The organism is Streptomyces sp. NPDC042201, from assembly GCF_055582185.1.
Genome location: NZ_JBVJDS010000016.1, coordinates 1 through 56,763, shown reverse-complemented (window position 1 = coordinate 56,763; position 56,763 = coordinate 1). Strand labels below are relative to the sequence as shown.

The 56,763-nt window shown below is 69.2% G+C and carries 47 protein-coding genes and 7 pseudogenes (1 of these 54 only partly in view); 25 read left to right on the top strand and 29 right to left on the bottom strand.

Features of this window, described 5'->3' with window-relative positions; all coding sequences use genetic code 11:
- Positions 1–283: pseudogene (locus ACZ6MZ_RS30500) on the bottom strand (IS701 family transposase) (its annotated part extends 577 nt beyond the left edge of the window); the annotation flags it as partial.
- Positions 284–550: 267 nt separating this feature from the next.
- Here ACZ6MZ_RS30500 and ACZ6MZ_RS30495 point away from each other — a divergent pair.
- Positions 551–1,297, top strand: a complete 747-nt coding sequence (locus tag ACZ6MZ_RS30495) for a phosphotransferase family protein (RefSeq protein WP_389784392.1) — start codon at positions 551–553, stop codon at positions 1,295–1,297.
- 18 nt (positions 1,298–1,315) lie between these two features.
- Here ACZ6MZ_RS30495 and ACZ6MZ_RS30490 read toward each other — a convergent pair.
- The 3 genes and pseudogenes from ACZ6MZ_RS30490 to ACZ6MZ_RS30480 all read right to left on the bottom strand — a co-directional run.
- Positions 1,316–1,834, bottom strand: a pseudogene (locus ACZ6MZ_RS30490) (transposase); the annotation flags it as partial.
- Positions 1,828–2,023 (bottom strand): annotated as a pseudogene (locus ACZ6MZ_RS30485) (mycothiol transferase); the annotation flags it as partial. The pseudogenes ACZ6MZ_RS30485 and ACZ6MZ_RS30490, both read right to left, overlap by 7 nt.
- A 754-nt stretch (positions 2,024–2,777) precedes the next feature.
- Positions 2,778–4,886 (bottom strand): bifunctional glycosyltransferase 87/phosphatase PAP2 family protein, encoded by a 2,109-nt coding sequence (locus ACZ6MZ_RS30480; protein ID WP_469355613.1) that lies wholly within the window; start codon positions 4,884–4,886, stop codon positions 2,778–2,780.
- A gap of 260 nt (positions 4,887–5,146) precedes the next feature.
- Between ACZ6MZ_RS30480 and ACZ6MZ_RS30475 the strand changes: the two genes are divergently transcribed.
- Positions 5,147–5,815 carry an O-methyltransferase gene (locus ACZ6MZ_RS30475; RefSeq protein ID WP_469355611.1) on the top strand — a complete coding sequence of 223 codons (669 nt, stop codon included), beginning with the start codon at positions 5,147–5,149 and terminating at the stop codon, positions 5,813–5,815.
- A 256-nt stretch (positions 5,816–6,071) separates the two neighbouring features.
- A complete protein-coding gene (locus ACZ6MZ_RS30470; RefSeq protein ID WP_469355609.1) occupies positions 6,072–7,895 on the top strand; it encodes a glycoside hydrolase family 99 protein in 1,824 nt (607 codons plus the stop codon).
- A gap of 74 nt (positions 7,896–7,969) precedes the next feature.
- Here the strand turns inward: ACZ6MZ_RS30470 and ACZ6MZ_RS30465 are convergent, their stop codons facing one another.
- Together ACZ6MZ_RS30465 and ACZ6MZ_RS30460 are read right to left on the bottom strand one after the other, a co-directional pair.
- A complete protein-coding gene (locus ACZ6MZ_RS30465) occupies positions 7,970–8,767 on the bottom strand; it encodes a hypothetical protein (protein ID WP_469355607.1) in 798 nt (265 codons plus the stop codon).
- Positions 8,767–9,390, bottom strand: a complete 624-nt coding sequence (locus tag ACZ6MZ_RS30460; protein ID WP_469355605.1) for a hypothetical protein — start codon at positions 9,388–9,390, stop codon at positions 8,767–8,769. The genes ACZ6MZ_RS30465 and ACZ6MZ_RS30460 overlap by 1 nt, the downstream gene beginning before the upstream one ends.
- 132 nt (positions 9,391–9,522) lie before the next feature.
- Here ACZ6MZ_RS30460 and ACZ6MZ_RS30455 point away from each other — a divergent pair, with 132 nt between their 5' ends.
- On the top strand, positions 9,523–10,020 hold the full coding sequence (locus tag ACZ6MZ_RS30455; protein WP_469355603.1) for a GNAT family N-acetyltransferase: 498 nt from the start codon (positions 9,523–9,525) through the stop codon (positions 10,018–10,020).
- A gap of 15 nt (positions 10,021–10,035) precedes the next feature.
- Here the strand turns inward: ACZ6MZ_RS30455 and ACZ6MZ_RS30450 are convergent, their stop codons facing one another.
- Positions 10,036–12,084, bottom strand: a complete 2,049-nt coding sequence (locus ACZ6MZ_RS30450) for an MDR family MFS transporter (RefSeq protein ID WP_469355601.1) — start codon at positions 12,082–12,084, stop codon at positions 10,036–10,038.
- A gap of 149 nt (positions 12,085–12,233) precedes the next feature.
- Between ACZ6MZ_RS30450 and ACZ6MZ_RS30445 the strand changes: the two genes are divergently transcribed.
- The gene (locus tag ACZ6MZ_RS30445) at positions 12,234–13,094 is read left to right on the top strand and encodes a peptidoglycan-binding domain-containing protein (RefSeq protein ID WP_469355599.1); all 861 of its coding nucleotides are present in this window, start codon (positions 12,234–12,236) and stop codon (positions 13,092–13,094) included.
- Positions 13,095–13,192: 98 nt separating this feature from the next.
- Positions 13,193–13,867 (top strand): HAD-IA family hydrolase, encoded by a 675-nt coding sequence (locus ACZ6MZ_RS30440; RefSeq protein WP_469355597.1) that lies wholly within the window; start codon positions 13,193–13,195, stop codon positions 13,865–13,867.
- A 95-nt stretch (positions 13,868–13,962) separates the two neighbouring features.
- Here the strand turns inward: ACZ6MZ_RS30440 and ACZ6MZ_RS30435 are convergent, their stop codons facing one another.
- Positions 13,963–14,700 carry an ABC transporter permease gene (locus tag ACZ6MZ_RS30435; protein WP_469355595.1) on the bottom strand — a complete coding sequence of 246 codons (738 nt, stop codon included), beginning with the start codon at positions 14,698–14,700 and terminating at the stop codon, positions 13,963–13,965.
- Between the two features lie 315 nt (positions 14,701–15,015).
- Here ACZ6MZ_RS30435 and ACZ6MZ_RS30430 point away from each other — a divergent pair, with 315 nt between their 5' ends.
- From ACZ6MZ_RS30430 to ACZ6MZ_RS30410, 5 genes are all read left to right on the top strand, one after another.
- Positions 15,016–15,669 (top strand): HNH endonuclease family protein, encoded by a 654-nt coding sequence (locus ACZ6MZ_RS30430; protein ID WP_469355593.1) that lies wholly within the window; start codon positions 15,016–15,018, stop codon positions 15,667–15,669.
- 91 nt (positions 15,670–15,760) lie between these two features.
- Positions 15,761–17,422: an alkaline phosphatase D family protein gene (locus ACZ6MZ_RS30425; RefSeq protein WP_469355591.1), complete on the top strand. Its 1,662-nt coding sequence runs from the start codon at positions 15,761–15,763 to the stop codon at positions 17,420–17,422.
- Positions 17,423–17,549: 127 nt separating this feature from the next.
- Positions 17,550–19,625, top strand: coding sequence for an FAD/NAD(P)-binding protein (locus ACZ6MZ_RS30420; protein ID WP_469355589.1), 2,076 nt, complete (start codon positions 17,550–17,552; stop codon positions 19,623–19,625).
- Positions 19,626–19,691: 66 nt separating this feature from the next.
- On the top strand, positions 19,692–20,129 hold the full coding sequence (locus ACZ6MZ_RS30415) for a DoxX family protein (RefSeq protein WP_384183746.1): 438 nt from the start codon (positions 19,692–19,694) through the stop codon (positions 20,127–20,129).
- Positions 20,130–20,372: 243 nt separating this feature from the next.
- Positions 20,373–21,032 (top strand): DedA family protein, encoded by a 660-nt coding sequence (locus tag ACZ6MZ_RS30410; protein ID WP_389784368.1) that lies wholly within the window; start codon positions 20,373–20,375, stop codon positions 21,030–21,032.
- On the opposite strand, the gene ACZ6MZ_RS30405 is transcribed toward ACZ6MZ_RS30410, so the two are convergent.
- Both ACZ6MZ_RS30405 and ACZ6MZ_RS30400 read right to left on the bottom strand, forming a co-directional pair.
- A complete protein-coding gene (locus ACZ6MZ_RS30405) occupies positions 21,029–21,274 on the bottom strand; it encodes a DUF2277 domain-containing protein (protein ID WP_469355586.1) in 246 nt (81 codons plus the stop codon). The genes ACZ6MZ_RS30410 and ACZ6MZ_RS30405 overlap by 4 nt on opposite strands.
- Before the next feature lie 88 nt (positions 21,275–21,362).
- A complete protein-coding gene (locus ACZ6MZ_RS30400; RefSeq protein ID WP_469355584.1) occupies positions 21,363–22,409 on the bottom strand; it encodes a LacI family DNA-binding transcriptional regulator in 1,047 nt (348 codons plus the stop codon).
- 140 nt (positions 22,410–22,549) lie between these two features.
- Here ACZ6MZ_RS30400 and ACZ6MZ_RS30395 point away from each other — a divergent pair, with 140 nt between their 5' ends.
- The 5 genes from ACZ6MZ_RS30395 to ACZ6MZ_RS30375 all read left to right on the top strand — a co-directional run bounded on the left by ACZ6MZ_RS30395 (position 22,550) and on the right by ACZ6MZ_RS30375 (position 29,120).
- Positions 22,550–23,848: an ABC transporter substrate-binding protein gene (locus ACZ6MZ_RS30395; protein ID WP_469355582.1), complete on the top strand. Its 1,299-nt coding sequence runs from the start codon at positions 22,550–22,552 to the stop codon at positions 23,846–23,848.
- Between the two features lie 49 nt (positions 23,849–23,897).
- A complete protein-coding gene (locus tag ACZ6MZ_RS30390) occupies positions 23,898–24,830 on the top strand; it encodes a carbohydrate ABC transporter permease (protein ID WP_469355710.1) in 933 nt (310 codons plus the stop codon).
- On the top strand, positions 24,830–25,648 hold the full coding sequence (locus ACZ6MZ_RS30385) for a carbohydrate ABC transporter permease (RefSeq protein ID WP_389784362.1): 819 nt from the start codon (positions 24,830–24,832) through the stop codon (positions 25,646–25,648). The genes ACZ6MZ_RS30390 and ACZ6MZ_RS30385 overlap by 1 nt, the downstream gene beginning before the upstream one ends.
- Positions 25,649–25,656: 8 nt before the next feature.
- Positions 25,657–28,044, top strand: coding sequence for a beta-xylosidase/alpha-l-arabinosidase (locus ACZ6MZ_RS30380; protein ID WP_469355708.1), 2,388 nt, complete (start codon positions 25,657–25,659; stop codon positions 28,042–28,044).
- A 119-nt stretch (positions 28,045–28,163) separates the two neighbouring features.
- Entirely contained in the window at positions 28,164–29,120 is a 957-nt protein-coding gene (locus ACZ6MZ_RS30375; RefSeq protein WP_469355579.1) for a LysR family transcriptional regulator, read from the top strand.
- Here ACZ6MZ_RS30375 and ACZ6MZ_RS30370 read toward each other — a convergent pair.
- Genes ACZ6MZ_RS30370 through ACZ6MZ_RS30340 form a run of 7 tightly spaced genes read right to left on the bottom strand, consistent with a single transcriptional unit; the run spans position 29,071 to position 36,966 of the window.
- On the bottom strand, positions 29,071–30,381 hold the full coding sequence (locus tag ACZ6MZ_RS30370) for a vWA domain-containing protein (protein ID WP_469355577.1): 1,311 nt from the start codon (positions 30,379–30,381) through the stop codon (positions 29,071–29,073). The two genes, ACZ6MZ_RS30375 and ACZ6MZ_RS30370, sit on opposite strands and share 50 nt — an antisense overlap.
- Positions 30,371–31,276, bottom strand: a complete 906-nt coding sequence (locus ACZ6MZ_RS30365) for an SRPBCC family protein (RefSeq protein ID WP_469355575.1) — start codon at positions 31,274–31,276, stop codon at positions 30,371–30,373. Before ACZ6MZ_RS30365 ends, ACZ6MZ_RS30370 begins: the two co-directional genes overlap by 11 nt.
- A 30-nt stretch (positions 31,277–31,306) precedes the next feature.
- Positions 31,307–32,197, bottom strand: a complete 891-nt coding sequence (locus ACZ6MZ_RS30360) for an AAA family ATPase (protein WP_469355573.1) — start codon at positions 32,195–32,197, stop codon at positions 31,307–31,309.
- Entirely contained in the window at positions 32,194–32,973 is a 780-nt protein-coding gene (locus tag ACZ6MZ_RS30355; RefSeq protein WP_469355571.1) for an XdhC family protein, read from the bottom strand. Before ACZ6MZ_RS30355 ends, ACZ6MZ_RS30360 begins: the two co-directional genes overlap by 4 nt.
- Positions 32,974–33,008: 35 nt before the next feature.
- Positions 33,009–35,423, bottom strand: coding sequence for an aerobic carbon-monoxide dehydrogenase large subunit (locus ACZ6MZ_RS30350; protein ID WP_469355569.1), 2,415 nt, complete (start codon positions 35,421–35,423; stop codon positions 33,009–33,011).
- Entirely contained in the window at positions 35,420–35,923 is a 504-nt protein-coding gene (locus ACZ6MZ_RS30345; protein WP_386877452.1) for a (2Fe-2S)-binding protein, read from the bottom strand. Before ACZ6MZ_RS30345 ends, ACZ6MZ_RS30350 begins: the two co-directional genes overlap by 4 nt.
- A 2-nt stretch (positions 35,924–35,925) precedes the next feature.
- Complete coding sequence (locus tag ACZ6MZ_RS30340) at positions 35,926–36,966, bottom strand: FAD binding domain-containing protein (protein WP_469355567.1); 1,041 nt, start codon at positions 36,964–36,966, stop codon at positions 35,926–35,928.
- A gap of 212 nt (positions 36,967–37,178) precedes the next feature.
- Here ACZ6MZ_RS30340 and ACZ6MZ_RS30335 point away from each other — a divergent pair, with 212 nt between their 5' ends.
- Positions 37,179–38,279 (top strand): XdhC family protein, encoded by a 1,101-nt coding sequence (locus tag ACZ6MZ_RS30335; protein WP_469355565.1) that lies wholly within the window; start codon positions 37,179–37,181, stop codon positions 38,277–38,279.
- 99 nt (positions 38,280–38,378) lie between these two features.
- Here the strand turns inward: ACZ6MZ_RS30335 and ACZ6MZ_RS30330 are convergent, their stop codons facing one another.
- The 4 genes from ACZ6MZ_RS30330 to ACZ6MZ_RS30315 form a co-directional block, all read right to left on the bottom strand.
- Complete coding sequence (locus ACZ6MZ_RS30330) at positions 38,379–39,302, bottom strand: RNA polymerase sigma-70 factor (RefSeq protein ID WP_389784342.1); 924 nt, start codon at positions 39,300–39,302, stop codon at positions 38,379–38,381.
- A 31-nt stretch (positions 39,303–39,333) separates the two neighbouring features.
- Positions 39,334–39,807: a carboxymuconolactone decarboxylase family protein gene (locus ACZ6MZ_RS30325; protein ID WP_469355563.1), complete on the bottom strand. Its 474-nt coding sequence runs from the start codon at positions 39,805–39,807 to the stop codon at positions 39,334–39,336.
- 243 nt (positions 39,808–40,050) lie between these two features.
- Positions 40,051–40,323, bottom strand: coding sequence for a DUF4873 domain-containing protein (locus ACZ6MZ_RS30320; protein ID WP_384183793.1), 273 nt, complete (start codon positions 40,321–40,323; stop codon positions 40,051–40,053).
- Positions 40,324–40,428: 105 nt separating this feature from the next.
- Entirely contained in the window at positions 40,429–41,064 is a 636-nt protein-coding gene (locus ACZ6MZ_RS30315; RefSeq protein ID WP_389784338.1) for a phosphotransferase, read from the bottom strand.
- Between the two features lie 394 nt (positions 41,065–41,458).
- Between ACZ6MZ_RS30315 and ACZ6MZ_RS30310 the strand changes: the two genes are divergently transcribed.
- A complete protein-coding gene (locus tag ACZ6MZ_RS30310) occupies positions 41,459–42,997 on the top strand; it encodes a cryptochrome/photolyase family protein (RefSeq protein ID WP_469355561.1) in 1,539 nt (512 codons plus the stop codon).
- 100 nt (positions 42,998–43,097) lie between these two features.
- Here ACZ6MZ_RS30310 and ACZ6MZ_RS30305 read toward each other — a convergent pair whose 3' ends face one another.
- On the bottom strand, positions 43,098–43,883 hold the full coding sequence (locus ACZ6MZ_RS30305; protein WP_469355559.1) for an SDR family NAD(P)-dependent oxidoreductase: 786 nt from the start codon (positions 43,881–43,883) through the stop codon (positions 43,098–43,100).
- Positions 43,884–44,008: 125 nt separating this feature from the next.
- On the opposite strand from ACZ6MZ_RS30305, the gene ACZ6MZ_RS30300 reads away from it, so the two are divergent.
- Entirely contained in the window at positions 44,009–44,860 is an 852-nt protein-coding gene (locus tag ACZ6MZ_RS30300; RefSeq protein WP_469355558.1) for an MmyB family transcriptional regulator, read from the top strand.
- Between the two features lie 195 nt (positions 44,861–45,055).
- The gene (locus ACZ6MZ_RS30295) at positions 45,056–45,286 is read left to right on the top strand and encodes a hypothetical protein (protein WP_384331702.1); all 231 of its coding nucleotides are present in this window, start codon (positions 45,056–45,058) and stop codon (positions 45,284–45,286) included.
- Positions 45,287–45,388: 102 nt separating this feature from the next.
- On the opposite strand, the gene ACZ6MZ_RS30290 is transcribed toward ACZ6MZ_RS30295, so the two are convergent.
- Together ACZ6MZ_RS30290 and ACZ6MZ_RS30285 are read right to left on the bottom strand one after the other, a co-directional pair.
- Positions 45,389–46,021, bottom strand: coding sequence for a DUF4352 domain-containing protein (locus ACZ6MZ_RS30290; RefSeq protein WP_469355556.1), 633 nt, complete (start codon positions 46,019–46,021; stop codon positions 45,389–45,391).
- 203 nt (positions 46,022–46,224) lie between these two features.
- Positions 46,225–47,076 (bottom strand): GNAT family N-acetyltransferase, encoded by an 852-nt coding sequence (locus ACZ6MZ_RS30285; protein ID WP_469355554.1) that lies wholly within the window; start codon positions 47,074–47,076, stop codon positions 46,225–46,227.
- Positions 47,077–47,743: 667 nt separating this feature from the next.
- Here ACZ6MZ_RS30285 and ACZ6MZ_RS30280 point away from each other — a divergent pair.
- Entirely contained in the window at positions 47,744–48,739 is a 996-nt protein-coding gene (locus ACZ6MZ_RS30280; protein ID WP_469355552.1) for an HNH endonuclease signature motif containing protein, read from the top strand.
- A gap of 218 nt (positions 48,740–48,957) precedes the next feature.
- On the opposite strand, the gene ACZ6MZ_RS30275 is transcribed toward ACZ6MZ_RS30280, so the two are convergent.
- The 5 genes and pseudogenes from ACZ6MZ_RS30275 to ACZ6MZ_RS30255 form a co-directional block, all read right to left on the bottom strand.
- A complete protein-coding gene (locus ACZ6MZ_RS30275) occupies positions 48,958–49,725 on the bottom strand; it encodes a transposase (protein WP_469355550.1) in 768 nt (255 codons plus the stop codon).
- Between the two features lie 12 nt (positions 49,726–49,737).
- Positions 49,738–50,037: a hypothetical protein gene (locus tag ACZ6MZ_RS30270; RefSeq protein WP_469355548.1), complete on the bottom strand. Its 300-nt coding sequence runs from the start codon at positions 50,035–50,037 to the stop codon at positions 49,738–49,740.
- Positions 50,038–50,067: 30 nt separating this feature from the next.
- Positions 50,068–50,712, bottom strand: a complete 645-nt coding sequence (locus ACZ6MZ_RS30265; RefSeq protein WP_469355546.1) for an MAE_28990/MAE_18760 family HEPN-like nuclease — start codon at positions 50,710–50,712, stop codon at positions 50,068–50,070.
- Between the two features lie 11 nt (positions 50,713–50,723).
- Positions 50,724–51,827, bottom strand: a complete 1,104-nt coding sequence (locus ACZ6MZ_RS30260; protein WP_469355544.1) for a GmrSD restriction endonuclease domain-containing protein — start codon at positions 51,825–51,827, stop codon at positions 50,724–50,726.
- A 439-nt stretch (positions 51,828–52,266) separates the two neighbouring features.
- Positions 52,267–53,561 (bottom strand): annotated as a pseudogene (locus tag ACZ6MZ_RS30255) (ISAs1 family transposase).
- A 492-nt stretch (positions 53,562–54,053) separates the two neighbouring features.
- Between ACZ6MZ_RS30255 and ACZ6MZ_RS30250 the strand changes: the two are divergent.
- The 4 genes and pseudogenes from ACZ6MZ_RS30250 to ACZ6MZ_RS30235 form a co-directional block, all read left to right on the top strand.
- Complete coding sequence (locus ACZ6MZ_RS30250; protein ID WP_469355542.1) at positions 54,054–54,401, top strand: transcriptional regulator; 348 nt, start codon at positions 54,054–54,056, stop codon at positions 54,399–54,401.
- Positions 54,398–55,068: pseudogene (locus tag ACZ6MZ_RS30245) on the top strand (nucleotidyl transferase AbiEii/AbiGii toxin family protein). The gene ACZ6MZ_RS30250 and the pseudogene ACZ6MZ_RS30245 overlap by 4 nt, the downstream one beginning before the upstream one ends.
- Positions 55,069–55,244: 176 nt before the next feature.
- A pseudogene (locus ACZ6MZ_RS30240) lies at positions 55,245–55,911 on the top strand (transposase); the annotation flags it as partial.
- Positions 55,912–56,217: 306 nt separating this feature from the next.
- A pseudogene (locus ACZ6MZ_RS30235) lies at positions 56,218–56,635 on the top strand (tyrosine-type recombinase/integrase); the annotation flags it as partial.
- Positions 56,636–56,763 lie beyond the last annotated feature (128 nt).

Genomic DNA, 56,763 nt, shown 5'->3' with positions numbered 1-56,763 from the left:
TACGGGTGCCCTTCTTCACATCGCCGGTCTCGTCCACGACCAGGATCGCCTCCTCGTCGTGGAGATGCTTCACGACGTACTCGCGTACATCGTCACGCACCGCATCTGCGTCCCACGACGCCCTGCACAGCAGATGCCGCATGCCGTGCGGGGACTTTTCCCCCACCCACTCCGCGATCGTCCAGCAGTTCTTGCGGGGCAGGTCCGACAGCAGCCCCAGCATCAAACGTCCGGCCCGCAGCCGGGGTTCGACCCGGGCGAAGCGGCCCGCAATACGGCCCATGGCCACCTCGAACGCGTCCCGCCAACGGCCTGTATCTATGCTTTGACCTGCGGCCACCGTCTCATCGTCAGTCCACACAACTCACGATGATCAACGGTGGCTGCACCCGTATCCGCACTGGCCCCGATCAGCAAGATCACGATCTACAGCTGGAGTATTAGGATCTGGGCAGCGGTCGGTGTCGTGCACGAGGCCGCCGGGTAGCCGCGCAATCGCACGCGATAAACCCTGCGACGCAGACGGTCATCCCCGGGATACTGGTCGCCCATGGATGAGGTCAAAGTTGTCGTCGCCCATTCCGAGCGCGCGACCCTGCGCGTCGGCGATGTGTTCCTGAAGGTGGACGCCGATCAGGCGCGCATCGACGTCGAGGTCGAGGCGATGGCCCTGGTGCCGGTCCCGACCCCGGAGGTCCTGTGGCGCAAGCCGCCCGTGCTCGCGATCACCGCGGTCCCAGGGACAGCACTCGGCCGCCTCGGCGAGCCGTCGACCGCGTCCCCGGCGGCGTGGGCCGCGGCGGGTGCCGCCATCCGGAAGTTGCACGACGCGCCGTTGCCGCCCTGGCCCGGCGGGGCCGGCCGGGACCTCGACGCACTCGCGGCGGATCTCGACGGCGAGTGCGAGCGGCTCGTGACGAACGGCGTCCTACCCGCCGACCTCGTCACCCGCAACCGCCGGGTCGCCCAGGCCGCGCTCCGGCCGTGGACTCCGATGTTCACGCACGGCGACCTGCAGATCACTCACGTCTTCACCGAAGACGACGAGATCACCGGCATCATCGACTGGTCCGAGGCAGGCCAGGGCGATCCCCTGTACGACCTCGCCACCTTGACGCTCGGACACGAGGAGCACCTCGGTGACGTCGTCGCCGGCTATGGCACCGACGTCGACCTCGACGTGATCCGCGCGTGGTGGTCGCTACGAAGCCTGCTGGTGGTTCACTGGCTGGTCGAGCACGGCTTCGACCCGTTCATGGCGGGCTGTGAGGTCGACGTGCTGAGATCCCGGATGTGAGGCTGCGCGGGCCCGCTGCTATGAGTGCGTTCTGGCACATCGAGCAGGCCATCTCCTGGGGTGCATCGCCACGGCGCAGCCGAGGGTGACGAACGCGTGGTGGATGTCGTCGCGGATCTCCCAGCGGTAGACGCCTAGGCCGGAGCCGTGCCCGGAGCCGCGCCGGGCGATGCGCGGGGTGATCTGGAACCGGCGGACCTAGTCCCGGTAAACCTCGTGGTCATAGCCTCGGTCGGCGTACAGGTGCTTGGGGCGGCGCAGTGGCTGGCCGCGCTTACCGCAGATCGGCGGAACGGCCTGGATCAGCGGGATCAGTCGGGTGACGTCGTTGCGGTTGCCGCCGGTGGTAATCGCGGCGACCGGGATGCCGTGCGCCTCGACGATCAGGTGATGCTTGCTGCCGGCCTTGCCCCGGGCCACCGGGGACGGACCGGTGGCCGGCCCGGCCTTCATCACGCGGATGTGACTGGAGCCGACCGCGGCGCGGGAGAAGTCCAGCAAGTCTGCGGCCCGCAGCTCCGTGAGCAGCAGCTCGTGCGGGTGCACTGGGCCTCGTACTCCGCGAGGAGCTCGGCGAGGGGGCGGCCGTCGGTGTGCCAGTCGGCGTCTTCGCTCGACTCGTCGAACGACGGGTTCTGTTTCTCGTCGCCGCCGAGGAAGCCACATGTGCTCGGTTCAGCGCATGTGGGAGATGAGACCGGCCATCGTCATGACCGGTGAGGTCGGGCGGTGTGTTCGTCCGCTTAGAGCGGGGGGCGTGCCAGTTCCGATGTCATGCCGGCGCACGCTACTGGGGCGGTCGGAAGGGGACACCCGGATTTGCCAGTCCTCACGCCGGATCCGCGTCGAACACGCCAACGATCACCGGCCCGGCATCCGACCGCACCACCCAGCGCCGGACGAGCACCGAACTCGTGCCCGTCTGCCCGATGACCTGCTGAACCAACCGCCAGCCTCCAGGCCAACACGCCTCACGACCAATCGCGGGAGAGCCCGTAATCGCACCCCCTGACGCATGACCGACCGGCGGGGGATCCAATCGGCTGGGCAAATGGGTATATATCAGGGCATCGAGCGTCCCTCGTACCCGCCTCTGAGGTGTCATGCGGTCACAGAGCTCAGACACCAGCTTGTGCCTCGGCCACGGACGGTGGTCGGTCGCTAAGCCCTGCCGGGCCGCCCCATTCCACTGCCGCGCACACACCCACCGACCCGAGGTCGGCAAAGGACAACCGCCACTAGCGAGCCTTTCCGGGGAACCCTCCCCCCGGCCGCCCCCTCAAAGAGTCACTTGCGGTGGAGGGCCGGGCGTCAAGGGTGGAGCGCAGCGGAATCGGCGTAGCCGACGCGACGAAGGAGCGCCCTTGACGCCCGGCCCGGAGCCGCGACACTCAAACAGAAAGGGGCGGCCCCACCCAACACCACACAACCCGACCCACCCCGAATACCAGCTTCTGACCCGCAGCCAACAACCCCGCCCCTACCCCGCCGGGACGGACTCACCGCCGGTCGCCCGCTTCCCCTCCGGGAACGGGTCCGCCTCTGCCAGCGTCTCCGCCCGCACCCCATCCCCCGACGACCGTAGCTCCGGCAGCAGCTCTCGTCGGCCCGCCAGTACGTACGTCAGCGCGAAGCCCGTGCCCACGACCGCCGCGCCGCCCACCGCGTCCAGCACCCAGTGGTTGGCCGTGGCGACGATCGCGCACACCGTGAAGAGCGGGTGCAGCAGACCCAGCAGCTTCATCCACAGCTTCGGCGCCAGGATCACGATCACCACACCGCACCACAGCGACCACCCGAAGTGCAGCGACGGCATCGCCGCGTACTGGTTGGTGACCGCCGTCATCGCCCCGTAGTCCGGGTTCGCGAGGTCCTGCGGGCCGTGCACGGTGTCGATGAAGCCGAGCCCCGGCATCAGCCGCGGCGGGGCCAGCGGGTAGAACCAGAAGCCGATCAGCGCCAGGACCGTGGCGAAGCCGAGTGAGGAGCGCGCCCAGCGGTAGTCCGCGGGGCGGCGTACGTACAGCACAGCGAGGATCGACAGCGGCACCACGAAGTGGAAGGACGTGTAGTAGAAGTTGAAGAAACTTTCGGCCCACTCCGCGTTCACGACCGCGTGGTTGACCCAGTGCTCGATGTCGATCCCGAGCGCCCGCTCGATCGAGATGATCTGACGGCCGTGCTCCTCGGCGGCCGTGCGGCCGCCCGTCGCGGCGAGGCGGATATGGGAGTAGGCCGAGTATCCGACACGTATGACGAGCAGTTCGAGCAGCAGGTTCGGGCGGCTGAGCAGCCGGCGCCAGAACGGCGCCAGCGGGACACGGCGCCAGCGCGCGGGCACCGGCCGCGCGTATTCGGTCGGCACCGGTCTCTCGAAATACGGCGAGGTACGCGTCAGGAACGGCACCGCGCATGCCGCCGCCAGCGCCGCGATCAGCGGCACGTTCTCCCGTATCGGGTGCAGCGGCGCCATGTTGGGCAGCATCATCTTCCCCGGCAGCGTCATCAGCAGCACCACCACCGCCGGCCAGACCAGCCGGTCCCCGGCCCGCGTCCCGACCCGGCCGACGAGCGCCAGCAGGATCCACAGCAGCTGGTGCTGCCAGGCCGTCGGTGAGACGGCGACCGCCACGCAGCCGGTCAGCGCGACGGCGAGCAGCAGCTGCCCGTCCCGGGCGTAGCGGACCGCGCGCCGCAGGCCGAGCGCGATGACGACCGCCGCCAGGACGACGAAGAGCGCGACTTCCAGAGGCCCTTCGAGGCCGATCCTGAGCAGCGCGCCGTGCAGGGACTGGTTGGCGAGGTTGTCCGGGCGTTCGCCGAGGCCCGCGCCCGCCACGTGGTGCACCCAGTACGTCCAGGAGTCCGCCGGCATGGCCGCCCACGCGAGGGCCGTGGCACCGCCGAAGGTGCCCGCGGTGGTGACGGCGGCCTTCTTCCGGCCGGTCAGCCACAGCAGCGGCGCGAAGAGCAGTACGGCGGGCTGGAGGGCCGCGCCGATGCCGATGAGGACGCCGGAGCTTCGTTCGCCGCGTACGACGAAGCACCCGAGCAGCACCAACAGGACGGGGATGATGCTGGTCTGGCCGAGATAGAAGCTGTTGCGTACCGGCAGGGACAGCATGAGCAGGCTGATCGCGACCGGCGCCGCCAGCAGTCCGGTACGGCGGGAAACGCGGCCCGGGAGGGCGCGGGCCACGACGAGGCCGAGAGCGACGACGAGCAGCAGGGTGCCGAAGGTCCACGCGATGCCGAGGCTCCGCTCGGCCGAGCGAGCCAGCGGTTTGAGGACGAGGCCGGCGAACGGTGTGCCGGTGAACTGTCCGGTGTCGTACAGCGAACCCGTCACATGCAGCACACCGTTGTCACCGATCCAGGTCCCCAGATCGGTCAGCCGTTCACCGGGCGGCTGCCGTAGCACCGCCGCCGCCTGTCTCACCGCGAGGACGGCGGCGACCAGCCAGAGAACTGCCCGGGCCCTGCCGAACCCGGTTCCCGCAGTACCCGCCGCCGCACCGCCGTGCACGCTGTGCTCTGCATTCACCACGCCGCGCCGACCCTCCGTCCGAAAACGCCGTCCTTGGGGCATAGAGCCTCGCACTGCCCCGTCGAGAAGACTCAGGCAACCCCCTCTTCGCCTGACTGTCATCCCTGTTTTGTCTCAACGCCCATGACTTCCGGACTTTCGGTGACAACAGGCCGGGAAGCACCTCCTACCCCACCTACCCCCTGCGATATGTTCCAGGCGGGAACTAACTCAGGTTTCCCGGTTCCCGGTAGCCCGGCACCCCGGTTCCCGGCACCCCGGTATCCCGGCAGCCGGTACTCCGCCACCGATGAGAGGCCCTCATGTCCCAGGAGCAGTGGAACGCGGTCGACCGTTACTTCACCGATCAGCTCGTCCCCGCCGACGAAGCGCTCTCGGCGGCCCTCGCCGCCAGCGACGCGGCCGGCCTGCCCGCCATCAACGTCGCCCCGAACCAGGGCAAGCTGCTCCATCTGCTGGCCCGCATCCAGGGCGCCCGTACGGTCCTGGAAATCGGCACGCTCGGCGGCTACAGCACCATCTGGCTGGGCCGGGCGCTGCCCGAGGACGGCAGGCTGATCTCCCTGGAGTACGACCCCGCCCACGCCGACGTGGCCCGCGCCAATCTGGCGCGCGCCGGGCTCGACAAGATCGCCGAGGTCAGGACGGGGGCCGCGCTGGAGACCCTTCCACGCCTCGCCGAAGAGGGCGCGGGCCCCTTCGACCTCGTCTTCGTCGACGCCGACAAGCCGAACAACCCGCACTATCTGGAGTGGGCGCTGAAGCTCACACGCCCGGGCAGCGTGATCATCGTCGACAACGTCGTACGGGCCGGGGCGGTCGCCGACGCGGCGAGCACCGATGCCGCGGTGCGGGGCACGCAGCGCATGATCGAGCTGATGTCGGCGAATCCGCGGCTGTCCGCGACCGCGGTGCAGACGGTGGGCAGCAAGGGATACGACGGCTTCGCGCTCGCCCGCGTACTCACCTGACACACCGAGCACCGCCCACATCCCCCACCGCCCGCACCCCCCACCCGCACCACCCCAGAGACACACCACCCGCACCATTCACACCACCCGCGCCGCCCCAGAGACACACGCGGCACACCAGGCACCGGGGGCGTCGGCGTCAGAAGTATTGACATCAACTCCGGCATTTGTGAGTGTCGTTGACAAATGCCGACGCGCTCGCGTCGCGCGCGGGCACTGTCGCCGCGTCCCCCCACTCCCCAACCAAGGGAGCATCGTGCTCAGACGCCGGAAGATATTCCTCCGTACCGCCCTCGCCCTCTCCGTGGTCTCAGGCCTCCTCTGGGCAGGAACCGCCAACGTCCCCCAGGCCGACGCCGCCGCCCTCGCTCCCCCCAGCGTCAAGAACAAGGTCTACGCGGGCTATCAGGGCTGGTTCGCCGCCCCCGGCGACGGCTCCCCCGTCAACCAGTGGACGCACTGGGCCGGCGGCAGGCAGCCGTCCCCGGGCAACCAGTCCTTCGAGCTGTACCCCGACATGCGCCAGTACGCCGCGTCGTCGTCGTTCCAGACCGGGTACGCCCCGCTCGGCAACGGCAGCCCCGCGACGCTCTTCTCCTCGTATCCCACCGATGTGGTGGACAAGCACTTCAGCTGGATGCAGCAGTACGGGATCGACGGCGCCGCGCTCCAGCGCTTCGGCAACGAGATCGCGGACCCCGCCTCGCCGCGCACGGCCCAGCGCAACGCCATCACCACCAAGGTGCGGACCGCCGCCGAGAAGTACGGCCGCGGCTTCTACGTCGAGTACGACGTCAGCGGGCTGACCGACGCCAATGTGGAACAGGTCCTCAAGGACGACTGGACCAATACGCTCAACGGCTCGATGAAGATCACCGACTCCCCCGCCTACGCCAGGGAGGGCGGCAAGCCGGTCGTCGAGCTGTGGGGCTTCGGCTTCGCCGACCGCCCCGGCTCGGCCGCGCAGGCGGAGCGCATCGTCAAGTGGTTCAAGGACCAGGGCCTTTACGTGATCGGCGGCGTCCCGCGCGGCTGGCGCACCGACACCGACGCCAAGCCGGGATTCGGCGCCGTCTATAAAGCCTTCAACATGCTCTCGCCGTGGATGGTCGGCTCCATCGGGGACACCGCGCCCCAACTGGCCGCCGACCGGGACGCGATGAACGCGAACGGGCAGGACTACCAGCCCGTCATCTACCCGGGCTTCGCGTGGTCCAACTGGAACGGCGGCTCGCGCAACCAGATCCCGCGCAAGGGCGGTGACTTCCTCTGGCAGCAGGCCGCCAATGTGCGCAAGGCCGGGGTCGGGCAGGCGTTCATCGCGATGTTCGACGAGTACGACGAGGGCACGGCCATCGCGCCGGCCGCCGAGGACTCCTCGATGGTCCCGACCAACCAGTACTTCCTGACGACCAGCGCCGACGGCAAGTTCGTCTCCTCGGACTTCTATCTGCGGCTGGCCGCCAAGGCGACGCGCATGATCACCGGTCAGGACCCGCTCTCCACCACGGTGCCCATCCCGCTCTCGGCCGGCCCCGTCTACCTCCGTACGAGCCTGGAGAAGGACGCCGACGCCCAGCCGACCTGGACCAACACCCCGGTCGGCGGCGGCACGCTCAATGTGACGGGGCCCGGCGGCACCGGAGCTCCCACCCTCGGCGTCGTCACCGGCGCTGACCATCAGCTCGGCCAGTCCGCGCTGCGCGCCCAGGGCCGTACGCCGTCGACGGCCCACTCGTACGTGTACTTCCAGGCGTTCGACGTCAGCATCCCGGTCTCCGGGACGACCAAGCTGACGTATGGCTTCCTGCCGAAGGACGCGGGCGGCCGCAGTGTGTCCGTCGATCTGATCCTGAGCGACGGGACGACGCTGAGGGACAGCGCCGCGACCACCACGACCGGGGTGGACATGCATCCGGGTGCCGCGAAGGGCACGGTCGGCAGCTGGACGAAGATCCGGAGTGACATCGGGACCTGGCTGAACGGGAAGACCATCACCAAGATCCTCGTCGGTTACGACCGGAGCGGCACGGCGGGCGACTTCAACGCGTTCATCGACGACATCGAGATCTCCAACTAAGGCGACACGCGAACGGAGGCGGCGGGCCGTCCCTTGCCCGTCGCCTCCGAGTTCGTCACCGCGTGGGTGCGGTGTCAGATCCGCAGCAGCCGTTCCGTCACTTCGCGGTAGCTCTGCAGCGCGAGCCGCAGGTCCTCCGTGTCGGAGCCGTCCGCCGAGCGGTTCTTGTCGCCCGCGGAGGTCCCGTCCCAGCTGGCGCGCAGCGAACGGGGCCGTTCGGCGAGCGCGCTCGTGAGTCGCTCGGCGGCCTCCTCCAGCACACCGGCGGCTTCCTCGACGGAGCGCCGCGGCCCGTCGACGAAGGTGTTGAGGGCCTCCTGCAGACGCAGGGTCAGCTTGTCGCTCTCGTCCTGGGGGAACAGCCGCGGATTCGCGCCGTCCGTCGCATGCCCAGGAGCCTTGCCCGAAGCCTTTCCGGCGGTTGTGCCGGCAGTTGTGCCGGGGGCCGTGGCGCGGGCCTTGTCGGCCGTCCTGCCCGGGGCCGCGTCCGGGGCACGCGTCGGCATGGCCGGCTCGCGGACCTCGCGCGTGTCGTGGGACTGCCGGGTGTGCAGGGGCTTGACGGCCTCGCGCGTCCCGCCCGTCCCCTTCGTCTCGGCCGTACCCTTCGTCCCGACCGGCCCCGACATCCCACCGGTCTCCGTCGTCCCGGCCGTCTCCGACGTCGCGGGCTCCTCGCGGAGCTCACGGACCTCGCGGGCCTCAGGGGTCATGACGGCCCGCTCCTGCCCGGTCCTGGCGGTGTGCCCTGTCTGCCCGGTCCTGGGCGCCGGAGCGGCCTGCGGGGCCTTGGGGGCCTGCGGGGCCTTGGGGGCCTGCGCCGCCTCGGGTATTTCCTCATGCTTCTGGTCACTCTTCGGGTCGTACGTCATTACGCACCACTCCCTTTGGGCCGCAGTGAGAAGTTCCGGTTCCGGCCGGCGCTCCCGGGGCGGTTCTTTCCGCTCTCCTCCGGGTGGGCGAGGATCAGTTGCTCAAAGAGCTCGCGCGCGCCGACCATCGCCTCGCGCAGCTCTTCCGTGCTCGCGCCGCGGCCGTCGTCGGAGGCCACGTGACGCACCCTGCGGTAGCCGTCCACCTGATGGGCGTGGTGTACGGAGAGGGCGTCGAGCTGGTCGTCGTACCGCGCGCCCTCGGGGTAGCCGCGCTCCCCCGCGAGCCGGGCCAGCAGCTTTTCCGCCTCGGCCACCGCGTCCTGCGGGGAGTCGACGAAGCGCTCCTGGAGACCGGCCCACTGGGCCACGTACTGTTCGCGCTGGTCCGCGGGCAGGGGCTCGGGCCGCAGGCCGCCATGGCGCCGGACCCGGTCCGTCAGCTCGCGCTCGGCGGCCTTGGCGTCACCGTCATGGCGGGCGACGACACGGTCGTACTCCGGTCCGAACCGGCGCTTCAGTCCGCTTCGCCCGCTTCCCCTGCCGGGCCCGAGGTACAGGACCGCGGCCACAATGATCACAAACACCACGATCAGAGCGACGACGATCAGGACTGTGGACATGGTTGCCTTCCTGGTTCTCGGCTCGTCTCGGCTCGTACTCGTTTCGGTACTGCTCATAACGGGTCGTTCTCCGAGTCGGGTTGCCCGGAATCCGGTGGCCAAACGGTCCCGCGCTCGGGTACAGAAATAACCATGAACTGGTCCGTCCGTCCCGAGTCCTTCGGCACCCCCGACGCCACCCGGCTGCGCCGCGCCTACTACGACGAGGTCGCGAGCCGCTATTGGGGACGCCCCGCGACAGCGGCGGAGATCGACGAGGGGCTGGCCGGCGATCCGCCCGATCACCTCGTCCGCCCCACCGGAGAGTTCGTCGTCGGGCGGTACGGCGGCGAGGCCGCGTCCTGCGGCGGGCTGCGCGTGCTGGACGCGGGGACGGCCGAGCTGACGCGGGTGTACGTGTCCCCCGCCGCACGCGGCACCGGGGGCGGCGGGGCGCTGCTGACCGCCCTGGAGGAGGCCGCGCGGCGGCTCGGGGCCGGCAGGCTCGTGCTCGACACCCGGCTCGATCTGGTCGAGGCGCGCGGGCTGTACGCCAAGCACGGCTTCCAGGAGATCCCGGCGTACGGCGAGAAAGGCCCGTACAGCGAGATCTGGTACGGCAAGGAGCTCACCGCGCCCGCCAGGACTTAGGGCGGGCGGAGCGTCTCAGGCCGCGTGGTCCCTGGGCGGTTCCGGGGCGCGCGGCCGTTCGCTCTCGGAGCCGCACAGCTCGCTGTTCAGCTCCCGCACCAGCCGCACCAGATCGGTCGGCCGGTCGGGCCCCCACCAGTCCCCCAGCAGCTCCGCCAAGGACTCCTCGCGGAGCTTCGCCAGCACTTCCGCCGTCCGCGCTCCTCGGTCGGTGAGCATCAGTTCCAGACCTTCGCGGCGGGCGAGCCCGCGCTCCTCCACCTGCCGGGACGCGTCGGTGACCGTCCTGATCGGTACGGGCGAGGTCTCCGCGAGCACGGCCGGCTGGACGGAGCCGTGGCGTCTGATGTGCAGCAGCAGCCAACTGGCCGCCGGGAGCAGGTCGTACCCCGCCTTCGCGGTGATCGTCACATAGATCTCGCGGCGGCCCTCGCGCGTGCCGAGGACCGACAGGGCGCGTGCCACTTCGTCGCGCGAGGAGCGCTCGACCGGGTTGGACGCCAGGGTCTCGGTGATCTCCGGGGCGGTCACCGAGCCGCGCAGCGTGTCCTCCTTGAGGAACCACGCGACGGCGAAGGCGAGCAGCACGACCGGTACGGCGTACAGGAAGACATCGGTGATGGACGTCGCGTACGCGTTCAGCACGGGCGGCCGCAGCGCGGGCGGCAGCCGGCCGATGTCCCGTGGGTCGGCGGACAGCCGGCCGGGGCTCACACCGGGCGGCAGCACCCGGCCGGCCAGGGCTCTGACGAGCTTGTCTCCGAGCAGGTTGGTGAAGATCGTGCCGAAGACGGCGACGCCGAAGGACGCCCCGATGGAGCGGAAGAAGGTGGCGCCCGAGGTGGCGACGCCGAGGTCCTGGTAGCTGACGGCGTTCTGTACGACCAGCACCAGGACCTGCATGACCAGCCCGAGGCCCGCGCCGAAGACGAAGAGGTAGCCGCTCATCTCCCAGACGCCGGTGGTCGCCGTGAGCTGATGGAGCAGCAGCAGTCCGATGGCGGTAATGCCGGTGCCGAGGATGGGGAAGACTTTCCAGCGGCCGGTACGGCTGACGAGCTGCCCGGACACGGTGGACGTGATCAGCAGACCGAGCACCATCGGCAGCAGGCGCACCCCGGACATGGTGGGGGTCACGCCCTGCGCCACCTGTAGGAACGTCGGCAGATAGGTCATCGCGCCGAACAACGCGAAGCCGACGATGAAGCTGATGAGCGCGATCAGCGTGAAGGTCCTGAGCCGGAAGAGCCGCAGGGGCAGGACCGGTTCGGCCGCGCGCCGCTCGACCCGGATGAAGACGGCGAGCAGGACGACGCCGAGGATGGCGAGGCCGATGATCTGGCCCGAGCCCCAGGCCCACGTCGTCCCGCCGAGCGAGGCGACGAGCACCAGACAGGTGGCGACGGACGCGATCAGGAGGGTGCCGAGGTAGTCGATGGTGTGCTTGGCCGCGCGTACCGGAATGTGCAGGACGGCGGCGATGACGAGCAGGGCGACGACGCCGATGGGCAGATTGATGTAGAAGACCCAGCGCCAGCTGAGCTGCTCGGTGAAGAACCCGCCGAGCAGCGGTCCGAGGACGCTGGTCGCGCCGAAGACGGCGCCGAACAGACCCTGGTACTTGCCGCGTTCGCGCGGCGAGACGATATCGCCGACGATCGCCATCGACAGCACGATCAGACCGCCGCCGCCCAGTCCCTGGAGCGCGCGGAAGCCGATGAGCTGCGGCATGTTCTGGGCGATTCCGCAGAGGGCGGAGCCGATGAGGAAGATGACGATGGCGGTCTGGAAGAGCTTCTTGCGGCCGTACTGGTCACCGAGCTTGCCCCACAGCGGGGTGGCCGCGGTCGACGCCAGCAGATAGGCGGTGACGACCCAGGACAGATGCTCCAGACCGCCGAGGTCGCTGACGATCGTCGGCAGGGCGGTGGACACGATGGTCTGGTCGAGCGCGGCGAGCAGCAGGCCCATCAGCAGGGCGCCGATGGCGACCAGTACGGTGCGCGGGTTCTGGCCCTCGCCGGGGGCCGGGCTCACGGCCGGCAGGGTCGCTTCCTGAGCCATGGGACATCTCCTCGGGGTCCGCCGAACTCCATCCTGGCCGTTCTGTCCCGTTATGGCCTGCCGAGCGTCCGGCCCGGCCCCCGGGCGTGGCACGGCGTTCGAAAACGGCCTGCATAATCGGCGGCAGTTCAAGGGGAGGGGAACCCACGTTGACCGGACAGCTCTGTCCCGCATGCGGTACGCCGCGCGCCGCGGAAGGCAGACCCGACTGCGACTGCGCGGAGCGAGCGGTACGGGCCGTTCAGGCCGGGCGCTCCGAGGAGGTCGCGGCGTCGGAGGACTTCGATCCGCTGCGTATCCGTCCGTATGTGACGCTCGATACGGAGAAGGCGGCACCGACGGCGTTCCGTACGGCGGGCCCACTTCCGCCCCTCGCGGTGAAGACCAGCTCCGCCAGGCCGCCGGCCGCGGAGCTCTATCCGTCGCCGCCGCCGGCCCGCCGCGCGCCGTTCCGCGCGGTGGCGATCGGCGCGGCCGCGGTGGCGGTGATCGGGACGGCGGCGTTCGCCGGGGGCCTGTTCTCGGGGAGCGGACACCAACGGGCGATGCCTGAGGAGACGTACCCGGGTCCGCCGACGGCGAGCGCACCGGAGCGGGACGCGTCCGCGTCGCCTTCGCCGTCGCCCTCCGCGTCGGCGACCCCGCCGGCCACGGCGCCCTCGCCCCGCGCGACCCCGAGCGCGCCGCGCTCGACCGCTCCCGAGGCGCCACGGTCGTCGGCCCTCGCGAAGCCCACGCCCCCGGCTCCGGAGCGGCCGCTCCAGGCTCCGCCGGGCGCCTCGCTCAGTCCTGGGGACTCCGGCCCCGAGGTCGTCGAGCTGCAGAACCGGCTGGCGGAGATCTGGCTGTTCCGCGGGGCTTCGGACGGTCGGTACGACGAGCGCGTCGAGGGCGCCGTACGCGTCTATCAGTCGTACAAGAACATCGAGGGCGACCCTCAGGGCGTCTACGGACCGAACACCCGGCGCGCGCTGGAGGCAGAGAGCCAGGGCCGGGGTCGCCGGCACTGAGCCGCTTTGTATAATGACGAAACAAAGTGGCTCCGTCCGTACTCCCTGACCGGCGGGCGGGGCCACTTCTCTCTGCTCCCGCCCTCTGGAGTCCGCCGATGCCGGCCACCGCTTCCACCACGACGTCCGTACTGACCGCCCGTGCCCTCCTGCTCGACATGGACGGCACTCTCGTCAACTCCGACGCGTCCGTGGAGCGCTGCTGGCGCGGCTGGGCGGCCGAACACGGCCTCGATCCCGAGGCGGTACTGCAGGTCGTCCACGGCCGTCAGGGATACGCCACGATGGCCGTACTGCTCCCGGACCGCCCCGTGGAGCAGAACCACGCCGACAACCTCGTGCTGCTGGCCCGGGAGACGGCCGACACGGACGGCGTCGTCCCGATCCCCGGCGCCCCGGCCTTCATGGCGGCCATCGCCACCCTCCCGCACGCCCTGGTCACCTCGGCGGACGTGGCCCTGGCGGACGCCCGTATGACGGCGGCGGCCCTCCCGATGCCGAAGATCCGCGTGACGGCCGAGAGCGTGACCGCCAGCAAGCCCCACCCCGAGGGCTTCCTCCGGGGCGCCGCCGAACTGGGCTTCGCGCCGGAGGACTGCGTGGCCTTCGAAGACTCCGAGGCCGGCATCACGGCGGCCAGGGCGGCGGGCATGCGCGTGGTGGGCGTGGGCCCCCGGGCCGCGGCCCAGTCGCCGGACGCCCACATCCAGGACCTCACGCACCTGCGCGTGGAGCCCCTCCCGAACGGCGACATCCGCCTGCACATCGGCTGAGGCCGGACCCGGACCCGGCCGGCTCCGCACGGACAGCCCGGCTCAACCGGCCAGCTCAAACGGCCCGGCTCAACCGCCCGGCTCAACCTGCCCGCTCAGCTGTCCCTGTTCAGCCGGCCCCGGGTCACCAGCTCCAGCACCACGCTCACCGCCACCGCCTGTACCGCCATCAGCGCCACCAGTACGAACAGCTGCACCGCGCCCGCCAGGACCGGGGACGCTCCGCCCAGCAGCATTCCCACGAACGCGCCCGGCAGCGTCACGAGTCCCACCGTCCTCGTCTGGTCGAGGCCCGGGAGCAACGCGTCCGCCGCGGCGGGCCTGGCGATCTCCATACGGGCGTCACGTTCCAGCAGCCCGAGCGCGAGCCCCGCCTCGACCTCGCCCTTTCGCGCGTGCAGCTCGTCGAGCGCCCGCCGCCCGCCCAGCACCGTCGCGGTGAGCGCGCCGCCGATGAGGATCCCGGTCACCGGGATCAGGGCGATGCCCTTGACCGGTACGACTCCGGTGAGCAGCAGCAGGCCGACGACCGGCCCGACCCCCGCCCCGATCGGTACGGCCGCCCACCACCAGGTCCCGTTCCCGGTGACACGTCGTCCCGCCGTCCAGACCGCGACCGCGTACATCAGCGCGACAAAGCCGAGCAGCGGCGGTACGGCCCCGACCACCCACCCGATCACCAGGGAGACCGCGCCGAGTTGGACCGCCGCCCGCACCCCCGCGACAGCGATCTCGCGGGCCCGCCCCAGGTGAGCGAGCGCGGCCACGGTCACGGCAACGATCAGCAGCAGGCCGAGGACGACCCCGAACGTGACATCGACGCGCAGCAGCACGCGTCCACCCTATGCCGCACCCGAACGCACCCGAATGCGCCCGGCCGCGCCCAGCCCTGACGCCAAGCACTGAGGCCCGGCCCTGACGTCCGGCGCCAACCTTGTGCCTTGACGCCCGAATTGCCGCCCCATCACAACAACATCGTCACCCTTTCCCTCTTGATGTGACGTGCCCATGTCGCCACCCTGTTACCTGAAGCCCACCCCCCGGAAACCCGCCGCCGTCACGATGGCGGCCGGGCTCACCACCCCGCACCACCGGGCCCCGTGCCCCCGCACGGTCCGGTCAGGTCCCCCCACTCCAAGGGAGTTCGCATGTCAGGTATCTACGCGCGTCGCATGCCCCGCATAGCCGTCCTCGCCGCCTCGGCCGCGCTCGCCACCGCCACCACGCTGCTCACCGCCCCCAGCGCGCAGGCAGCCATGCCCACCCCCGTCAGCGCGTCCACCGCGCGCTCCTACCTGAGCCAGCTGACCGTGAAGGCGGAAGGTTCCACCAGCGGTTACAGCCGCGACCTGTTCCCGCACTGGATCACCCAGTCCGGCGCCTGTGACACCCGCGAGGTCGTCCTCAAGCGCGACGGCACGAACGTCGTGCAGAACTCCAGCTGTGCGGCCACCAGCGGCAGTTGGTTCTCGGTGTACGACGGCGCCACCTGGACCGCCGCGTCCGACGTGGACATCGACCACATGGTGCCGCTCGCCGAGGCCTGGACCTCGGGCGCCAGCAGCTGGAGCACCGCGCAGCGGCAGTCCTTCGCGAACGACCTGACCCGCCCGCAGCTGATCGCCGTCACGGACAACGTGAACCAGTCGAAGAGCGACCGCGACCCGGCGGAGTGGCTGCCGCCGGTCACCTCGTACCGCTGCACGTACACCCGCGCCTGGGTGCAGGTGAAGTACTACTACAACCTGAGCGTCGACTCCGCCGAGAAGAGCGCGCTCTCCAGCGTCCTGAACGGCTGCTGACCCAGCACGTCCGGGCCCCGCTCAATCCGGGCCCCCCTCCCCGCTCCCCTCCGTCGTTCCGTACCGTACGGAACGACGGAGGAGGGCACCTATGACCGGGCTGCGCCTGGGACCACTGCTGCGGTACGTCGACTGGGACGCCGGCGGCACGGCGACCGTCTGGGTCGAGGCCGACCGGCCGTGCACGGCGGAGGTCCGCTGCGAGGACGGGGCGTACGGCACCACGCGTACGTTCCAGATCGCCGGCCACCACTACGCGCTGATACCGGTGACCGGCCTGACGCCGGGCACCGCCACCGCGTACGAGGTGCTGCTCGACGACCGGCGCGTCTGGCCGCCCGAGGACTCCCGCTTCCCGCCGAGCACGATCCGTACCCCCGCCGGCCCCGGCGCGACCTCGGCCGGGCTGCGCGTCTCCTTCGGCTCCTGCCGCTGGGCGTCACCGGCCCACGGCGAGCAGGACCCGGTCGGACCCGACGCCCTCGACACCCTCGCGACGCGCATCGCCCGCGATCCCGGCGCCGAACGCCCCGATGTCCTGCTGCTCCTCGGCGACCAGGTGTACGCGGACGAGACCTCGCAGGAGACCAGGCGCTGGCTCGCGGAGCGCCGCGATCTGAGCGAGCCGCCGGGCGCGGAGGTCGCCGACTACGAGGAGTACACCCACCTCTACGACGAGTCCTGGCGCGACCCCGTCGTGCGCTGGCTGCTCTCCACCGTCCCCAGCTGCATGATCTTCGACGATCACGATGTGATCGACGACTGGAACACCAGCGCCGCCTGGCTGGCCGACGTGCGCGCGACACCCTGGTGGCAGGAGCGGGTGCTCAGCGGGCTGATGTCGTACTGGGTCTATCAGCACCTCGGCAATCTCTCCCCCGCCGAGCTGGCGACGGACGAGCTGTACGCGGCCGTACGCGCGGCGCCCGACGGCACCGACCTGCTGCGGCGGTTCGCCTCCGAGGCGGACCGCGATCCGGCGTGCGCGCGCTGGAGCTACCGGCGCGACTTCGGCCGCACCCGGCTGCTGATGGTCGACTCCCGCGCCGCCCGCGTCCTGGAGGAGCAGCACCGCGCGATGCTCGACGACGGCGAGGCGCACTGGGTGCGCGAGCAGGCGCTGGACGGGCGGGGTTCGTACGACCATCTCCTCGTCGGCACCTCACTGCCCTGGCTGCTGCCGCCCTTCATCCATGATGTGGAGTCCTGGGACTCCGCGCTGTGCGGCGGTGAACGCGGCGCGCGCTGGGCGCGTTTCGGCGAATGGCTGCGCAGAGCGGCCGACCTGGAGCACTGGGCGGCTTTCCCCGACTCCTTCGAGAAGCTGTCGGCGCTGATCGCGGAGGCCGGCAGCGGGCCAGGGGCCCCGGCGACGGTGTGTGTGCTGTCGGGCGATGTCCACCACGCGTATGTCGCCGAGCCCTCGTGGACGGGCGGCGACCCGGACGCGAAGGTCGTCCAGCTCACCTGCTCCCCGGTGCACAACTCCATCCCGGCGTCGATAAAGCTCGGCTTCCGCTTCGGCTGGAGCCGGCTGGCCCGGGGTCTTGGCCATGGCCTGACCCGACATGGACGAGTCACCCCGTCGGCGGTCAACTGGCGCAAAACGGGTGGGCCTTGGTTCGGCAATCAACTGATGACCCTGACCCTGCACGGCCGTTCCGCCGATCTCAGACTGGACCACGCCCGCACGACGGACAGCGGCACGGAGCTGGTGACCGTGGAGGAAAGAAGCCTGACAGCGGGTCCGTGATGCCTCGCCGCGGCGTCCGTGATCCGTTGACGCGGCGTCCGTGATGCCTCGCCGCGCCGTCCGTGATCCTTCCCACAAGGCGTGATCCTTCACCCAAGGGTTCGACACCCGCGGCACCAGCGGCATGATGAGGCAGGCCATCCGCTTCCCGAAGCGGATCGTTCCCTTCCCGCACCCCACATGCCCCGGAGTCACCGCTTTGTCCGATGTACGGCAGCCCCTGCCCCGCTCCCTGGCCGTAGTCGGCGCCGGCCCCCGCGGCACCTCTGTCCTCGAAAGACTCTGCGCGTCCGTGCCCGAACTGGCCCCGGACCTACCGCTGACCGTGCATCTCGTGGATCCCGCGCCGCCCGGCGCCGGGCGCGTCTGGCGCACCGACCAGTCGGCCGAGCTCCTGATGAACACCGTGGCCTCGCAGGTGACCGTCTTCACCGACGACAGCGTCGAGTGCGAGGGCCCGATACACCCGGGGCCGAGTCTGTACGAGTGGGCGGCGACCCGCCCGGGAGAGCGGCTCGGCCCCGACGACTACCCGAGCCGCGCCGCCTACGGCCGCTATCTGGAGTGGGCCTTCCGCAGGACGGTGGCCGGCGCCCCGGAGAATGTGACGGTCGAGGTCCACCGCGCCCGGGCGATCCGTCTCGATGACGACCCCGACAGCGCCACCGTCGGCCCGAAGACCCCGTCCGCCGCGCCCGTTTCACCCGATGCGCCCGGTGCGTCCCTCCCGTACCGCCCCACGCAGACGCTCACACTCGACAATGGCACGACGATTTCCGGCCTCTCCGCCGTCGTGCTCGCGCAGGGCCATCTTCCGGTGGTTTCCGGACAGACCCAGGCGACGCTTTCGGAGTACGCAGAACGCCACCGGCTGCGCTATCTGCCGCCCGCCAACCCGGCCGATGTCGACCTCTCCGCGGTCGCCCCGGGCGAACCGATTCTGCTGCGCGGGCTCGGCCTCAATTTCTTCGACCACATGGCGCTGCTGACGGCGGGTCGCGGCGGTCTCTTCACCCGGGGCCTCGACGGCGTTCTCGTATACCACCCGTCGGGGCGGGAACCGCAGTTGTACGCGGGGTCGCGGCGCGGTGTCCCGTACCAGGCACGCGGGGACAACGCGAAGGGCCCGTCAGGACGCCATCTCCCGCTGGTGCTCACCCCGGATGTGATCGCGCTGTTCCGCAAGCGCGCGGACGAGGGCGATCCGCCGGACTTCCTCGAAGAGATCTGGCCGTTGGTCGCCAAGGAGGTGGAGGCGGTCTTCTACGACGCGGCGCTGGCGGCCGGCGGCCGGCCGCAGGGCAGCCGCGACCGGTTCGTCGACCGCTTCCTCGCGGCGCCGCACGGCAGCGCGCGGGAGGCCGCGGTGCTGGACGAAGCGGGGATCGGGACGGCGGACCGCTGGTCCTGGGACCGGATCTCGCGCCCCTACGACGGGGAGACCTTCCGCGATCCGGCCGATCATCGTGCCTGGTTGCTGGCACATCTGCGGCAGGACGCGGCGCAGGCCGCACTCGGCAATGTGGCGGGCCCGGTCAAGGCGGCGCTGGACGTGCTGCGCGATCTCCGCAATGAGCTGCGGCAGATCGTGGACCACTCCGGCCTCTCGGGCACCTCCCGGCGCGACCATCTCGACCGCTGGTACACGCCGTTGAACGCCTTCCTCTCCATCGGCCCGCCGCGCCGCCGCATCGAGGAGATGGCGGCCCTGATCGAGGCGGGGGTGCTGGATGTGATCGGCCCGCGGACGACCGTGCGGACGCGGGACGGGGTGTTCACCGCCGAGTCCCCCGAGGTGCCGGGATCCCTGGTCCGTGCGACCACCCTCGTGGAGGCCCGGCTGCCGGAACCGGACCTTCGGCGCAGCTGCGATCCGTTGCTCTCGCGACTCCTGAAGACCGGTCAGTGCCGGCCGCACACCGTCGACGGTTACGAAACCGGAGGGGTGGATGTAACCCGCCGTCCATATCGCCTGATAGGCCGTCAGGGGGATGTTCACCCAAGGAGGTTCGCGCTCGGCGTGCCCACGGAAGGGGTGCACTGGGTGACCGCGGCGGGCGCCCGGCCCGGGGTCGACTCGGTGATGCTCTCGGACACCGACGCGGTGGCACGTGCCACCTTGCGAACGCCGGCCATCGGAGAAGCGGAATACGCGGCGCGAATTGTTCCCCGACAAAATGTTGAACTTGCAAGCATTGATTAGGTCTGCCTAACGTGAGGGGAGCTTCTCATCGGTCCAGACCAATAGATCGAAGGAGTACAACCCCCCATGAATACACGCCTCAATCACGCGCAGCCCTACGCACTCGCCCTGTTCCGTATCGTCGTCGGGCTGCTCTTCGCCTGCCACGGAGCCGCTTCGCTCTTCGGTTTCTTCGGCAAGGACACCGTTGCCGCGGGCATGTGGCCCGGCTGGTACGCCGCCGCCATCCAACTCGTCGGCGGCACCCTGGTGCTGCTCGGCCTCGGGACGCGGATAGCCGCTCTGGTGGCCTCCGGCTCCATGGCGTACGCGTACTTCAACGTCCACCAGCCCGATGGGCTCTTCCCGATGCAGAACGGCGGTGAACCGGCGGCGATCTTCGCCTGGACGTTCCTGCTGATCGTCTTCACGGGCCCCGGGGCGCTGGCCCTGGACCGGCTGTTCACCTCCCGCGGCGACGGCGAGGAGGAGCGGCGGGAGCACCGTACGGCCGTGGCCGCCTGATCCTCGGGACCGCCTGAGCCCGTAGGACCGCCTGAGCCTTGGCACCGACCGATCCGTAGGACCGATTGATCCGTACGACCGATGAGACGGCGCCCGGACCCGCGACCAGGGTCCGGGTGTCACCTTTTGATAACCCGGGTTAACTCTCCGTACCGCACAGGCGTACGCTGTATGGCTGCAGCCGCCGCTGCCGCTCCCCTGCGACATCCGGCGTCGCAACGGGACGGGCGGGGGAGTCAAAAGGTGCTGGAGAGTCTGGGGTCGCTGACCGGCAGCCCATGGATTTACGCGGTCGTAGCTCTCTCCGTGCTGCTCGATGTGTTTCTACCCGTGCTGCCCAGCGGGGTGCTGGTGATCACGGCCGCCACGGCGGCGGCCGCGGGCTCGACCACCGTCGCGGGCGCGGCCGGCAAGGTGGCGCAGGTGCCGCACGAGGTGCCGTCCCTGCTCATCCTGATGCTCTGCGCGGCCGGTGCGTCCGTACTCGGCGATCTCGTCGCCTTCCGGCTCGCCCGGCGCGGCGGCGAACGCCTCGACCGCGCCATCGCCCGCTCCCGCAGGCTGACCACCGCGCAGGAACGGCTGGGCGGCGCGCTCAGCCGTGGCGGCGGGATCCTTGTCGTCATAGCCCGTTTCGCGCCGGCCGGCCGCTCGGTCGTGTCCATCGGCGCGGGCGCCGCTCACCGCAAGGTGAAGGAGTTCCTGCCCTGGTCGGCGCTGGCCGGCGTGGCGTGGACGGGGTACAGCGCGGGCCTCGGCTACTTCGGCGGCCAGTGGCTCGGTGCGAGTTGGGTGGGCGCGGCCATATCCGTACTGGCGTTGTTCGCGGCGGGCACGCTGGCCGCGTATGTCATACGGCGCCCGGCGCCGGCCGCCGTCGCGGCCCCTGCTCCGGCCGCTTAGGCACTCTGCGGCTGCGGCTGCGGCGTGCGCGCCGAGCCCCGTACCTCAATGCCCTGGAGCAGTTTCGCGGTCGACGCGGCGATCTCGTCGACGGCCTGCTCGAACACCTCGCGATTGTGCGCGGCGGGCTCACGGAAGCCGGAAACCTTGCGTACGTACTGGAGGGCGGCGGCCCGGATGTCCTCCTCGGTGGCCTCTTCGGGGAGTACGGGCGGACGGAGGGTCTTGATGCTGCGGCACATGCCTCCAGTGTGACCGAGGCGCGGCCGGTTCGGAAAGGAACCGGCACCCGGCCCGGATGACCGTCACCCGGGCCGGACGACGGACGCGCTACCGCCCGGCCCCGTCCTCCTCCGCCGCCCTGGCCTCCACCGCCGCCGTGCTGTTCCTGACGACCAGCCGGGTTCCGAACTCGATACGGGCGTCCGCCTGGTCCGAGCTCCGCAGCCGCAGCAGAATCCGTGCGGCCTCCTCGGCCATCTGTTCGAGCGGCTGATGCACGGTCGTCAGGGCCGGGCTCGACCACTGCGCGAGCGGGATGTCGTCGTATCCCACGACCGACAGGTCTTCGGGCACTTGCAGCCCCAGTACCCGGGCCGCCTCCAGCACCCCCAGCGCCTGGAGGTCGCTGCCCGCGAAGATCGCGGTCGGCCGGTCGGGATCCCGGAGCAGCTCCAGGGCGTGCGTATGACCGGACCGGACGTGGAAGTCGCCGAATCTCACCAGTGCGGGGTCGGTGTCGAGTCCGGCCATGCCCATGGCCGAGCGGAAGCCGTCGAGCCGCGCCAGGGAGCACAGCATGTCCTCGGGGCCGGTGATGACGGCGATCCTGCGGTGGCCCAGCTCGATGAGATGACGGGTGGCGGCGAGCCCGCCGGCCCAGTTGGCCGACCCCACGGAGGGCACATCGGGTTCCGGGTCGCCGGCCGGGTCGATGATGACGAACGGGATGGCCCGGGACCATAGCTTCTTCTTGAGGTCGTCAGGGAGGGTGGAGAAGACCAGGACCACCCCGAGCGGACGGCGGCGCAGCACTCCTTCGACCCAGTCGGCTCCCGGGGAGTGGCGGGTGCCGGTCTCGGTGAGCACCACGCTCATCCCGGTCGCCTTGGCGACGTTCTGTACGCCCCTGATCAGCTCCATCGACCAGGTGCTGTCCAGCTCGTGGAAGACGATCTCGATGAGCGGTGACTCGGGCGGAGTGGGCGCGGAGCGCCGGTATCCATGCTCTTCCAGCAGCTCTTCGACCTTCACCCGGGTCGGAGCGGAGACATCGGGCCGCCCGTTGAGGACTTTCGAAACTGTCGAAAGAGATACGCCGGCTTGCGAAGCCACCTGGGCCAGGGTCACTCGGCCCGCACTCCTGTCATCACGCATGGGTTGAAGGATAGGGCACCGGCGCTTGGTAACGGTTTGATAGCGCGGCGACCCCGCTGTTGACCCTCCCGAGAGGGAACCCTACGGTCGCTCGACAGAGACTTTCGGCAAAGTGGCCGATACTTTCGAGAGGTCGATCGATGACAACACGCGCACGGTTTCCCCGAGCCGTCGCCGGTGGCGCGGCGCTCGTCCTGACTCTGTCCCTGGCAGCCTGCGGCAACAGCGGCCCCTCTTCGAGCGCCGACGAGTTCCACGTACTCGTCTACGGCGACGCCGCGAACAAGGTCGAGAAGCAGATCGTCGCGACGTTCAACAAGACCTCCGAAGTCAAGGCCGTCCTGGACACCGTCCCCGGCGCGGACTACCAGCAGAAGCTCCAGACCGTCATCGGCACCGCGCAGGCTCCTGACGTCTTCTTCAACTGGGGCGGCGGCAGCATCCAGCCGTTCGTGAAGGCGGATCTCCTGATGCCGCTCGACGACCTGATCAAGAAGGACCCGGGGCTCAAGTCCAACTTCCTGCCGTCGGTCTTCAACACCGCCGTGGTCGACGGCAAGGCGTACGGGGTGCCCATGCGCGGCACCCAGCCGGTCCTGCTGTTCAACAACCGCGAGGTGCTCGCGGACGCCGACGTGGCGGAGCCGAAGACCTGGGACGAGCTGCTGGCCGCGGTGAAGAAGCTGAAGGCGAAGGGCGTCACACCGATCGCGCTCGGCGGCGGCGACAAGTGGCCCACCCTGATGTGGTTCGAGTATCTCTACGACCGCGTCGCGGGCCCCGGGCTGTTCGAGAAGGCCCTGTCGGGCGACAAGAGCGTGTGGGAGAGCGCCGACAGCAAGAAGGCACTGAGCATGCTGAAGGAACTGATCGACACGGGCGCGTTCGGCACCAACTACGACTCCGTGAAGTTCACCGACGGCGGCTCCCCGGCCCTGCTGGCCGGCGGCAAGGCGGGCTTCGAGCTGATGGGCTCCTGGGCGTACTCCACCCAGCAGGACGCGAACCCCGACTTCGCCAAGGACGACCTGGGCTACACCACCTTCCCCAGCGTCGCGGGCGGCAAGGGCGACGCGGCCGACCTCGTCGGCAACACGAACAACTTCTACTCGGTGCGCAAGGGCACCCAGCACGCCGATGCCATCGCGAAGTTCCTCAAGCTGATGTACTCGGACGAGTTCGTGAAGGCCCAGCTGGCCATCGGCAATCTGCCCACCACCACGAACACCGACACCTTCCTGGACTCCGCGGACAACCCGGAGTATCTGAAGTACCAGTTCGACCTGGTCGACAAGGCGCCCGCGTTCCAGCTGTCGTGGGACCAGGCGTATCCGCCGGCGAACATGACGCCCATCTACGTGGCGGTCCAGCAGTTCTTCAACGGGCAGCTCGACGCGGCCGGTTTCATCGCGTCCATGCAGGCCCTGACCACCGCCTGAGAGCGGTGAGCCAAGAACCAGGAACGGAGAAGTGGGAGTGACATCCGACATGGTTTCCCTCGCCTCCCCGGTGAAGGGCGGGCGGGCGCGGGCGCCGGGCCCGGCCGGTCCCGGAGTCGCCCGCCCCGGCCTGGGCTGGGCCCTGCCGGCCACGCTGTTCTTCGCCCTGTTCGCGATCGTTCCGCTGGTGCTGGTCGCCGTGCTGTCCTTCACCAGCTGGAACGGTCTGGGGTCGCCGGCCTTCGCGGGCCTCGACAACTGGACCGCGCTGTTCCACGACCCGGTGATGATCAAAAGCCTCTGGCTGAGTGTGCTGCTCACCGCGCTAGGCGTACTGGTCCAGACGCCCCTGAGCATCCTGCTCGGCGTCTGGGCCGCCGGTCCCCAGCGCAACCGCGCCGTACTGTCGGCGGTCTTCTTCATCCCGCTGCTGCTGTCCGCCACGGCGGTGTCCGTGCTGTGGCGCGCGCTGCTCGACCCCAACTTCGGGGTGCCCGCGCAGGCGCGCTGGCTCTTCGGGGACGGCAATCTCCTGGGCTCACGCACCGGGGCCATCGGCGTCCTCGTCCTGGTGAGCACCTGGCAGTTCACCCCGCTGCACGCGCTGATCTACCAAGGCGCGACGCGGGCGATCCCCACGGTCCTCTACCAGGCGGCCGCCATCGACGGCGCCGGGACCGTACGGCAGTTCTTCCACATCACGCTGCCGCAGCTGCGCAACTCCATCATCACGTCGGTGATCCTCATGGTGGTCGGCGGGCTCACCACCTTCGACACCGTACTGATCCTCACCCAGGGCGGCCCGGGCACCGACACCACCATCAGCGCCTTCTACATGTACCAAAAGGCGTTCAAGGGCTTCGACTTCGGCGCGGGCGCGGCCATCGCGCTGCTGCTGGTCGTCGTGGCCACGGTCATCTCGCTGGTCGTGGTGCGGATCTCCGGCTTCGACAAGATGGCCGGCACGAAGGAAGGCCTGTGATGCACGGCCGCCCCAACTACCTCGCGGGCCTGGGCGTCCTGGTCTGGCTGTGCCTGGTCGGCCTGCCGATCTATGTGATGCTCGGCGCGACCGTGCAGTCCCGCGCGGACTACAGCGCCAACGGTCCGCTGTCGTTCCCCGACAGCTTCACCCTGTCCAACTACATCCAGGACTTCTCCAACGGCTTCGGCCGGTACTTCCTCAATACCGTGATCGTCACGACGAGTGTCGTGGCGATCGTGCTGATTCTCGTACCGCCGCTGGCCTTCTCGATCGTACGGAACCGAGGGCGGGCCACCTCGCGCGTCTTCCGGCTCTTCCTGCTGGGGCTGGCGATTCCCGCCCAGGCGGTGATCGTCCCCATGTTCTACGTGATCAGCCAGGCGGGCCTCTACGACAACCTCATCGGGGTCATCCTGCCCACCGCCGCGTTCTGCCTGCCGGTCTGCGCGCTCATCCTCACCGGCACCATGCGCGACATCACCGACGAACTCTTCGAGGCCATGGCCATCGACGGGGCCGACACCCGGCGGGTCTTCTTCCAGCTCGTCGTCCCGCTGTCCAGGAGCGGGCTGGCGACCATCGTGGTCTTCTCTGCCCTCCAGGCGTGGAACGGCTTCCTCTTCCCCCTCGTACTGACCCAGTCCGAGAACACCAAGGTGCTCACCCTCGGGCTCTACAACTTCCAGACCCAGTACGGGATCAACATCCCCGGCCTGCTGGCAGCCGTGGTCCTGTCCACGCTGCCCGTCCTGCTCGTCTACCTGTTCGCCCGCCGCGCCCTGGTCCAGGGGCTCATGGGCGTCGGAGGAAAGTGACCGACAACGTGACCGCCGACATCCGCTCCGGTACCTCGACGCACGACCTTCAGGATCAGCGCGCGGCACGGGTCGAGAAGCTGATCTCCGCCATGACCCTGGAGGAGAAACTCGCGCAGCTGTACGGCCTGTGGGCCGGGGCCTCCAACGACGGCGCCGAAGTCGCCCCGCACCAGCACGACATGGACCGGCCGCCCACCCTCGACGAACTCCTCCCGCACGGGCTCGGCCAGCTGACCCGGCCGTTCGGCACGGTCCCGGTGGACCCGGCTCTGGGCGCGCTGTCCCTGATGCGCACCCAGGAGCGCGTCGTGGCGGCCAACCGCTTCGGCATCCCCGCCATGGCGCACGACGAGTGCCTGGCCGGCTTCACCGCCTGGGGCGCCACCACCTACCCCGTCCCGCTGTCGTGGGGCGCGGCGTTCAACCCCGCTCTGGTCCGGGAGATGGCGGGCGCGATCGGCCACGACATGCGGTCGGTGGGCCTCCACCAGGGCCTCGCCCCGGTGCTCGACGTGGTGCGCGACGCGCGCTGGGGCCGGGTCGAGGAGACCATCGGCGAGGACCCCTATCTCGTCGGCACGATCGCCACCGCCTATATCCAGGGCCTGGAGTCCGCCGGGATCGTGGCCACCCTCAAGCACTTCGTGGGCTACTCGGCCTCCCGTGGCGGGCGCAACCTCGCCCCGGTGAGCATGGGCGCCAGGGAACGCGCCGATGTCATGCTCCCCCCGTTCGAGATGGCGGTGCGGGAGAGCGGCGTACGGTCGGTCATGCACGCGTACACCGACACCGACGGGGTGCCCTGCGCCGCCGACGAGGACCTGCTGACCGGTCTGCTCCGCGACACCTGGGGCTTCGAAGGCACGGTGGTGGCCGACTACTTCGGCATCGCCTTCCTCAAGACCCTGCACGGCGTGGCCGCCGACTGGGGCGGGGCCGCGGCCGCGGCCCTGACCGCCGGGGTCGATGTGGAACTGCCCACCGTGAAGACTTTCGGACAGCCGCTGCGCGACGCGGTCGCCGCCGGGCGGCTGCCGGAAGAGGTGATCGACCGCGCGCTGCGCCGGGTCCTGGCGCAGAAGGCGCGGCTGGGGCTGCTCGACCCTGACTGGAGCCCGGTGCCGCCGGCCCTGGCCGACGCCGCGCTCCATGATCCTCAGCGGCTGCGGGGCACGGTCGGCCTCGACTCCCCCGCGCACCGCGCCATCTCCCGCCGTCTCGCCGAGCAGTCGGTGATCCTGCTGAGCAACGACGGGACGCTGCCACTGGACAGGCCCCGCAGGATCGCGCTCATCGGTCCACAGGCCGACACCCCGATGGCCGTCCTGGGCTGCTACTCCTTCCCGGTCCATGTCGGTGCCCAGCACCCGGGCACCGAGGCCGGCGTCGAGCTGCCCACGCTGCGGCAGGCCCTGGCCGCGGAGTTCCCGGACAGCGAGATCGTCACCGCGCCGGGGGCGGGAGTCGACTCCACCGGCACCGACGGGTTCGCCCTGGCCGTACGGGTGGCCCGCGACGCGGACGTGGTCGTCGCGGCCCTGGGCGACCGGGCGGGGCTCTTCGGCCGCGGCACCAGCGGGGAGGGCTGCGACGCGGAGACCCTCGACCTGCCCGGCGTACAGCGGCAGCTGCTGGACGCCCTGCTCGACACCGGTACGCCGGTGGTGGTGACGCTGCTGGCGGGACGCCCGTACGCCCTCGGCCGGGCCGCCACGGAAGCGGGCGCGATCGTGCAGTCCTTCTTCCCCGGGCAGGAGGGCACACCGGCGCTCGCCGGAGTGCTGAGCGGACGGATCAACCCGTCGGGGCGGCTTCCCGTGAGCGTCCCACGGCTCCCCGGCGCCCAGCCTTCCACCTATCTGGCGGCCACGCTGGCCCAGGTCAGCGAGGTCTCCAGCATCGACCCCACGGCCGCCTTCGGCTTCGGGCACGGGCTGACGTACACCTCGTTCGTCTGGTCGGACCTGGAGACGGGTGACTCGCGGGAGACCGGTGACACGCTGGAGGCCGGTACGGACGGGTCCGTACGGCTGTCCTTCACCGTCCGCAACACCGGGAGCCGGGCGGGCGTCGAAGTGGTCCAGCTGTATCTGCGCGACCTGGTCGCCTCGGTCGTCCAGCCGGTGCGGCGCCTGGTCGGGTACGTCCGGCTCCCCCTGGAACCGGACGAGCTGGTCAGGGTCGAGGTGACCGTACCCGCCGATCTCGCCTCCTTCACCGGCCGCGACGGGCGGCGCGTCGTCGAGCCGGGAGAGCTGGAGCTGTGCCTGGCGGCCTCCAGCACCGACATCCGGCTCACCGCCGGAGCCCTGCTGACCGGGCCGGTACGGCAGGTGGACCACACCCGCGAGCTGCACGCCCGGTTCACCGTCACCGGGGCGGGTGGGGAATGACGTCCTGTGGCCGCCCGCCAGGACAGGGGATAATTTGAGGCACGGCGCCATGGTCGCCACAGTCGCCACAGCCATGGCCGCCGTGGCAGACCGTCGGCTCGGCTCGCTGGGAGGCAGCTATGACGCCTACTCAGCTGCGTGCCTTCGCGGCGGTCGTCCGCCTCGGCTCGGTCAAGGCGGCCGCGGCGGATCTGTCGGTGTCCGAGGCCGCGGTCTCCCTGCATGTCGCACATCTGCGCAAGGAGCTCGGGGACCAGCTGTTCACCCGGACAGGCGCCGGGCTGGCCTTCACCCCCGGTGGCCTGCGGCTGGCCAGCCGGGCGGCGGAACTGCTCGGGCTCCAGGACCGCACCGTCCTGGAGGTCAGCCAGGCCGGCTCGGGACGCCGGCTGCTGCGCGTCGCCGCGTCGAGCCTCTTCGCGGAGCACGCGGCGCCCGGCCTCATCGACCTGTTCACGAGCCGGGCCGACGATCTGGACGTCGAGCTGAGCGTGCACAGCCCGCAGCGGTTCAACGCGCTCCTGCTCAACCGCGCGGTCGATGTCGCCCTCGGCCCCCGGCCCGCAGACGTGGATGAGGCGGTCTCCAGCACGCCCTTCCTCAATTACCAGATCATGGGGGTTGTCGGACCGCACCATCCGCTCGCCACGAAGCGGGCGAGCGCGAGCGAACTGCGCCAGCAGACCTGGCTGCTCGGTCCCTCGGCGGCCGGCCGGATCGGGCTCGTCCCCACAGTTCTGCGTCAGCTCATGGTGGACGAGGAGCACCAGCGGATCTTCCAGAGCCACGCCGCGGCGCTGGAGGAGGCCAAGCACGGCAGGGGGGTGGCGCTGGGGCTGTCCTTCGCGGTCGCGCAGGATCTCGCCACCGGCGATCTCACGCAGCTGTCGGGGCCGCCGCTGCCCGCCAAGGGCTCCTGGAGCATCCTCGCGCTCGCGGGGCGGAGCGCGCCGCCCGCCGCGGCCGAGCTGATCCGCTTCGTCGCCACGCCCCGCGCGATCCAGGCGATGCTGCGGGGCTCGGGGGTCACGGCGGGACGGTTCCGCCCCGCGATCCATGTGACGTTGTGGAGCTGACGCCGCCGCTGTCCCCGGCACGACTGTTCCGTACGGCGCTCGTACGGCTCACGCACCGCGAGACCTCGCCGATCACCCGCGCGAGCGAGCGGAAGCTGTCCGCGGGCAGCAGCGCGTCGCAGTACGGCAGCGCCGCGGCCATCGTGGCGACACGCGGCTCGAAGCCGGGCGCCGAGGCGCGGGGGTTCATCCAGATCACCCGGTAGGCGCGTCGGCGCAGTCTGGCCATCGCCGTGGCGAGCTGTTCCGGGCTGTCCCCGTCCCAGCCGTCCGAACCGATGATCACGATCGCGCCGCGCAGCGCGCCGCCGTGGTGCGAGGCGAGCAGCGTCCCGAGGCAGGTCGCGATCCTGGTGCCGCCGAAGCGGTCGGTGACCTGCGCCGTCGCGCCGTCGATCGCGACCTCGGCCGAGCGGTGGCGGAGGATGGCGGTCAGCCGGGTGAGCGAGGTGGCGAAGGCGAAGACCTCGGCGTCCGCGGTCATCGCGAGCGCGCGCATGAGATGGAGATATGCGACGGCCTGGGCCTGCATGGACCGGCTGACGTCACACAGCATGACGACGCGGCGCGGGGTGTCGACGGGGGTGACCCGTACGGGCTCCATCGGCTCCCAGCCGGTGCGCCGGGAGCGCGCGAGGGTCGGCCGGAGCGCGATCCGGCCGCGGCCCCGCCCCGGAGCGAACCGTCGCGACCGCCGGGTGGGCCAGGTCCGTACGGCCGACTCCAGCCACCGGCCGAGCAGCGCGGTCTCCTCGGGACCGAGCAGCTCGAACGGTACGTCGACGAGTCCCGCGAGCTCGCTCGGCAGCCGCTGGGGCGTGGTGAGCACGCCGTCGGAGTCCTCGTCGTCGGCCACCGCCCGTGGCAGCGTCACCCACGGCAGCCCGCCCGAGCCCGGCGGGCTGTCCTCGGGCGCCGCCGTCGGCAGGGAGCCGCGGCGTTCGTCGTCGGCCGGAGAGCCGGCGGGTCCACGGCGGCGGGCGTTCGGGTCCGTCGCAAGGACCGCGTCCTCGAACACGGCGGCGAATACGGCGTCGAAGACGGCAAGGCCGGCGTGGTCGCGTACGAGAGTGATCCGGGCGGTCCAGTACAGCCGACCGCGCGAGCGCGGGGGCGCGGCGCCCAGTGCCCGTACGAAGTCCTCGACCGGGGTGAAGCCCACGGGCAGACCGCGCGAGCGCAGCCGCGTCGCGAAGGCCACGGCGAAGGCGGCCCGGTCGACGCCCCGCAGCAGCGGCGGTGCGGCCGGATCAGCGGGCAACGAAGTAGACGATCAGAGCGGCCGCCACCAGCACGGCGGCGATGATGGGGATGAACCGCTTGTACATGGAGCTGCCCGCGAGAGTCATCAGATCGAGCGGCGGGGGCTCCTGCTGGCCCTGCTGATCGTGCAGGTCATGCGGGGCGTGCTGCTGTCGCTGCCGCTGCTGCTCGATTCTGTCCGCGGCGGTCGGGGTCGCCCCGGCGGGGGCCGCCGCCGACGCCCGTACCGAAGCGGAGGCGGGTGCCGCGCTTTCGACGATTCCGGCGCCATGGCTCGCGCTACGGCCCCTCGCCGTACGGGCCGCCGCGCTGTGGCCCCTCGTCGTGCCGGCCGCCGTGCCTGCCGCTGTGCCTGCCGCCGGGCCTGCCACTGGGCCGGTCTCGGGCGGCCGGGCCACCGGTCCCGGAGCAGGAGTAGGAGCAGGAGCAGGAGCGGCAGCCGCACCGGGCGCCACGTGCAGTTCCGCTTCCAGGTTCTGGACGAACTGGCCCAGCAGCTTCACCGACACCTCCTGGATCATCCCGCTGCCGAACTGGGCGATCTTGCCCGTGACGTTCAGATCGGTCGCGACGGTGACCACCGTCCCCGCGCCCTGCGCGTGCAGCACCGCGTCGATCAGCGCCGTCGCGTTCCCCGCGCCCCGGGAGTCCTTCCCCCTGGCCCGGATCACGGCGCGGTGTGCCGCCTCGTCCTTCTCGACGAGCTGCGCGGTCCCCGCGTACTGACTGATCACGGGGCCCACCTTGATCTTCACGTTGCCGCTGTAGACGTCCCCGTCGACACCCGTCAGCTGCGCGCCCGGCATACAGGGCGCGATGCCCTCCAGGTCGGTGAGCGCCTCCCAGGCCCGGTCGATGGGCACCCCGACGGTGAACTCGTTGTCGATCTTCATAGGTTCCTCCCTGGTCGGCCGGGGCGCGCGTTACGCCGAGGCAGGCTCCGCGTAGCCCAGTTCGTCCAGCGCGTCCACGATCGTGGTGTGGTCGTCCGGGCTCTTGGCGAGGGCGCTGAGGGTGCGCACGATGTCGGCGTGTACCAGTTCCGAGGCCCCCAGCACCGACAGCGCGGAGACCCAGTCGATGGTCTCCGCCATGCCCGGCGCCTTGTCGAGGTCGAGCCGTCTGACCCGGCCGACGAAATCGGCGGCCGAGGCGATCAGCGGCTCGTTCGCGGCGGGCACCGACCGGCGTAGGATCTCCGCCGCCCGTCCGGCCGCCGGAAAGGCGATCCAGTGGTACAGGCAGCGCCGGCGCAGCGCGTCGTGCAGCTCGCGGCTCCGGTTGGAGGTCAGGACCACCACCGGACGCCGGGCCGCCGCGAACGTGCCCAGCTCGGGGATGGTGATCGCGGCCTCGCCGAGGAACTCGAACAGCAGCGCCTCGAATTCGTCGTCGGCGCGGTCGATCTCGTCGATCAGCAGGACCGGCGGTACGGGCCCTTCGTGGCGGATCGCCCGCAGGATGGGCCGGTCCTGGAGAAACTCCTCGGTGAACAGATCGGCGTCGGTGAGCCGTTCGTCGCGCGACTCGGCGAGCCGGATGGCGAGCAGCTGCCGCTGGTAGTTCCACTCGTAGAGCGCCTCGGCGGCTGTCAGTCCCTCGTAGCACTGCAGGCGGATGAGCGGGGCGCCCATCGCCTCGGCCAGCGCCTTCGCGGATGTGGTCTTGCCGACTCCGGGCTCCCCCTCGACCAGCAGCGGCCGGTCGAGGGTCAGGGCGAGGAACAGCGCGGTGGCCGTGCCCTCATCGACCAGATAGTCCACGCCGTCGAGACGGCGCCGTACGTCGTCGGCGTCCGCGAACACGGCGTTCACCGGTCGGTCCCGCCGCTGAAAATCTCCCTGTTCCCGCCGATGGCCTTGCTGTTCCTGGCTTTACTGTTCCTGCTGATGACCTCCGCCAGGATCGACAGCGCCACCTCCGGACCCGTCCTGGCCCCGATGTCGAGCCCGGCCGGGGTGCTGATCCGCTCCCGTGCCTCGCCGGTCAGCCCCAGCTCGTCCAGGACCGCCGTGCCCCGCCGACGGCTCGCGACCAACGCGATATAGCCGACCCCCGCGTCCAGCGCGGCGCGCAGCGACTCGTCCTCGTCCCGGCCGTGGCTGGCGACGATCACCGCGTCCGTGTGGTCGGACAGCTCGCCGGGCAGCGACCGGGCCGTCGCGTACCCGAGCAGCTCCGCCATCGCGACGAGGGACTCCGCGACCGGTGTCCGGCCGACGATCTCGAGCAGCGGCGGCGGCAGTCGCGGCTCCAGGAAGATCTCCAGCGCGCCTCCGGACAGACACGGGTTCACCACGACCCGCGCGCCCGGTGACTCGGGAAAGCCGGGCTCGCCCTCCGGCAGCACCCGCAGCAGTACGGGCCCGTCGCCGTCGAGGACACCGAGCGCGGCCGTACGGACGGACTCCTCGGCGCACACACCACCCACGAAGCCGTCGATCGACCCGTCCCGCATGACGATCGCCTCGTCGCCCGCCTTGGCGGAGCTGGGCACCTGGGCACGTACTACCGTCGCGTGCACATACGGCACGCGATCGGCGGTCAGCTCCCGCATGCGGGCCGCCACCCGCGTGGTCGTGATCGTCATCGGCACCTCCGTACCGTTCGTACCGTTCGTACCGCTCAGATCGGCGGTGTCGGCCGCCCCCGCATCGCGTCCCACACCCGCGACGGCGTCAGCGGCATATCGGCGTGCCGGACGCCGTACGGCCGCAGCGCGTCCACGACCGCGTTCACCACGGCCGGCGGGGATCCCACCGTCGCGGACTCGCCGACGCCCTTCGCCCCGATGGGGTGGTGCGGCGAGGGAGTCACCGTGAACCCGGTCTCCCACGTGGGCACTTCGAGCGCCGTCGGGATCAGATAGTCCATCAGCGAGCCACCGAGGCAGTTGCCGTCCTCGTCGAAGGCGATCATCTCCATCAGCGCCATCCCGACACCGTCGGTGAGCCCGCCGTGCACCTGCCCCTCGATGATCATCGGGTTGATGCGCGTACCGCAGTCGTCCACCGCGACGAACCGGCGGATCTTCACCTGCGCGGTCCCCGGGTCGATGTCCACGACACAGATGTACGCGCCGTGCGGATAGGTGAGGTTCTCCGGGTTGTAGCAGATCTGCGCTTCCAGCCCGCCTTCGATGCCCTCGGGCAGATCGCCGGCGCCGTGCGCCCGCATCGCGATGTCCTGGATGGTCACCGCTTTTGACGTGTCGCCCATGACATGGAAGGACCCCTTCTCCCACTCCAGGTCCGCCACCGAGACCTCCAGCATTCCGGAGGCGATGATCCGCGCCTTGTCCCGTACCTTGCGGGCCACCAGCGCCGCCGCCGCTCCCGAGACGGGTGTCGAGCGGCTGCCGTACGTACCAAGACCGAACGGAGTCTGGTCGGTGTCGCCGTGCACCACCTCGATGTCGGCGGGCGGAATCCCGATCTCCTCGGCGACGATCTGCGCGAACGTCGTCTCGTGGCCCTGCCCCTGCGTCTGGACCGAGAGCCGGACCACCGCCTTGCCCGTCGGATGCACCCGCAGCTCACAGCCGTCCGCCATGCCGAGGCCGAGGATGTCCATGTCCTTGCGCGGTCCGGCGCCCACGGCTTCGGTGAAGAACGCGACGCCGATGCCCATCAGTTCACCGCGGGCCCGCTTCTCGGCCTGCTCGCGACGCAGTTCGTCGTACCCGGCCAGCCGCATCGACAGCCGCATGGTCGGCTCGTAGTTCCCGGAGTCGTACACCCAGCCCGTCTTCGTCCGGTACGGGAACTGCTCGGGCCTGATGAAGTTCTTCAGCCGCAGCCGCACCGGGTCCATGTCCAGCTCGTACGCGAGGCAGTCGACGATCCGCTCGACCAGATAGACCGCCTCGGTGATCCGGAACGAACAGGCGTACGCCACGCCGCCCGGCGCCTTGTTGGTGTAGACGGCGGTCATCTTGCAGTACGCGGCCTCGATGTCGTAACTGCCGGTGAACACCCCGAAGAAGCCGGCCGGATACTTCAGCGGCGCCGCCGTGCCGTTGAACGCGCCGTGGTCGGCGAGGACATGCGTACGGATCGCGAGGATCCGGCCCTCCCTGGTCGCCGCGATCTCGCCCCGCATGACGTAGTCGCGCGCGAAGCCGGTGCTGGTGAGGTTCTCCGAGCGGTCCTCCATCCACTTCACCGGCTTTCCGGTGAGCAGCGAACCGACGATCGCGCAGACGTAACCCGGGTAGATCGGCACCTTGTTGCCGAATCCGCCGCCGATGTCGGGGGCGATCACCCGGATCTTGTGCTCGGGGAGCCCGGCCACGATCGCGTACAGCGTGCGGTGCGCGTGCGGGGCCTGGCTGGTGGACCAGAGCGTGAGCTTGCCGTCGACCGTGTCGTAGTCGGCGACCACGCCGCACGTCTCCATCGGCGCCGGGTGCACCCGGGGATAGACGATGTCCTGGCTGACCACGACCTCGGCGCGGTCGAAGACGGCGGCGGTCGCCGCCTCGTCGCCGGTCTCCCAGTCGAAGCAGTGGTTGTCGGTCTTGCCTTCGAGGTCGTCCCGGATGACCGGGGCGTCGGGTTCCAGCGCCCGGCGGACATCGACGACCGGGTCGAGCTGTTCGTACTCGACGTCGATCAGCTCCAGCGCGTCACGCGCCGCGTAGCGGTCCTCGGCGACGACGAACGCGACTTCCTGGCCCTGGAAGCGCACCTTGTCGGTGGCGAGCACGGCCTGTACGTCGTTGGAGAGCGTCGGCATCCACGCGAGGCCCTTCTCGGCGAGCATCGCGCCGGTGACGACGAGCTTCACCTTCGGATGTGCCTCGGCCAGGCTCGTATCGACGCTCACGACCCGCGCGTGGGCCATCGGGGACCGCAGGACGGCGAGATGCAGCATGCCCGGCAGCTGTACGTCGTCGACGTAGCGGCCCTTGCCACGGATGAAGCGCGGGTCCTCCTTGCGCAGCATCCGGCCGTGGCCGACGGGCTTCCGGTCGTTGTCGGTGAACGCGGTGACGGGGTCGGCGGGGGGAGCGGAGGGATGGCCGGCGATGGTGCTCATGACTCGCTCCCTCCGGCGGCGGCCGTGGTGGTGCGGGTGCCCGCCTCTTCCGCGGCGGCCCACTGGATGGCGCGGACGATGGAGGTGTATCCGGTGCAGCGGCAGATCTGGCCGGAGACGGCCTCCCGTATCTCCTGTTCGGAAGGGTCCTTGTTGCGGTCGAGCAGCGCTCGCGCGGCCATCATCATCCCCGGGGTGCAGAAGCCGCACTGGAGGCCGTGGCACTCCATGAAGCCCTGCTGTACGGGGTCGAGCCGGCCGTCCTGTTCCAGGCCCTCGACGGTCCGTATGTCATGCCCGCCGGCCATCGCGGCCAGGACCGTGCAGGACTTCACCGGTTCGCCGTCCATCCAGACGACGCAGGTGCCGCAGTTGCTGGTGTCGCAGCCCCAGTGGGTGCCGGTAAGGGCGAGATGGTCACGGAGGAAGTGGACGAGGAGCAGCCGTCCCTCGATCTCACGGGTGACCTCGTCGCCGTTGACGGTCATCGTGACCTGCATGATCAGTCTTCCTGTCCCTCGGAGCGCGGACCGGACGGCGGACCGGACGGCGGGCTGGACCGTGGACCGGACTGTGGGCCGGACGGCGGACCTGACGGCGGACCGGACCATGTGCCGGGCGCCGTACCGGGTCCTTCCGGGGCCTTGGCTGCTTCGGGGCCCCTGGCGGCCCGGTCCGCCCTGGCGCGGGCGACGGAGCGGCGCAGCGCGCGTACGGTCAGTTCCTTGGCGAGATGGCGCTTGTACTCGGCGCTGCCCCGGCGGTCGGTGACCGGTTCGCAGGAGGCCGCCGCGATCGTGCCGGCCTGGGCGTACAGCTCCTCCGACGGCAGCCGCGCGCGCAGCGCCCGGGAGATCTCCGGCAGCCCCGTGGTGTTGGGCCCGACCGCCGCCAGTCCGACGCGGGCGTCGGAGATGACCACGCCGTCCAGCCAGACCGCCGCGCCGGCCGAGACCACCGCCCAGTCGCCCGCGCGCCGCTCGACCTTCTCGTACGCGCTCGAACCGTTCGGCCGGACCGGGAAGCGGACCTCGACCAGCATCTCGGCGTCGCCGACGGCCGTCTCGTACGGTCCCCGGTGGAACTCCTCCATCGTCACCACGCGCCGGCCGTCGCCGCCCTGGATCACGCAGCTCGCGCCGAGGGTCGTGCACACGGCGGAGAGGTCCTCGGAGGGGTCGGCCTGGCAGAGCGAACCGCCGAGCGTGCCACGGTTACGCACCACCGGGTCGGCGATCACCCGCTCCGCGTCGGCGAAGATCGGGAACGTCCTGGCGAGCGCGGCGGACTCCAGCAGCTCGCGGTGGCGGGTCAGCGCGCCGATCCGGATCAGGTCCTGCTCGACCGCGATATAGGCCAGCTCGTCGGAGAGATCGTTGATATCGATCAGGTATTCGAAGTTGGCGAGACGCAGCTTCATCATCGGGAGCAGGCTGTGACCGCCGGCCACCAGCCGCGCGGTGTCGCCCAGCCGGTCGAGCAGCCCGATCGCCTGGTCGACGCTGGTGGCGCGTTCGTACTCGAATGGCGCGGGAACCTGCATCAGCGATCCTTCTCTCGCTCTCGCGACGTCGCCCCTTAACGGCCCCCGTCACGCACCGTCAGTGGGCGCTTCGGGGTGCGGAAAGTCAACAGCGACTTAAGGTGTCGCTTAAGTCGTGGTTGACATTGTTTGTCGGTATACACACGCTGCGCTTGGCGGGGGGTGGGCGAGTTCTGGCTCGGCGGGGACGGCCGGCGAAAGGGAGCGCGCGCATGCGGGACATCGCCGAGGGCCTCGCCTCCTGGCACTCCGCCGGAGTGCGCTTCGCGGTGGCCACCGTCGTCCGGACCTGGAAATCGGCGCCACGGCAGCCGGGCGCCGCGATGGCGGTCGCCGAGAGCGGAGAGGTGCGCGGCAGCGTGTCCGGGGGCTGCGTCGAGGGCGCGGTGTACGAGGTCGCCCGGGAGGTCCTCGCCTCGGGCGAGGCGGTGCTGAAAACGTACGGCGTGAGTGATGACGACGCGCTGGAGGCGGGGCTGACCTGCGGCGGGGTCGTCGACATCCTCGTACGTCCGGCCGACGACGACCACTTTCCCGAGCTGCCGGCCGTCCTCGGCCACATCGCCAGGGGGCGCCCGGTCGCGGTCGCTTCGGTGCTCTCTGGCGACGCGTACCCGGGCGGAAACCTTGTCGTCGCCCCCGACGCGGCCGGGGCGGCGGGCACCCTCGGCAACGCGCGGCTGGACGCCGCGATCACCGAACAGGCCCGTGGCATGCTCGCGCAGGGCCACACCGGAGTCGTACACATCGGCCGCAACGGCGAGCAGCGCATGGACCAGCTCGCGGTCTTCGTCCAGTCCTTCGCGCCGCCGCCCAGCATGCTGGTGTTCGGCGCGATCGACTTCGCGGGCGCGGTCGCGCGGATCGGGAAGTTCCTCGGCTACCACGTCACGGTCTGTGACGCCCGCCCTGTCTTCGCCACCCGCGAGCGGTTCCCCGACGCCGATGAGCTGGTCGTCCAGTGGCCGCATCTCTTCCTCGAAGAACACCCGGTGGACGAGGACACGGTCATCTGTGTCCTCACCCACGACCCGAAGTTCGACGTCCCGCTGCTGGAACGAGCCCTGCGCACCCCTGCCCGCTACATCGGCGCCATGGGCAGCCGCCGCACCCACGAGGACCGGTTGACCCGGCTGCGCGAGGCGGGGGTGAGCGAGAGCGCCCTCGCCCGGCTCTCCGCCCCGATCGGCCTGGACCTCGGCGCCCGCACCCCCGAGGAGACGGCGGTGGCGATCATGGCCGAGATCATCGCGCTGAGATGGGGCGGCACGGGTGAGCGGCTGACCCGTACGGAACTGTCGATCCACCACTGACGCGCCCCGGTGCGGTTGCCGGAACCCGGCAGCCCACCGGCCCCGCACCCTGCCCGACGGACGTGAGCTCTCCAGGCCCTGTCAGCACCACGGTCGAGGTCAGTTCATCCGCCGGCGGGCCTGCTTCATCTCGCGATCGATGGCCCAGGCGTCGGCGACCGGCCCGAGGTGGCCGAGCTTGTCGGGATTGATCACCCCACGGATGGTCTGGATCCGCCCGTCGAGCACCTCGAGGACCAGGGTGTACAGGATCTTGCCGTCCCGGTCGCGGAAGGTCGCGCCGGGCTGGCCGTTGACCTCGTGCGGCTCGAACGTCACGCCGATCCGCATCAGCCAGGGGAAGACCGAGCCCAGCACCCGGGCCACGTTGTCCGCGCCCATGACGGCCTTGGCCAGCTGCGGGGCCTTGCCGCCGCCGTCCCCGGCCAGCTGCACGTCGGCGGCCAGTAGCTTCCGCAGCCCGCCCACATCTCCGTTCTCCAGCGCGTCGAAGAACCGCGCCGCCAGCCTCTGCCGCTCCTGACGGTCCGCTGCGAACCGCGGCCGCCCGGCCTCCATATGCCGCCGTGCCCGCACCAGCAACTGCCGGCATGCCGCCTCCGAACGCCCCACCGCCGCGGCAACCTCGTCGAATCCGAAGGCGAACACCTCCCGCAGCAAGAAAACCGCCCGCTCCAGCGGGCTGAGCCGCTCCAGCAGCAGTAGCGCAGCCATCGACACGGAGTCGGCCAGCTCCGCCGACCGCGCCGGATCCTGATACGGATCGCTCAGCAGCGGCTCGGGAAACCACGGCCCGACGTACTCCTCCCGTCGCACCCGCGCGGAACGCAGCACATCGATCGAGAGCCGTGTCACCGTGGCCGACAGAAAAGCCTTGGTCGAGGTGGGCCGGGTCGCCGAGCCGTCAAAGCGCAGCCACGTCTCCTGCACCGCGTCCTCGGCCTCACTCACGCTGCCCAGAATCCGGTAGGCGATCGAAAACAGCAGCGGCCGCAGCTCCTCGAAGTCCTCGACCTTGCTCACGCTGACTCCTCCCCCTGACCCCCTCTGGGGCTCAGTGGAACTGCCCGGGCTCGTAGTCGCCGGCCGGCTGCTGGGTGATGACGTTCAGCCGGTTCACCATGTTCATGAAGGAGACCAGGACCACCAGGGCGGTGAGCTGCTCCTCGTCGTAGTGCTTGGCGGCATCTGCCCACACCGCGTCGCTGACCCCGCCGGCCGCATCGGCGACCCGGGTTCCCTCCTCCGCCAACTCCAGCGCGGCACGCTCGGCCTCGGTGAAGACCGTGGCCTCCCGCCACGCCGCCACCAGGTTCAGCCGCACCGAGGTCTCGCCGGCAGCGGCGGCCTCCTTGGTGTGCATGTCGATGCAGACGGCGCAGCCGTTGATCTGGCTCACGCGCAGCGCCACCAGCTCCTGCGTCGCGGCCGGCAGCGGTGAGTCCTTGATCACCTTGCCCGCCGCCATGAGGTGCTTGAGGGCCTTGCCGGCGGTCGGGCCGGCGAAGAAGTTCAGTCGCGCGTCCATGGTGTGTCCTCCGTGGTCGTCAGTGGCTACACCTCTTGAGACGGGGTAGCCCGACCCCCTGTGACATGGACGGATGTGACCTGCGTCTCCCCGCCTCCGCGCCTCGTCACGCACGTGCAGGCGCTGCCGGGCGGACTCTCCTGCCTCCGGAAGCCTGACCTACCGGCGCTCGGCGCCTCGCTGGTTCAGGGCCCGGGCGAGGCTCTCGTACAACTGAACGACTGATGGAACGCGACGACAAGCCTAGAAGGGAATCGTGCCGCTCCCCGACACCCGTAGCCGTCCGCTGCCGATGGCGGTGTGCGTGGCCACGACCGTCCCCTCCCGGCCGTCGGGGAAGCGGATCTTCACATCGTCGCTGTCCAAGGCCGCGTAGAAGGCCTCCCCCGCGTCCGAGGTCTGCACGCTGCCACCCCACTGCCGCACCGCCCCGGACAGACTCGCGCTCAGCGTGGCGTGGACTTCGATCTCGGATTCGCCGGCGACAAGCGTCGCGGGACCTTGGTAGTTGCTCATGCCCTCAGTGTGCGCCTCCATCTCCCGGCCCCCCGCCACCCCCGCGCACGAGCGCTCGCGGAGCACCGAGAAGGACTACCGACGGCACACGCCCTCCCGGGGTGCTCACGTCGCGTTCCACAAACGTCGGTAGAAGTCCATCCGGTACGGGTCGGGATCGATGCCGTAGGCGTCGAGAAGGGCGTCCTCCCAGCCCGGGCCGTAATTCCACCCGGTGTTCCAAGTGGCAACGGCCAGATCGGCCCATCGGTCGGCGACGCCGAGGGTGCCCATGTCCACATGTCCGGACCAGGAACCCTCCTCGTCCAACAGCGTGTTGGGCGCGCAGGGGTCGCCGTGGCACACGACCAGGTGGTCGATCGGCGGGTACGGAGACAGGTCCGCGGGCACCTCGACACCCGCGCGCCGGGCACGTTCCAAGCGGTGATCGACAGACCAGCTGAAAGGACAGTCGGCTACGGGCAGCCGCTCGTGCAGAGCCCGCAGCCCTGTCCCCAGCGCACGAACGGCCTGACGCGGATCCGCCTTCCACCGAGGACTGACGGCGCTCTCGCCAGGAAGCCCGTGAGTGACGAGCCAGGCTCCCCCCTCGTCAGCTCCGTAGTCCCGCACCCGGGGCACCGCCGCGAAACGCCCGGCCCAGCGCAGGCGCGCATCCTCGGCGGCCAGGTCCAGCCCCGAGCCCGCCGGCGCCCACTTGGCGAACAGCCGCTCCTCTCCGCTACCGATCTGGAAGGTCAAGCCACCCAACTCGTTCTGCCACACGGGCAGAAGCGGCCGATCCCCGGCTACGGCAGCAATCGGCGCGGGTACGCGCACCTCGGAACGCGGCGGTCCGGAATATTTCATGCACGCATGCTGCCCTCCGTACCGCTCCGCGAGCGAGCGGATTTCCGCGCGCGATCCACGGGGTCCGGGACGCCGTGCCGGACCGGGTCGTCCGATCGGACGGCATTGGCGTCGCCCGCCCCTCGGCCGACCACCGAACGTACGACGCCCCCCTGCATGCCGCCATCGACCGACAGCGCCAGGCCACTGACGTACGACGCCCGCGTCGCTGTTGGCGGCGCCGCGAGAGACACGGCGATGCGCCGCGCTCCACGGCGCCTGCCGCCCGATGAGTCAGGCTACGACCATGAGCACAGCGCACTGGCTCTTCGGCGACCAGCTCGGCCCGCACTTCATCGAACCCGGTCGCGGCGACCGACATGAACAGCGCGGCGAACGGGAGGGCGGGCCCGCTCAAGACGCGCCGCTGGTGGTGATCGAGTCGCGGTCGGTCTTCCGACGACGTCGCTTCCACCGGGCCAAAGCCCATCTCGTGCTCTCCGCGATGCGCCACCGCGCCGCCGAACTCGGCGAACGTGTGCGGTACATCCGCGCCGACACCTACCGCGAGGGGCTGCGGCAGGCGGTCGGGGACGACAAGGTGACGGTCCATCACCCGACCTCGTGGGCCGCCCTGAGCCTGGTCCGTTCGCTGCCGAATGTCACCGTGCTGCCCGCCCGCGGCTTCCTCGTCCCGCACGACGACTTCCGGGCCTGGGCGGACGGCCGGCACGGCCACCGGCTTCGGCAGGAGGACTTCTACCGCTGGGTGCGACGCGGCCACGATCTGCTCATCGACGGAGACCGCCCGGCCGGCGGACGGTGGAACCTCGACCAGGACAACCGTGAGCCACCGCCCCGCGGAGCGCGGACCCTGGATGTCCCCGCCCCCTACCGGCCGCGCGAGGACGGGATCGACGACGAGGTGCGCCGTGATCTCGACCGCTGGGAACGGGACGGCGATGTCGCGTTCGTGGGTCGAGACAGCCCCCGGCTGTTCCCCGCGACCCGCCGCGAGGCCCTGACCGCGCTCCGCCGCTTCATCACGCACCGCCTCGGCGCCTTCGGCCCGTACGAGGACGCGATGCTGGCGGACGACCCGGTGATGAGCCACAGCCTGCTCTCGTCCTCCCTCAATCTGGGCCTGCTCGACCCCGCCGAATGCGTGGCGCGCGCCGAGGCCGCCTGGCGTGCGGGGGAGGCGCCGCTGAACAGCGCGGAGGGATTCGTCCGTCAGATCGCCGGCTGGCGCGAGTACGTATGGCAGCTGTACTGGTACTTCGGCGAGGACTACCGGCATCACAACGCCCTGCGGCACCGGGCGCCCCTGCCCGACTGGTTTCTCGATCTGAACGCCGACGCCGTCACGGCGCGCTGTCTGTCGACGGTACTGGCGCAGGTGCGCGACACGGGGTGGACCCATCACATCCCCCGGCTGATGATCCTCGGCAGCCACGCGCTCCAGCGCGGCTGGGATCCGGCGGCCGTCACGGACTGGTTCCACCGCTGCTTCGTGGACGGCTACGACTGGGTCATGCTGCCGAACGTCATCGGCATGTCCCAGTACGCCGACGGGGGCCGGATGACCACGAAGCCGTACACCTCGGGCGGCGCCTATGTGAACCGCATGAGCGACCTCTGCGGCCCGTGCGCCTACCGGCCCACCGAGCGCGTGGGCGAACACGCCTGCCCGTACACGGCCGGGTACTGGGCCTTCCTGGACCGGCACCGCGCGAGCCTGCGGCACAACCCGCGGATGACCCGCGCGGTCCTGGGCCTGGACCGCCTCACGGATCGCGAGGAACTGCTGCGCCAGGAACATGCCCGGGGCGACGGGCCACCATGAGGACGTTCACGGCGAGGAGGCGTTCATTGCGAGGAGGCCGTCACGGTGAGGAGGCCTTCACGGCGAGGATCCGTGCTGGTGGGGGCATCACCCTGCCCCCTTACGCCTGCATGCCGCCGTCGACCGACAGCACCACGCCACTGACGTACGACGCCCGGTCACTGAGCAGCCACGCTGCCGCCTCGGCCACCTCGTACGGCTCCGCGGGGCGCCGGAGCGGGGTCTTGGCGTTGAGCCGCGTGAGAAGGTCGGGCTCGTAGGCGACCCATCGCTTGATCATCTCGGTCATGGTGGTGCCGGGGGCGACGGCGTTGACGCGGATCCCCTCCGGGCCGTACGAGACGGCGGCGGACTCGGTGAGGCTGTTCACCGCGCGCTTGGCCGCGCCGTACGCCGGCAGGGTCGGGTTGCCGCGCAGGCTGCCGACGCTGCTGTTGTTGACGATGGCGCCGGACCCGGCGGTCGAGCGGATCGCCGCTATCTCGGCCGCCATCGCCAGCCAGCAGCCCTTGAGGTTGACCGAGAGGATCAGATCGAAGTCCGCCTCCGGAACATCGGCGAGCGGGGCGGGCGGCACGGACACCCCCGCGTTGTTGAAGGCGATGTCCAACCGGCCGTGCAGACTCAGTACGGTGTCGACGGCGCCACGGACACTCGCGGCGTCGGCGAGGTCGCACACCACGTAATCGGCGGTGCCGCCCTCGGCCCGTATCTCCTCGGTCACGGCCCGCAGCTCCGTTTCCGTACGCGCTGTCAGCACGACCTTCGCGCCTTCGGCGGCGAAGAGCCTGGCCGAAGCGGCGCCGATGCCCCGGCCCGCGCCGGTCACGAGTGCGATCTTGTCGGTGAGTAGGCCCATGGGGGTCGATGTCGTCGAAGTGCTCATGACCTCAGTCTGTGACGGTCGCACCGGGCCATCCAGGCAGTGCGAGTACCTGGACAATCCGCGCCAAGCGGCCACCGGGAGACAGGACGAAAAGACGCGCGGCGTCGCTGGAATACATTGGAAGGGTGGACAGACAGGAACTGGCGGCCTTCCTCCGCAGCAGGCGCGAGCGGCTCCGGCCCGCGGACGTGGGGCTGATCGCCGGGTCCGGGCGCCGTACACCGGGCCTGCGACGGGAAGAGGTCGCGGAGCTCGCGTACATCTCGACGGAGTACTACACCCAGCTCGAACAGTCCCGGGGCCCTCGCTCGTCCCGCCGGGTCCTGGCGGCCCTCGCCCGCGCGCTCCGGCTCTCGGACGCCGAACGCGATTATCTGTACGCCCTCGCCGGCGAGTCCCCCGGACCGCCGCCGGGACCGCCGAGGGAGGTCCGGCAGAGCATCGTGGACCTCATCAACCGTATGCCCGGATCCGCCGTGCTCGTACTTGACGCGACGTACAACGTGATCGCCTGGAACCCGCTGGCCGCGGCGCTTCTCGAGGACTTCTCCGCTCTGCCGCCGCGCGACCGCAATCTCATCCGCCGCCACTTCCTGGGGCCGCACAACGGGCGTCCGCACTACGGCATGACCGATGACCACGCCTTCGGAGTCTTCGCCGCCGGCCACCTGCGCACCGTCCTCGCCCGCTACCCGGACGACACCTCGACCCGCGCTCTCGTCGCGGAACTCGTGGACGGCAGCGCGCGGTTCACCCGGTTGTGGGAGTCCCACGACGTACGGGAGGAGCAACACCTGCGCAAGACGATGCGGCACCCCGTGGTCGGCGAGCTCACCCTGAACTGCGACGTCCTCGCCATCCCCGACGTGGATCAGCACGTGGTCGTCTACACCGCGGAATCGGGCTCGCCCTCCGAGGAGGCCCTCCGCAAGCTGTCGGTCTCGGGCCCGCAGCGCATGGACTTCTCCCGCCCGTAGCCGCCGTACGTAGCCGGGCGAGGCGGGCGGCGCCACGGCGAGCCCCAGACGCGGATGGCGCCGGCTCGGCTCAGGAACCGTGTGGGTGGGGCCGGGGTGCGTCCGATCGGGCGAAAAGAGGGCGGGGTGCTTCTCGAAGCGCGCAATAGTCAGTATGTATTACTTGTCCGCATAACTGACTATTCGGGAGTTTTGATGCGTCTTCGCACTGCGCTTGTTGCCGGCGCCCTCGCTGTCGCCACCGTCATGGGCGGCGCCGTCTCCGCTTCGGCCGACGACGGTCACCACGGAAAGAGCGGCAAGGCCCGCTTCTCGGAGAAGAGTTCCAGCGTGCACTACGAGAACCTCGGCGGTCCGAACGGGATCACGGAGTACGACTCGGTCAAGTCCAAGCGCAAGGGCTGCCTGCGTTTCATGGGGTTCTGATCCGGACCGCCACCGCCCCCGACACCGCACCGCGCGGCGTCGGGGGCGGTGCCGTCACGGACGGCTCAGAGGCGAGACCTGGAATCTGTGGGGCAGGGCAACTCAGGAGACATATCCCCGGACACTGTCACCGATCAGGCCGTCGGTGTAGGTGACGTACTTCGGGGTGAAGCCGCCCTTGCCGGTGACGGTGCCGGTCACGTTCTCGCCGGGCGCCAGGTCAACGGTGTCGATCTGGTTCTCATCCGCGGCCAACTCGGCGGCGTGCTTGCTGCCGTTGGTGTCGGTGATGGTGAAGTACAGCGGGTTGACGCTGATCTCCTTGTCGCTGTCGTTCGTGACGGTGACCTGCACGCTGGTGTAGTCGGTGCCGTCGGCGAGGATGCCCGCCTTGAACGGCGTCTTCTTGGCCACGACCTTCACGGGCGCATCGGGGGCCGGCTCTTCCTTGGCGTCGTCGGCTTTCGCGTCGTCGGCCTTGGCGTCACCGGCCTTGTCCGGCTTGGCGGCGGCGTCCTGAGTGGCCGCAGGGTTGCTGCCGCGCGACGACGTGTCCTCGTCCTCGCTGCCGACGAGTGCGGCGAGGACACCGATGAGGACGAAGAGCCCGACGATTCCGAGGCAGCTGAAGCCGACGATCTTGCCCGCGCTCGACTTCTTCGGCGCCGGCGGCTGCGGTCCCCAACCAGGCTGCTGCGGTCCCCAACTCGGCTGCTGCGGCTGCTGATACGACATGTGCCCCCCTGAGGTGGTTCGAGAGGGATGACCGTAGCGGGGCAATGGATGCCGATAGTGGCGCGTGCGGTTTTGGTGACGTAGCTGTGACCAAAACGTGAAGGAGCTGATGGTGCCTCAGGTCACGCAATGACAACAGCGGCCCGGCGAGGTTCCCCCGCGGTCAGGCACCCTGGCGGAGGCTCCGTCGCCAGCTCCCGCTTCTACTGACCACGGGCAGGCTGGTTAGCGATCAGCAGGGTGGTGCCGGCCGGGCGGAATCCCAGGCGGGCGTAGATACGGGCGACGGCCTCCTGCGCGTAGGCGAGGAAGACGGTGCCTACCTCATGGTCCCGGGCATGGGCGGCCAACGCTGCCATGACGGCGGAGCCGAGACCCTGGCGGCGGGCGGTGGGGAGGGTGCCGATTCCGCCGATCTCCGTGGTGCCGTTCGCGGGGTGGTAGTGGCCCACGGCAAGCGGAGTGCCGTCGGGGCCGAAGGCGGCGGCGAGCGTTTTGTGGCCGGCTCGGAGGGAGGGGCGGATCGTTGCCACCGAGCCGTCCGCCATGAGCTTTTCGGCCGCCGCCTCCAACTCCGCGCGGCCCGCCGGCCCCACTGCTGTGCTCTCGTCCGCGAACGCCAGTCCGGAAAGGGCGAGCACGGCGGACAGGGCTGGGTCGTCGGCGTCCAGGACGCGGATCGTGACGCCATCGGGAAGGGGCTGCGGAGGCAGCGGATGGTGCGGGTCCAGCACCATCAACGGGCGTTCGGCCACCGGGAGGCCCGCCGCTTCGATGCGGCCACGCAGCGACGGCATCACCTCGGCCAACCACTCGAAAGCCTCCGGCACCCCAAGCTCGCGCTGACGCGCTCGCACCCGAGCGATATCGGCGGCTGTGGGAATGGCGGGACCTGCCGAGGTCGGCCGGGCATGGTTCGGGCCACCGTAATACGGGGCGCCCGCCTCCTTTCGTACGAAGAGGCACAAGGAGCCGAACTGCTCGGCTTCGGCGAACACCAATGGCACGGTGGCGTAGTACTGCTCTATGCGGTCACGCAGGGACGGCTCGCTCATGGGACGCATCCCATCACGGAGCCCGCGACCAATTCCGACACGCCCACCTGGCCGAGGATGTCCGCAGGATCGTCAGCAGCAGGTTGCTCGACGCCTTGGACATTCCGTTCGAGCCGCAATCCTCCTGGACGCGCAGGCCCGTGATGCCCTGCTCTGCGGCGGGGTGGGAGTCGTCTGGGATGGGACGTCACCCACTGAATCGCTTGCCAGAATCTACAGGCGTCGTCTCGGACTCACGCGACGGACAGGCCACGAGATGCGTGGGCTTGAGCACGCCGTGGAGTTGCTCGGCTCGTACGGTCGGTCAACTCGCGGGCCGATCACCTCGTCGGACGGCCTATGGGTCTACGTGGTCTTCCTCTTGGAAGATGCGCAATCACTCATCGCCGGTCGGGGAGGAAGCTTAGGCCAGTCCGGCTGCTGCTGCAGCAGCAGCCCAGGCGATCAGGGCACCTCGACTCCGGCAGGCCGTGGTTGATCTCTCTACGTGGTTCGGCCGTGGCACGTGACCTCATTGACGAGCTTGCTGTAGGTGCCCGTGCGTGCCGCTGTGACGCAGTCGGCCTCTTCGGGGTTCGACTGCCCCTCTTCCGCGTAACGCCTTCAGTGTCAGTGCGGTCTGCCATGCTCGGCTGTGCCGTATCAAGACCGTGGCCGAGGGGGCTCCGTGGCGAAGAGGACGCGACAGCAGACACGAAAGAAGAAGACGGAGAGGGCAAAGGGGGTTGCGATCTACCATGACATGAAGATCTACGAGAATTTCGAGCGTTGCGCTCACCGTATCTTCGACTGCGTTAAGCATGCCGAGAAGACGTCACCTGGCGCCCCCCGTTTTCTCTATATTGACATCCAGGGACATAGGAACGAGGCTGGCGGCTTCGATCACGATGCGTATGAATTGATACAAGAATTTGCGCTTGGATTCTTAGGGGATTACCTCACGGAGATTAACACTCCGCTCTATCATGTGCGAAACCCGCACCCCCAGCGCAATGACGTTCCGGACATTTTGGGAATTACCCACCCGAATGATGGCAGTAAATATGGGTACAACGCTGAATCACTAGAAGTCCAGCCTCGCGAGAAGGAGCCGGTTAACCGAAAGACCGCGCCGACCGTTCGGGCAATCGTCGAGTATCTCGGCTTGGAGGAAGCCGCCTGCCTTGTGTGCTGGGCCAAGCCTGTAGAGCGAGCGCATGTAGTGCCGAGTGCACTGGGGGGCTCCATGGATGTCAGAAACTTCGCCCTGCTATGCCCGAAACATCACGTCGAGGCTCCGGATGTGGCCGACGCAGAGAGCTTCTGGGCCTGGATCGATTACGCAGAACTCAGAGATAGCCCGGACAAGTGGGTAGACGTACCCGAGGAAGCCAAGGAATTTCTACAAGAGTGCAACGTTCGGATCGAGAAGGATCGCCGCGAACCCCTACCCTTCTTCTCTGCTGTGAAAGATGAACTCAAATCTCTCTACGGCTGGAAGGATAGTGATTTCAGGTCAGTGGAGTGGTCAGAACTGATGGGCGAGTTTCATCGCGTGCTCGACGCGGCAACCGGGCGACACTTCTCTGTCGATAAAAAAGTCTCCACGTACGCGTGGGCCTATGACATTGCTTTTAGGCGGGTTAGAGGGGACGGGAGCGCGATCATTCGTGGTACCCCGTGATGCAGGGCGGCGGAGCGGCTTTGGGCTGGAGCTGCTTTGAGGCGAGCGATCATGTCCTCTTAAGCTTCGGCGAGGCGGGCAGTCTGTGGACTTGACCGTTAAAGCACGCTGTTGGGGACATTGTCTAGAGGCTCGCCCCAAAATGGCTGCCTAAGGGTTGTCCCGTAAATGATCTCCGAGCTGCCCGGGTGTGCTTGTCCGTCGTGCGGGCCGCTCGTCTATCCGGCGAGGGCGAGGTTGTGCATCCGGGCGATGCCGAGCATGGCGTGGTGGACTCCGTCGCCTTTGAGGCGGCAGTCGCGGAGGATCTTCCAGGTCTTCATGCGCGCGAAGACGTGCTCGACGCGGGCGCGGACCTGCTTGTGGGACTTGTTGTGTGCTTCTTTCCAGTCCGGAAGGTCTTCGCCCTTGCGTCGGCGGTGGGGCATGACGAGCCCGGTGCCGGGACAGCCGCCGTCGGCGATCGTGAGTGTTCTGCCGACGGCGGCTTTGGCGCCGGATTCCTCCCACGCCTTGCAGTCGTTGCGGTTTCCGGCAAGAGGCCGGCCCACCACGACGACCAGGCGGGTGTCGGCGTCGATGACGACCTGGTGGTTGGTCGAGTACCGGTAATTCTTGGACTGCTCCGCCACCGTGTGGTCCCGGGTCGGGACCAGGGTGCCGTCCACGATGAGCACGGTGTCCTTGCCGAACCGCTTGCGGGGCTGGAGCGCGAGCATCGGCCCGAGGTCGTCGATGATGCGGTCCGCAGCCGATTTCGACACCCCGAAGAGCGGGGCGAGCTGGCGCATCGTCAAGTTCGTGCGCCAGTAAGCCGCGACCAGCAGAGCCCGGTCCTCCAGCGGGAGGCTCCACGGCCAGCCCCTTCGGACCGCATCCGCACCCTCCCGCCGCAGCACGGTCACCAGCTTGCCGAACAGGCGAGGGCTCAGCCCGGTGAACGGAGCTATCCAGCACGGCTCCGACGCCGCGATCACACCAGTCACATCAAGATCATCTCACCCGCGACCAGCAGTTACGGGACAGCCCTTAGCCACCGTCTCGGAGGCCTCGTGGGGCAACTCCTCATACAGCTCCCACAGACAGGCGTCCAAACCAAAGAACCCGCACCCGTGCATCGCCAGGTCCTCCGCAGGAAAGCCGTTCCAGCCGATCAACGCACCGGCATCGGCGGCCACCGCCGCCGCACTGTGTCGGCCGTCCGGGTCGTCGCCCGGTGTCTCATTGATGAGGTGCGTGTAGGCCAGCGTCAGCACTTCGCAGTCGGCGAAGAACCGACGGATGGCCCGGGTAGCCACCTATGCCGACCGCGCGGAAGTCGAATGCAGTCATGGAATCAGAAGGAACGACTCGTCCCGTGCTGCGTCAAGCACTTGATTGGCATACATGTCCAGGAGAATTCGAACGGTGTCGATTCGCTCAGTCGCGTCCGCACCCCTGAAGGGAATTAGTTCGCCATGAGAGACCTGGTTTCGACTGAAGACAAGCTTTTCGTCAATAAAAGCCTGTCGAGTCGAATAGAACTCCAAGTAAACGAGGCCGATTGATCTAATAATATTCTTGAAAACCTCGGAAGTCAAATTACTTTCCGTGTCGATGAGCCTTGTAGGGTCCGCAAAGAATATCGCGTTTCGATCCGAGTCGATCCTCTCGAGCAGCTCGGCAAGAATCGGTATTCTTACGCTCTTCCCCGCACGATTCAAGTGAATCCGCACATGCGCCGCCTGAAAGCACGGCTTCAAGTCAAGAACTGGAATTTTGCACGAGTTTATGTAGTCCACATAGAGTCGACTCACCTGCTTTACAAAGCCCTCCCAGTGCGCGTAAGCGAGGACGATCGAAGACCGACACACAACCACCTCTTGCGAAGTGTCTCGATGAGCCCCGTTAACCATGATGCTCAGGCGTGACAGCTCGGCCTTTCGGTGAGCCAACCCCTTCTGAGCCCTCTCGGTAAACTTCTGGAGGTTCAACGTCATCTCCGTCAGCTAGAAAAGAGCTGACGCCCGAAGGGAATTGTCCTTTTCATCCTCTGATCGCTACGTACTCCAGTCGCATGGCCCGCAGAAAATTGCGGCTCCGACCAGAGGGCCTTCTGCTTTGCACCGATATCACCAAAGCCAGGGGAACGTCTAGGCAGATTGTAGGCAATTCCCAACGCCAAAGCCTCAAAGGCAGTAAGTGAGAAATAACCCTCCGGTCGACTCTTCGCATAGTTCCAGCGGCGCAGCAAGTCTGCCCCGCCTGACCCTGCAAGAATCTCAAAGGTCTGTGTGAAGATCTTCATCTCTTCCTCCAGTCTACGAGGCGAGAGGTCGGCGAAATCCACAAGTTGCTCCGTGAGAAAATCACCGATATTGCGGATAGACGACAAGCGGGGCTCTGGAATCGAGTGTAGAAAGGAAAACCTGAGAGCCAGCTCCATATGGTACCGCTCGTCGAGCAGCCTCTTCGGCATATCCAGAACTTCCAGAAAATTCCGGTCATTTGAGACTTCCACCAACCACTCGAAATGCGGCTTACTCATACTGACGAGGAGGCAGTTTCGCAGCTCCTGCTCCGTCGCAACCGACCCGAATGAATTCAAGCGCTGAAAAAGATCATACTTTGCCCTGTTGTCACTCTCGCGCTTAATGATCTTCATATCGACCCGAGCGCGCTTGAAATCAAGTCGCTGGGTTGAGGTCAAGGATTTCCCTGCCCCCTCGACCTCGCCGTAAGAACACCCATCCAGATTCGTCAAAAATGGGGCGTCGACACAGATCAGGGGATCATATAGTTTCCCTTCTTCGTCTTTCAAAATCCCCATGAATTGAAAGATTGTCGACAGCCTTTGCACCCCATCCACGACATCCCAGATTCCCTTGTCGTTCTGAGCGACAAAAATACTCGGCAGCGGAATACCCAGCAAGACGCTCTCGACCAGGCGGCTCTTTTGGCCGTCTCTCCACCTAAAAATCCTCTGGAATTCTGGGTGAATGTCAATTTCGCCATCCCGATACAAATTTGACAGCTCACCGATCGACATAGGATAGGAGTCTGTCGCGATCTGACGCCTGTAAGTCTCGATCTGGTCTTCAAGAAGCATCGTCCACTTCTCCTCTCACCTGAAGTGCCATCAGTTGCAAGTCCGTAGGAGTGTAGCCCTATGGGCATGCGAACTCATCTCCCTCAGCTGATCTCTTCCTGGGCACGACAGCAAGTAGCCAAGTCACCGCGATCGTGGCGGTGCCGATGCATGCTCGCGGTCGGCTTCGCACTTAACATCGCTCCCGACAGCCTTCGGGGCCATCTTCAGCGGCATCCGCAAGATTCTCTGGAGCAGGCGCAATGACCGAACCGGCCTCGGTTCCCGCCAGCGACCACCACCTGCCAAGCGCCGCGCGCTAGCACCTGCTTCGGGGCCGGCACCTTCCGCACTCGCCCGACCTGATGCATCCCGGGTTAACAGACCTCGCGCCGACCGCCTCTGCGTCGTCCCTGGCTGAACCCAGGGCCCCGGCGAGTGCCTGGATTGTCCGATTTGATCATGTGATGCCGTAGAGGGCGAGGACGCGGGGGCGCTCGGTGTGGGCTCGTCGTCCGGCGGCTGTGTTGACGTAGCCGGCGAGCTTGAGCGCGCTGCGGATCAGGTCGCGGAGGGCAGCGAGTACGGCGGGCGCGTTGTGGGTCCTGACCTGGGACTTGTCCTCGTTGAGGTGACATCTCGACACCAGTGGACGGTATTTTCCACGGTCCAGTGCCCGCGAGCCCAGGACGCGATCTCGGTTGCGTTCGCTTCCTCGGCGGGCAGGTCGGTGATGGCGTAGACGGTCTCGCTGGACCATTTTTTCGCCCCGTAGAAACGGCGACGGCGCTGGATCCGCAGGACCTGGGCCGCGTGCGGGAAGAGCAGGCCCTCGACGGTGACGACCTGCACGAGCCGCTGCTCGTGACGGCCGTGGCCCCGGGCGTCGTCGCGGTGGATCACGGGGATCTCCTTCCAGGGCAGGGCGTGGAGTTGACGGGCCGGGCCGCGCTGGTTGTTCTTGATGGTCAGCAGGTAGTGAGCGCCGCGTTCGCGCAGGTAGATGGCGTGGTCGCGTTGGGCGTGGAGGGCATCGGCGGTAACGACCACCCCCGCGAGATCCGCGTCGTCGATCTGGTCGAGGAGAGGTGCGAACTCGGGGATCTCGTTGGTCTTCGCGCCGATCTCGCGGGAGGCGAGTGTGACACCGTCGCCGTGACGGACGGCGGACAGGACGAAGACCCGGCTGCCGTCCGGGCGCCTCGCGCCACGCAGGCACTTGCCGTCCACCGCGATCGCCCGCCGCCGGAGCCGTACCGGCTCGGCGCGGGCGGCCGCCCGGTGGGCCCGGCGCTGTTCACGCTCGGTGCCACCGTCGGGCATCACCGGCTCCGGCCGGCGGGGCTGTGCGGACAGCAGAGGCCGAAGGTAGTCGTAACCGGCCGCGCCGATCTCACCGGGATCGAGCCACCCCAGGACGCTGCGCAGGGTCTTCTCGCTCGGCACCCGGTAGCGGCCAAGGAGTGGGTGGTAGGGCAGGCCGAAGGCGGCCAGTTCCTCCGGCGTCGCACGTCGGCACCACTCCGCCGCCGCGGTGATCGAGTCGTGGCCGGACGGGGTCATCGCGCAGACCACCAGGGCCAGCAGAGAGGAGAGCCGGTACCGCACTCCGCAAGCCCCTCTCGGATCGGTGACCGACTCGAACTCCGCGACCAGGCAGCGGACTTGCTCCTTGGCGCCACCCTCGCCGAGCGCTTCCAGGCAGGGCGCATGAGGCACTGGGACAGCGACACGGGATGATGGAGGAACGAACACGGCACCTTCGTGGATCTTGCAGCGTAGAGAACTACATGATCCACAGGTGCCATGTTCACCTGCTTCCGTGGCCCACCACCGAGATCAACACCCCAGGCCGGGACGATCCAGGCACTCGCCGGGGCCCTGTGGCTGAACCCCGTTGACGCTACCTCCGTATAGCCCCTGCCTCGTCCATGCCCCTCGGAGCGGTGAACAGCGGTCAATGGAGGTACAGGCGAGCCCTCTCAACGGGCACGCGGGTCACTTCATATCCACAGCTCAGTGGCCGTGACATGACCGGAGCGCCGTTGAATCCCAAGCTCAGAGCGCGAGTTCGATTCGTCACCGGCTCCACATGAAAGCCCCGGGCCAGCGGCTCAGGGCTTCGTTGCGGCCCTGGGCTCGGGGCGATCCCTCTGCGTTGAGGCTCTGGAATGATCGCTCGTTGCAGACCGCTCTCACCTCCTGGAATGGTGCGCTTCTCGCAGACTCCTACGGGATAATCGGGGCATGGCATCAGCCCTCACCGTCTCCGAACTCCGCCGCGCCAGATTCGCCCGGCGCATGCCCACGGAGCTCTCAGCACTCGCTGGCCCGAGTCACGGGACAGTGCGCCTGCCGCTTCACCTGGCGTGGTCAGGACTGACGCAGTTCGATCTCGATCGGCCCCGACTGCGGATGAGCTGCTACCGGATCGTCCTGGCCGAGGACATGCACGACGACATGGTCCAGGACCTCAACCACAAGCTGCTCATGGATATGTGGCCCATACATCGCACACTGATCAGCCGCGACATCCGTAACGTCTGGGAGAGCGCCTTCGGCGAACTGGCCCTCAGCACTCGGGCTGTTGGGTGAATCTCACAGAACTGCACCGCCGCCTGCTGGCTGACATACTCGCCGTGGGCAGCGCTTATCCTCTCGCACTCACCGGCGGCTACGCCGTGCAAGCGCACGGCCTGGTCAACCGGCTCAGCCGGGTTCTCGACGTCGCCACCGAGAACCCGGACCGCATGGAGAACATCGCGACCACCGTCCGCGCCGGACTGGAGCAACGCGGATGGCGTGTTCGAGCCCTGGAGACCGACCCGCTGTCCGCGCGGCTGATCATCACCGATCCAGCCAGCAGTGAGGAGTACGGGGTCGACATTCTCAACGAAGCGTTCTGGCGACCGCCGGTACAGACCCCGCACGGCTTGGTGCTCTCGGTCGAAGATATCGTCGGCACCAAGGGTCGCGCACTGGCCGACCGCGGACTCGCCCGCGACCTGATCGACGTACGAGCCGCCGCGGACCGGTGGAGCCACACCGAACTCGAAGAACTCGGACGCCGCCACGCCCGCGACTCCTTCGACCTCACTGACCTCCAGGCCCGCCTGGGCGGACCGACTTGATCGACGACACCGAATTCGGCGCCTACGGACTCAACGTCACCGCGATCACCACATTGCGGCAGTGGGCACAGGAATGGGCACACGACATTGCCGAACGACTCCAGGAACTGGAAGCACCAGCCGAGGACTGATTCCGGTCCACGCCCGAACGGCCCCCCTTCGATCCGGTCAGAGTCAACCCTGCGAAAAGGGGCCTGAGAGGTCGATGGCCGACGCTGTTGGCGAATCCGGGCCCTGTGCGTGACGTCGGCCTTCACGACCTGGTTGTGGTCGTGAAGGCCGACGTTGTGTTTGGGGAGGGGCGTCCGTGTCGTTGCGTGTGGGGGAGCCGGGGGAGGTCCCGGCGGGAACGGTCCGGGTGGCCCGGAGGGCGTTTCCCAGGGGAAGTCTCGCGATTCGGGTCCGGGACGAGCTCGGGGTGCTGTTCCGGGACGAGGACTTCGCCGCAGTGTTTCCGAGGAGAGGGAAGCCTGCCTGGTCGCCGGGCCGGCTGGCGCTGGTGGTGGTCCTCCAGTTCGTGGAGGGGCTGACAGGCCGGCAGGCGGCTGAGGCGGTGCGGGCTCGTATCGACTGGAAGTGCGCCCTTGGCCTCGCCTTGGAGGATCCGGGGTTCGATCGTTCGGTCCTGTCGGAGTTCCAAGACCGGCTGGTGGGCTGCGATGCGGGCCGGGGCCTGTTGGACGCGGTTGTGGCGGCGGCACAGGATCGTGGGCTGCTCAGGAGTGGCGGACGGGCTCGCACGGACTCCACGCATGTGCGGTCGACTGCCCGCGAGTTGTGCTGGCTGGAGCTGGTCGGTGAGACGCTGCGGTCGGCTCTGAACGCGGTGGCCGCTGCCGCCGCGGCCTGGCTGGCCGGCATCGCCGCTCCCGAGTGGTTCGAGCACTACGGCACGCCGTTAAAAGGAGTCCCGGTTCCCCAAGAACCGCAGTAAACGCGCCGAGGTCGGTCAGCGGATCGGCGCGGCCGGGATCCTTGTAGGCGTGTCGGATTCCCCTGGCGTTGAGGCCGTGTTCAAGGGCGGTGGGGCCTTTACTGCCAGCATGATGCTCTGGCTTGGTGCGATGGGCCTTCTCGGCCGCTCCTAACCCGGCTTCCTCAACCCACCACCTATCCCAGCTCTCATCCCGCCCGCCTTCGACCCACACACCGTAGAGCGGGCGTGGTTCAGGGCGTCAAGGTGAAGCGCGCCACTGTACGAACGACCTTGACGCCCTGGGCCGCGACTGCTCGACTCTGCCTAGGTCGAAGGTGGTCGGGATGGGAGCCACCAATGCTCGCCACGCTCCGGCCGGCACTCGCAAACGGCGCCACCTCGAATCGCCACCTGCGCCGCCCACGTCACCTCCGCGCCGGGGAAACGACTGCGGCAGGCGGCGATGCGTACGGCTGCTGGTGATCAGTGGGAGGAGAGCGGCTATGTCTTCACGACCCGGACCGGTCGGCCGATCGAGCCGCGTAACCTGTACCGCTCGTTCACGCGGGTGGCCAAGGCCGCCGGGCTTCGCGTGATCCGGCTGCACGACGCCCGGCATGAGTGCGCGACGTTGCTCCGCTGTCGGGGTCGCTCCCCGCGTCGTGGTGGGGCTCCCCGGGCACAGTCAGATCGCGGTCACGATGAACATCTGCGCCCACGTCGTCCAGGACGCGCAGCGCGAGGCGATGAGTCACCTGGACCGCATGCTCAGTCACCGTCCCGGCCCGTGGATGTCAAAGGCCCCCAACCATGATCCTTGCGTTCTAGTGGTCGTTGCAACACCCCAGTTCAAGGGGTGCGATGGACTTCGAGGTCCGGGGCGACCGGAAGCCACAGGGACGACGGAAGC

Excerpts from the sequence above, each read along its gene's own strand:
- ACZ6MZ_RS30325 (WP_469355563.1), bottom strand. The coding sequence starts at position 39,807 with ATGGACGCGCGACTGAACTTCTTCGCCGGCCCGACCGCCGGCAAGGCC.
- ACZ6MZ_RS30260 (WP_469355544.1), bottom strand. The coding sequence starts at position 51,827 with ATGCTTCTTGAAGACCAGATCGAGACTTACAGGCGTCAGATCGCGACA.
- ACZ6MZ_RS30310 (WP_469355561.1), top strand. The coding sequence starts at position 41,459 with ATGAGCACAGCGCACTGGCTCTTCGGCGACCAGCTCGGCCCGCACTTC.
- ACZ6MZ_RS30390 (WP_469355710.1), top strand. The coding sequence starts at position 23,898 with ATGGTTTCCCTCGCCTCCCCGGTGAAGGGCGGGCGGGCGCGGGCGCCG.
- ACZ6MZ_RS30385 (WP_389784362.1), top strand. The coding sequence starts at position 24,830 with ATGCACGGCCGCCCCAACTACCTCGCGGGCCTGGGCGTCCTGGTCTGG.
- ACZ6MZ_RS30340 (WP_469355567.1), bottom strand. The coding sequence starts at position 36,966 with ATGCAGGTTCCCGCGCCATTCGAGTACGAACGCGCCACCAGCGTCGAC.
- ACZ6MZ_RS30355 (WP_469355571.1), bottom strand. The coding sequence starts at position 32,973 with ATGACGATCACGACCACGCGGGTGGCGGCCCGCATGCGGGAGCTGACC.
- ACZ6MZ_RS30455 (WP_469355603.1), top strand. The coding sequence starts at position 9,523 with ATGAACTGGTCCGTCCGTCCCGAGTCCTTCGGCACCCCCGACGCCACC.
- ACZ6MZ_RS30365 (WP_469355575.1), bottom strand. The coding sequence starts at position 31,276 with ATGAAGATCGACAACGAGTTCACCGTCGGGGTGCCCATCGACCGGGCC.
- ACZ6MZ_RS30375 (WP_469355579.1), top strand. The coding sequence starts at position 28,164 with ATGACGCCTACTCAGCTGCGTGCCTTCGCGGCGGTCGTCCGCCTCGGC.
- ACZ6MZ_RS30430 (WP_469355593.1), top strand. The coding sequence starts at position 15,016 with ATGTCAGGTATCTACGCGCGTCGCATGCCCCGCATAGCCGTCCTCGCC.
- ACZ6MZ_RS30420 (WP_469355589.1), top strand. The coding sequence starts at position 17,550 with ATGAGGCAGGCCATCCGCTTCCCGAAGCGGATCGTTCCCTTCCCGCAC.
- ACZ6MZ_RS30350 (WP_469355569.1), bottom strand. The coding sequence starts at position 35,423 with ATGAGCACCATCGCCGGCCATCCCTCCGCTCCCCCCGCCGACCCCGTC.
- ACZ6MZ_RS30250 (WP_469355542.1), top strand. The coding sequence starts at position 54,054 with ATGGCATCAGCCCTCACCGTCTCCGAACTCCGCCGCGCCAGATTCGCC.
- ACZ6MZ_RS30450 (WP_469355601.1), bottom strand. The coding sequence starts at position 12,084 with ATGGCTCAGGAAGCGACCCTGCCGGCCGTGAGCCCGGCCCCCGGCGAG.
- ACZ6MZ_RS30295 (WP_384331702.1), top strand. The coding sequence starts at position 45,056 with ATGCGTCTTCGCACTGCGCTTGTTGCCGGCGCCCTCGCTGTCGCCACC.
- ACZ6MZ_RS30495 (WP_389784392.1), top strand. The coding sequence starts at position 551 with ATGGATGAGGTCAAAGTTGTCGTCGCCCATTCCGAGCGCGCGACCCTG.
- ACZ6MZ_RS30320 (WP_384183793.1), bottom strand. The coding sequence starts at position 40,323 with ATGAGCAACTACCAAGGTCCCGCGACGCTTGTCGCCGGCGAATCCGAG.
- ACZ6MZ_RS30285 (WP_469355554.1), bottom strand. The coding sequence starts at position 47,076 with ATGAGCGAGCCGTCCCTGCGTGACCGCATAGAGCAGTACTACGCCACC.
- ACZ6MZ_RS30480 (WP_469355613.1), bottom strand. The coding sequence starts at position 4,886 with ATGCCCCAAGGACGGCGTTTTCGGACGGAGGGTCGGCGCGGCGTGGTG.
- ACZ6MZ_RS30395 (WP_469355582.1), top strand. The coding sequence starts at position 22,550 with ATGACAACACGCGCACGGTTTCCCCGAGCCGTCGCCGGTGGCGCGGCG.
- ACZ6MZ_RS30440 (WP_469355597.1), top strand. The coding sequence starts at position 13,193 with ATGCCGGCCACCGCTTCCACCACGACGTCCGTACTGACCGCCCGTGCC.
- ACZ6MZ_RS30405 (WP_469355586.1), bottom strand. The coding sequence starts at position 21,274 with ATGTGCCGCAGCATCAAGACCCTCCGTCCGCCCGTACTCCCCGAAGAG.
- ACZ6MZ_RS30345 (WP_386877452.1), bottom strand. The coding sequence starts at position 35,923 with ATGCAGGTCACGATGACCGTCAACGGCGACGAGGTCACCCGTGAGATC.
- ACZ6MZ_RS30290 (WP_469355556.1), bottom strand. The coding sequence starts at position 46,021 with ATGTCGTATCAGCAGCCGCAGCAGCCGAGTTGGGGACCGCAGCAGCCT.
- ACZ6MZ_RS30475 (WP_469355611.1), top strand. The coding sequence starts at position 5,147 with ATGTCCCAGGAGCAGTGGAACGCGGTCGACCGTTACTTCACCGATCAG.
- ACZ6MZ_RS30415 (WP_384183746.1), top strand. The coding sequence starts at position 19,692 with ATGAATACACGCCTCAATCACGCGCAGCCCTACGCACTCGCCCTGTTC.
- ACZ6MZ_RS30465 (WP_469355607.1), bottom strand. The coding sequence starts at position 8,767 with ATGACGTACGACCCGAAGAGTGACCAGAAGCATGAGGAAATACCCGAG.
- ACZ6MZ_RS30400 (WP_469355584.1), bottom strand. The coding sequence starts at position 22,409 with ATGCGTGATGACAGGAGTGCGGGCCGAGTGACCCTGGCCCAGGTGGCT.
- ACZ6MZ_RS30335 (WP_469355565.1), top strand. The coding sequence starts at position 37,179 with ATGCGGGACATCGCCGAGGGCCTCGCCTCCTGGCACTCCGCCGGAGTG.
- ACZ6MZ_RS30305 (WP_469355559.1), bottom strand. The coding sequence starts at position 43,883 with ATGAGCACTTCGACGACATCGACCCCCATGGGCCTACTCACCGACAAG.
- ACZ6MZ_RS30425 (WP_469355591.1), top strand. The coding sequence starts at position 15,761 with ATGACCGGGCTGCGCCTGGGACCACTGCTGCGGTACGTCGACTGGGAC.
- ACZ6MZ_RS30460 (WP_469355605.1), bottom strand. The coding sequence starts at position 9,390 with ATGTCCACAGTCCTGATCGTCGTCGCTCTGATCGTGGTGTTTGTGATC.